Raw genomic sequence first — 57,671 nt, 5'->3', positions numbered from 1 at the left:
ACAGCAACCCGGTAAAAACATATATCGACACCTTCCCGGCAGGAACCCTCAGCGGCGCCCCGAAAGTACGTGCCATGCAGCTTATCACCGACCTCGAAAAACATAACCGCGGAGCCTATGGCGGCTGCATCGGATTTATCGGCCTGGACGGTGACCTGAACCAGGCTATCACTATCCGCACCTTCGTCAGCCGCGGCAACGTACTGTATTACCAGGCCGGTGCCGGTATCGTAGCGAAAAGCAACGACGAACGCGAACTACAGGAAGTAAACAACAAGCTGGGAGCCTTGAAAAAGGCAATCGACCTGGCAGAGAAGTTGAAGAATTAAAAATTGAAAATTATGAGCAAGATATTATTATTCGACAATTATGATTCCTTCACCTATAACTTATTACACATCCTGAAGGAACTGGGTGCAGAGGTGGAAGTTCACCGCAATGACAAAATATCTTTGGAAGAAGTAGACCGCTTCGATAAAATCCTTCTTTCGCCGGGTCCCGGCATTCCGGAAGAAGCGGGCATCCTGCTTCCTTTAATCCGCCAATATGCCCCGACAAAAAGTATTCTGGGAGTATGCCTCGGAGAACAAGCGATTGGAGAAACCTTCGGAGCAACCTTGATTAACCTGACGGACGTTCATCACGGCGTTTGTTCCGATATCCGGGTAACAGCTAAAGAACCGTTATTTGCCGGACTCGAAGCCGGATTCCGTGCCGGACGTTACCACTCCTGGGCAGTCTCCCGCGAAAACTTTCCCGATTGCCTGGAAATAACAGCCGAAGATATGGAAGAAAAACAAATCATGGCATTGCGTCACCGTACGTACGACGTGAGGGGTATCCAGTTCCATCCGGAATCGGTCCTGACCCCGAAAGGCAAGATTATTATTGAAAACTGGCTGAAAGGATAACGAGAACTAATAAACATAAGAAAGAAGAGTTATGAAAGATATATTATACAGATTATTCGAACACCAGTACCTCGGCCGGGATGAAGCCCGCCAGATACTTCAGAATATGGCTGCCGGCCAATACAATGACTCCCAGATAGCCTGCCTCATCACCGTCTATCTGATGCGTAACATTTCCGTAGAAGAGCTATCCGGTTTCCGCGAAGCCCTGCTCGAAATGCGCGTACCGGTCGACCTATCGGATTACAAGCCAATCGACATCGTCGGTACAGGGGGAGACGGCAAAAACACATTCAATATCAGTACCGCTTCCTGTTTTGTCGTTGCCGGAGCCGGTTACAATGTGGTGAAACATGGTAACTACGGCGCAACCTCCGTCAGCGGTGCCAGTAATGTGATGGAACAACATGGCGTCAAATTTACCAACGATATCGACAAACTACGCCAAAGCATGGACACCTGCCATATCGCATACCTGCATGCCCCTTTATTCAATCCGGCCCTAAAAGCGGTAGCCCCGGTACGTAAAAGCCTGGGAGTACGAAGTTTCTTCAATATGCTCGGTCCGCTGGTGAATCCCGTTATGCCGACTTACCAGTTATTGGGTGTATATAATTTACCTTTGCTGCGGTTATACAGTTACACATACCAGGAAAGCGGGACGCGTTTTGCCGTTGTCCACAGCCTGGACGGGTACGATGAAATATCGCTGACCTCCGATTTCAAGGTAGCAATGCCGGAGAAAGAGAAACTATATACCCCGGAAATGCTTGGTTTTGCCCGTTGCACAGAGGATGACCTCGACGGCGGCCAGACTGTCGAAGATGCCGCCCGCATCTTCAATAACGTAATGACCAATACGGCAACCCCGGCACAAAAGAACTGCGTAATTGCCAACTCTGCCTTTGCCATCCAGGTCATCTGCCCGGAAAAGAAGATAGAAACCTGTATCGCCGAAGCCCGCGAATCGCTGGAAAGCGGCAGTGCACTGGCTACGCTAAAGAAGTTTATTTCACTGAATAATTGATTTATGAAAGATATATTGCAAGACATTATAGCCAACAAACGCATCGAAGTAGACCGGCAGAAACAAGCCGTACAGCTCCGTACGCTACTGGCATTGGGTGGTGAACGGCTGGAACGTACCACCTATTCGATGCGTGCCTCGCTGGCTGCATCTTCTTCGGGTATCATCGCCGAGTTTAAACGCAAAAGTCCTTCGAAAGGCTGGTTGCATCCGGATGCCGCCATCCCGGACATCATCCCGGCCTATCAGCAAGCCGGAGCTTCCGCTTGCTCGGTCCTGACCGACCCGCAGTTTTTCGGTGGTTCGTTGGGTGACCTCTGCCAGGCACGCAAGCTGGCTGAGATTCCTCTGTTGCGGAAAGATTTTATCATCGACGAATACCAGGTGTACCAAGCCCGGGTCATGGGAGCCGACGCAATTCTGCTAATCGCCGCCTGCCTCACCCCCGACCAATGCCTGTCACTGGCAGAGTTGGCGCATACCCTCCAACTGGAAACATTGCTGGAAATCCACAGCGAATCGGAATTGGGGCATCTCAACCCGCATATCGACATGCTCGGTGTTAACAACCGCAACCTCGGGACATTCCATACCGATGTGGAAAATTCGTTCCGTCTGGCAGAAATCATGCAGGAAGTCAGCAAAGAAAAGGACCTCGCTCCCCTCCTGGTTTCGGAAAGCGGAATATCAGACACAGCCACAGTAAGCCGCCTTCGTGAGGCTGGCTTCCGCGGTTTCCTGATTGGTGAGACATTTATGAAAACAGAAGAACCGGGCGATACTTTGTCCGCTTTCATAGGAGGTTTGCCATGCTAATCAAGGTTTGCGGCATGCGGGAACCGGAAAATATCCGGCAGGTAGCAGAGACGGGAATCGACTGGATGGGATTCATCTTTTACACTCGCTCCGCTCGCTCAATTGACAATGGAAAATGGACAATTGAAAATGAAAGAAAGAGTTCCTCTCTTAATAATTCTCAATTCTCAATTCTCAATTTTCAATTGAAGAGGGTCGGCGTCTTCGTCAACGCCACGCCGGATGAAATGATGGAAACAGCCGCCCGTTACCAGCTCGATTACCTGCAATTACATGGAAACGAATCGCCGGACATCTGCTATACCCTCCATAAACGGGGATATGCAATCATCAAGGCATTCTCTATCGCCACCGAAGAAGATTTAAAACCGGTCGCCGATTACGAAGACCGTGCCGACTATTTTCTTTTCGACACCAAATGCAGCAGCTATGGCGGTTCAGGCAAACAGTTCGACTGGTCGGTACTCTCCGCCTACAAAGGGCAAACGCCTTTCCTGCTCAGCGGCGGTATCAACCCCGACAGCGTAGAAGCCCTCCGGAACTTCAGCCACCCGAAACTGGCCGGTATCGACCTCAATAGTGGTTTCGAAACCAGTCCGGGCATGAAAGACGTAGAGAAACTGAAAACATTTATTGACAAGATTAAAAATAAAAAGACTGACATATGAATCGTATTACAAACTTATTCGAAACAAAAAAGAACGGCATCCTATCCGTTTACTTTACAGCAGGTTATCCACAGCTAAATGATACGGTAACCGTTCTGAAAGAACTGGAAGCAAAAGGTATTCACATGGTCGAAGTAGGCATCCCTTTCTCCGACCCGATGGCAGACGGTCCCGTCATCCAGGAAGCCGCTACACAGGCATTGCGAAACGGCATGTCGCTCCACCTCCTGTTCGAACAGTTGAAAGACATACGGAAAGAGGTACAAATGCCTTTAGTTCTGATGGGCTACCTCAATCCGATTATGCAATTCGGCTTCGAAGACTTCTGTAAAAAATGTGTGGAAGTAGGTATCGATGGCATGATTATCCCCGACCTCCCTTTCGCCGACTACATGTCCGACTACAAAGAGATAGCCGACCGCTACGACCTGAAAATGATTATGCTTATCACCCCTGAAACCTCCGAAGACCGTATCCGCCTGATTGACGAACACACTTCCGGCTTCATCTATATGGTATCGAGTGCAGCAATAACAGGTGCACAGCAGAGTTTCGACGACCAGAAACAGGCCTATTTCCGCCGTATCAACGGAATGAACCTGCAAAATCCCCGCCTGGTAGGTTTCGGAATCTCCAATAAAGCCACCTTCGATGCCGCCTCCTCTAATTCCTCAGGCGCCATCATCGGCAGCAAATTTATCCAATTGCTGAAAAGCGAAACTACAATCCCCGGAGCTGTAGATGCATTACTGGAAGGTTTGAAAAAATAGGACGGCAACCTGCCTGAAATGGGTAGGCATCGAAACAACAACGGACAGGCATCGCTTTATCTATGGATGCCTGTCCGTTTTTAGATTAACAAAATATACTCGAAAAAACAGCAACTTACAACAATGTTATTCCCTACTATCTAGTACATTTGCCAAAAACAGGAACGTCTTTTGTGCGTTTTTGCCATTTTCAGGAACATAAAATTGATTTTATCATGGAATTATATCGTAGCATCATTGAAGATTTAAAAGATTGGAAAAGCAGACCGGATAGAAAGCCTCTAATTTTAAAGGGGGCCAGACAAACTGGAAAAACATGGATATCATGAAACTAATATCGATCCGATAATCTTTATACATCTGAAAAAAAAACAGTTACCAGTTTATAACCGACAACTGTTTCTCTTTTCAGCGGAAAGCGAGGGATTCGAACCCCCGGAACAGTTACCCGTTCACCGCATTTCGAGTGCGGCCCATTCGACCACTCTGGCAGCTTTCCTGGTCGTTGACGCGACAAATGTATAAAAAATTTGATACCGTTATCCTCCGAAGGTCCTTTTTTTCTGCACACAGCACTATAGTGCTAAAAAAAGGGAGTAACCTCTCGGCACTCCCAATCCTATCGTGTTAACGAATTGAACGTTATTATTTGAAATAACGGTTATATAATCCTTCGAAACCTTTACCATGGCGGGCTTCGTCTTTACACATTTCGTGTACTGTATCGTGGATAGCATCCAGATTCTGCTGTTTTGCCAATGTAGCGATACGTTTTTTATCTTCGCAGGCACCGGCTTCTGCTTCCATACGTTTTTTCAGGTTAGTCTTTGTATCCCAAACAACATCACCTAACAGCTCTGCAAACTTGGCAGCATGTTCAGCTTCTTCCCATGCATAACGTTTGAATGCTTCTGCTACTTCAGGATAACCTTCGCGGTCTGCCTGGCGACTCATTGCCAGATACATACCTACCTCAGTACATTCACCCATAAAGTGAGCGTTCAACCCCTCAAGAATAACAGGGTCAACACCTTTTGCAACACCTAATACGTGTTCGTCTACAAACTGCAGAGCGCCTGTTGTTTCTACCAGTTCTTTGAACTTGCTTTTCGGTTGTTTACATTGCGGACAGAATTCAGGAGCTTCGTCACCTTCATGAACATAACCACATACTGTGCAGATCCATTTCTTTTTCATCTTCGTAAAATTTTATTGGTTGTATAACTATTAGTATAATCTTTTGTTATTCGCTGTGACAAAATTAACCAAACAAATCTAAACAGCAAGAGATAAGCCAATAGAAATATTCTATCTGTTAATTGATAAAAACTATGGAACTTATTCAAAGCGGCAAATGTTAGATTATAAAACTTACATATAGTATGGATACATTAAAGATTACAAGCCTCTTAGGCGACAAAGCAGAATATTTACTGGGTCACACCTGTAAAACGATAGACAAATCACTGATTCACATACCATCTCCTTCAACAGTCGATGATATCTGGATCAATACGGACAGAAACATTCAGACATTAAATAATTTACAACGGATGTTGGGAAGCGGACGCCTGGCTAACACCGGTTATCTGTCTATCCTCCCGGTCGACCAGGACATAGAACATACGGCCGGAGCATCATTCGCCCCGAATCCCATTTATTTCGATCCGGAAAATATCGTGAAGCTGGCAATCGAAGGCGGTTGCAACGCTGTCGCTTCCACATTCGGAAACCTGGGAGCTGTGGCACGTAAATATGCACATAAAATACCGTTCCTCGTAAAACTCAATCACAATGAATTGCTTACTTATCCGAACAGCTACAATCAGGTGATGTTTGGCACAGTCAAGGAAGCCTGGAACATGGGGGCCGCAGCAGTCGGTGCCACCATCTATTTCGGTTCTGCGGAAAGCCGTGAGCAACTGGTCGAGATTGCGGATGCATTCGAGTATGCACACGAATTAGGTATGGCGACCGTCCTCTGGTGTTATCTGAGGAACAATGATTTCAAAAAAGATGGCGTAGATTATCATGCAGCAGCCGACCTGACCGGTCAGGCCAACCATCTGGGTGTAACAATCAAAGCAGATATCGTTAAACAAAAACTGCCGTCCAACAACGGTGGCTTCACAGCCATCAACTTCGGCAAAGTAGATAAAAAGATGTACACCGAACTGACGACCGAACATCCGATCGACCTTTGTCGTTACCAGGTAGCCAACGGTTATATGGGCCGTGTCGGCCTAATAAATTCCGGAGGAGAATCACACGGTGCCTCCGACCTGAAAGAAGCCGTCATCACTGCAGTCATCAACAAACGTGCCGGCGGCATGGGCCTGATTAGCGGACGTAAAGCATTCCAGCGTTCCATGAAAGATGGCGTCGAACTGCTTCACACCATCCAAGACGTTTACCTGGACCCGGAGATCACGATTGCATAAACATGTATGTATAATTACGTACAACCAATCGTTGCGTCACTGATTGCCGTACTTTGGGGGATGGATACTTTTGGTATAATGAAAGGGATTGCCGTAGCATTGGTATTTACCGGCGTTTATATCGTAACACAAAGTAAATCGAGGGCCCAGTTAGAGGCCCTCTGAAATACCTTTCCATAAATTATCGTCAGGGACAGGGGCTACAATCTTTATCAATTCTTTGGATACCGGATGGATAAACTCGGCACTCCGGGAATGGAGACTGATACCGCCATCTTTATTCGAACGCTCGGCACCATATTTCAAGTCTCCTTTAATCGGACACCCCATCTTTGCCAACTGGCAGCGTATCTGATGATGCCGACCGGTTTTCAGGTCTATTTCCAATAAGAAATAATTATCCGAATGCGCAACCACCTTATAATGAAGAATCGCTTTCTTTGAATCCGGACGTTCGGTATCGTAAGCGTAACTCTTGTTTTGTTTCTCATTACGGACCAGCCAGTTCACCAGTTCGCCTTCTTCAGCCGGCGGACAGTTCTTGACAATGGCCCAATAGGTTTTCTTCACCTCTCCTACCCGGAACATCTCGTTCAGGCGGGGCAAAGCTTTACTGGTCTTGGCAAACAGGACTACACCGCTCACCGGACGGTCCAGCCGGTGGGTAACACCGACATACACATTTCCCGGCTTGCAATACTTCTCTTTCAGCCACGCCTTGAGCATTTCCGAAAGAGGAGTATCACCGGTTTTATCTCCTTGTACAATCTCACGGCATGTTTTATTTACCGCGATGATATGATTGTCTTCGTAGATAACTTCCATATTACATATTCATACCGCCGTCTACCTGAATCACCTGTCCGGATACATAAGCAGACAAATCAGATGCCAGGAATGTAGCGACATTTGCCACATCTTCAGTAGTACCGCCGCGGCGCAAAGGAATCTTCTTGTTCCATTCTTCTCTTACTTCTTCCGGCAATTTCGCAGTCATATCGGTAATGATAAAACCAGGAGCGATTGCATTGGCACGGATACCGCGTGAACCCAGTTCCTGAGCCACCGATTTAGCCAAACCGATCATACCGGCTTTTGAAGCCGAATAGTTGCTCTGACCGGCATTCCCGTGAACACCTACGACAGAAGACATATTGATAATGTTACCTGCACGCTGTTTCATCATGACCGGAGTACAAGCATGGATGAAGTTGAAAGCCGATTTCAGGTTCACATTCAGGACAGCATCCCACTGGCCTTCGCTCATACGCATCATCAGGCCGTCTTTCGTGATACCGGCATTGTTAACCAGAATATCGATACGACCGAAGTCTTTTACGATTTCCGCCACTACATTATGAGTCTCTTCAAAGTTGGCTGCATTAGAAGCATACCCTTTTGCCTTAACACCTAAAGCTTCGATTTCTTTCTGTGTAGCTTCACCGTTCTCGTCGATAACCAGGTCTGTAAATGCGATATTTGCACCTTCAGCGGCAAACTTTAAAGCGATAGCCTTACCGATACCGCGTGCAGCACCGGTTACAATGGCAACTTTTCCTTCTAATAATTTCATAATATTTCTATTTACGTTTATATTAACACTGTATCAGACAAGCACCCGCCGAATATCCGCCGCCGAAGACGGTCAGACAAACCAGGTCGCCTTTCTTGAATGTATGGTCATTCTGCGCATACACCAAAGCCGAACTAACCGAACCGGTATTACCCAGTTCTTCGATATTATGCAGGAACTTTTCTTCCGGCAAATTCAGCTGCTTGGCAATATTCGACATGATACGCATATTCGCCTGGTGACCGATAAAATAAGTCAGGTCATCCAACGCAAATCCGTTCTTCTCCAACAGATAGACTGCATTTTTAGGCATGTAGGTACAAGCCTGGATAAACACGTCGCGGCCTTCCGGCATCTGGATACCACCGTCACGAGGACGCAACTGCACACCTTCAGGCCCTTTCCCCAGATGGCCCAACCCCTGTGTAAATACTTCAATGATATGCGGATCTTTCTCTGTCACACGTTCCTTTGAAATAAAGAACGCCGCAGCGGCATCTCCCCAGAGGTGACCAGCTTTCGGATCTGTTTCATTATAATAAGCGGAATTTTTATCTGCTGAAAGGATTAAAGCCTTTGTAGCCTTTCCCATGGCAAAATAACCTTCCACAACTTCCAGCGCATTTAAAAAAGAGGAACAGGCAGATGATAAATACAACGCTTTCGCATTTGTAATATTAAACTCACGCTGCGTATAATGGGCTGCGGTAGCAACTGTATCGTACGGAGAATAGGATGCTGAGATAATCAAATCAACTTCCGTAATGTCATACGGCAATTTTGGCAGTGCGTTACGTACGGCGTCCATTCCCATGGTACAAATTGTCTCTTCCGGTTTGGCTTTGGACCGGGTTTTAATACCCGTACGCTGTTCAATCCATTCACTTGTCAACCCGTTTAATTCCAAAAAATGTTGGTTGTGCACCCGCTCTTCAGGCACATAAAACCCTGTTGCATTAATAAACATCTCTGGTTTACTTTATCTTTATTCCGTTGAATATTAAATTCATTACATTATCTCTCCGCTTAATCCGCTGGCTGATATTATCTCCCATAATACCCCTTATATAAGGAACTTCCAATCCCTTTAAGGCATGATGTAGCACCACTGCTGTTATTTCTGTATCAGGCATTGCAAAGATTCCTTCCTTCACTCCGGCATCCAATATTCCCTTCAATAATTCTGTCTCACGTATGTCAAAGTTCTTACGAACCTTCTCCACGCGCCATATATCACGGAAAAAGTTAGCTTTCAGCGTACCATTACGAAATACGAGCGCTTTGATAGCATCCAATCTGGCATAGATGAATGTCATCAACTTCTCATCAGCTGGCAAATCCTTTCCGGCAACATCAAGCAGCATCTTGTATAACTGGTCCAGCTCCGATTCCACCACAGCCAGATAAATCTCATTTTTGCTCTTGAAATACGTATATAACGTACGTCTGCCTTTCCGGGAAGCCTGTGCAATATCGTTCATTGTCGTATTATCAACCCCCATGCGGGCAAACAATTGCCTGGCCACATCCACCAACATTTCGCGTGTTTTAGAAACTGTCATCGGCATTGTATTGCACATTTTGATTAAAACTGTGCGCAAAGTACCTAAAAAAGATTGGTTCTACCAAGTATATTAAAAAAAACTTGCAATAAATTTGTTTTATAAGAGAAAATCCCTACCTTTGCACTCGCAATCACGAAATGATTGCAAACTATATCGCGGAGTGGAGCAGTGGTAGCTCGTTGGGCTCATAACCCAAAGGTCGTAAGTTCGAGTCTTGCCTCCGCAACTATCTAAAGGCTTTCAGTATTCACTGGAGGCCTTTTTCTTTTTTATCTTTCCTAAGCTTTATTAGCCAAATTTAAGCCGTCAATTTCCGCCCCGGCATGTTTATTGTAATGTAGATGTATGGATATCAACCGACAAAAAGACTTAACAATATAATAATATGGCTTATATAGACTATTACAACATTCTAGGGGTGAACAAAGGCGCTTCACAGGACGACATCAAAAAAGCGTACAAGAAGCTGGCCCGTAAATATCATCCGGACCTGAATCCGAACGACCCGGATGCTCACCGGAAATTCCAGGAGATCAACGAAGCCAATGAAGTACTGAGCGACCCGGAAAAACGGAAGAAATACGACCAATACGGTGAAAACTGGAAACATGCCGACCAGTTCGAAGCTCAGCAGAACCAATACGGACAGTATCAGGGCGGCTTCGGTGGTTTTAGCGGCTTTGGAGGCAGCAACGGCGGGGGCGCCCAATGGAGTGCCTCAGACGACGGCAGCGGCTTCTCCGACTTCTTCGAATCCATGTTCGGAGGCGGCGGTCGTGGCAGAGGCAACCATGCTTTCCGCGGCCAGGACTATAATGCAGAACTGCATGTCTCTTTGGCAGATGCAGCCCAAACACACAAACAGGTTATTACCGTCAACGGTAAGAATCTGCGCATAACCGTACCAGCCGGTATCGCAGACGGACAGACCATCAAGCTGAAAGGCCAGGGCGGTCCGGGTGTAAACGGCGGACCTGCCGGCGATCTGTACATCACATTCAGCATAGCAGAAGACAGCCGTTTCAAACGGGTTGGCGACGATTTATATATAACCGCCCCGTTGAACCTCTACACTGCCATACTGGGTGGCGAACAAATCGTAGAAACAATGGACGGCAAGGTAAAACTGAAAGTGACTGCCGGAACGCAGAACAACAGCAAAGTCCGCCTGAAAGGCAAAGGTTTCCCTGTCTATAAAAAAGACGGGCAGTTCGGTGACCTGATCGTCACCTACTCCATCGAGATACCGACTAATCTGACGGATAAACAAAAAGAGTTGTTCCGCGAAATACAGAGTCTTAATCAATAAAACACGAGTACTATGCAAACAGATTTAATTATAGTCAACGAATATTGCCGGATATGTCATATAGAACCTTCTTTCATCTTCAGGCTGGAAGAAGGCGGACTCATTGAAATCCGTATCATCGAAGGCGAAAAGTATTTACAGGCGGAGCAATTACACGATATCGAAAGATATACACGTATGTATTACGACCTCTCAATCAATTTCGAAGGAATCGATGCCATCCACCATCTGCTGAATCGTGTCAAATCCATGCAACAGCAAATCGGACATCTGAAAAAGATGTTGCGGGTATATGAAGCAAAAGATTTTGAAGAAAATGAATTATAAAATCCGAATGACACATCTACCTTACATTCAACCTGGTAGATGTGTCATTTTGTTACTAAAAGAAGCCTTACTCCCCGGCTTTCAACAGAAAGACAAAAACTTTTTGTAAAATAATTTGGATTGTAAGAAATAATTCATACCTTTGCACTCGCAATCAGGAATGATAGCAACTATATCGCGGAGTGGAGCAGTGGTAGCTCGTTGGGCTCATAACCCAAAGGTCATAGGTTCGAGTCCTGTCTCCGCAACTAATAAAAAAGTGACGTACATTAGTGTGCATCACTTTTTTATTTATGCTTTCTACACAAAAAGAGAATATAATGATTATTTTCGTCTTTTTATTGCCGATAAATCGATCTTTGGTCTCGGTTTATATTTTTCCCGAAACTGTTCTATTGTATAAACATCTTTATCTACAAGAATTGATTCAAGTTGTATTTTAGATACACCGCTTTCTGTTATTTTTACTTGATGTGGAATATCCTGTCCATCTATGGTAATATCAAGTTCTGGTGTGTATAAAAAATCATTCTGAACATCCCACACTTCTTTATAATTTTGATTATCTCTCATTTCTTTCGCATTTGCATCTTTTATACTATGGGAATAAACTTGTTGTCCATTCATTTTTTGCGTAACTGTATACCGTAAAACAAAAGAGCCATATTTATTATCAGCATATTGAAACCATGTTGTATAAAAACCTTTTCCTAGTTGTGTTGAAAGAGAACGTCTAACATCAACACCATTATCTAGAATTGAATAAACATTATTAGAATCTTTTGTTGCATGATACAATTTACATCCACCAGGAATACTCATTTCTGAATTTAAATTACTCACTTCATTGCCATAGTCTATTTTTCTTTGCTTTATATTACTACCCTTTTTCTGAATAAATGTTATCAACTTTGCCTGAGTAACAGAATCTGATCTGTTATCCACAAAACTCACTCTTTCCACATTTCGAACAGGGAGAACCACATTAGAAAATACTCTCTTATATTGTTTTTCAGCATTCATAGAACAAACATTTTAAATATTATAATATTTTATTACAGAGTAGAAAAATACCCCAAAAAACAGAAAACAACAAATTTTATCCGCAGACAACCTAAATTGCACAGCTAACTACAAAATAAACGGCATGAACGTAAAAATGAACACAAAAAAAGCCAGCAAGGATTACCCTTACCGGCTTATATTTTATACAATTTGAATTATAAGAAATATTCTATTTCATTCCACAGAGAAACAATCTTCCTCTACCTGTTTGTTCTTCGCAAACATATCCTTCACAAACAAATATCCGATACCACCGAACAGAGCTAGAAAAACAAAGCCGATAAGTATCAGTGACTTTTTAGGTGAAGCAGGCTTTAATGGCACCGTTGCCGGGCTGATCACCGTATAGACCGGGGTTTGTTCCTGGACACGGAGTTTGTCCTGCTCCAGTTTCTGGGCCAACGTATTGTAAACATTGAAAGTCAGTGTCATTTCATTTTTCAGACGCTCTTGCTCGGTGCGGTAACTGGCAGAGATGATGTTCTTGTTCGCATCCTCAAAGGCGGCATACGCACGTTGGGCCTTGTAATAAGACTCACGAGCTTCTCCAAACACCTTTTCTGTAAACTCAAGATCCTGCTTGGCCTTCTGTGTACGGTAATTGGTGATGTATCCCTGAAGCTTTTCCACGACTATCTGAGTAAGGCTTGCAGAGATCAAAGGGTCCTGCATCTGGACAGAGACAGTTATTACCAATGTCTTTTTATCCACGGAGGCAGAGATGCGTTTCTGCAATCCTTGTATTACGCCATCCTGTTCTCTGGTTAACCGGAAAGATGTTAATTCTCCCTTACCAGCAAGTTCTTCTTCTGAGAATAATCCTCTCACCCAACCAAGTAATTTGAAAGGAGCCTTTATCACATAACTCCACCACGCACTTTTCTGATGATCATCCATATATTCGTACAATGTCGATGAATAATCACCCTTTTCATTCTCTACCTGCACAGGAAACAACTCCAGCAGAAACGGAATACTTTGTACCACATCCGGATAAAGATCCGGAGAGATAGCGTCCGAACCAGCCGAAGAACCCAGGTTTATCCCTGCCATAGCAGCCAGACCACCCAGGTTTCCCATCTTCTTGGACGGATCAGACGTTTCAGGTGCCAGCTTTACTGTCGTACTGTATTCTTTCGGTATGCTGAAAGCGACCACCAATCCTACAACTATCGCGACTCCACAGCATTTGAACAAGAACTTACGCTCCCCCCATAGCCGTTTAGCCAACTCTATTAAATCTATCTCCTGCTCGTTTGTATCCATATCAGGAGCGTTCATTTGAATCATATCCACCTTGTTAATTGTAAATTAAAGATTGAAAATTGATAATTATTTGAGGGTATTGATGATAGAGGTAACCATGGCTGCCATCGAAGTGGTTGAACTAGCTATGCTCAGAACTTCTGCCAGACTGGTCTTACGATCACGCTGTGTCTTGGTCGGAACGACAATTTCACATCCGGGTTCAACCTTCGGATAACGTTTGAAGAAGATAAAGCTTTTCTTTGTCGTTGCCACCTTTCCGTTCATATAGATTACGATCGGATATTTACGGGCAATATCATTATAGCCGCCAGCTTGCGACAGGCAATCTCCCACAGACATACCATTGGTATAAGTCACACTGTTCGGATAAGTTACGGCTCCATTTATCTTCACTGTGCTCTGGAATTGCGGAATATAAAGTTCATCCCCATCACGTAGCACCACATCATGTGCACTACCCGGATTCGCCAAGGCTTTTTCCAGGTCAATACCCACAGAATAGTCTTTGATGTTTTCCAAAGACAAGGCAACCGAATCACGGCTTTGCTTATTTGCACTCAGTTGCAACAGAGTTTCCAGGCGGCGCATCTCATCTTCTGTCAACTGGCGTTTCAAGCTTGCTCCTTTTACATAGGCATCGGGAGTTATTCCTCCGGCTTTGGCGATAATATCACTCAGACGGGAGTTCTTTTCGGCCAATACATAATCGCCGGAAAAGGTAATCTCACCATTTACCTTTACCACCTGTTGTTCCTGATAACCCGGTGAGAAACGCACATACACTTCATCAAACGGTTCCAGCGTAAAAACTGTATCACTTTTCTTTCCATCCGTAGAGATTAATCCTAAATTATCGTTCAATTCAAAATTGAATACTTCCGCCATACGGTTAGTATTTTCATACGTCTTTGTATCCTTAATACGACGGGCAACTTCCACATTCACCGTTGCAGCCGATTCCTTCAAACCGCCAGCCATCATAATAGCATCTTCCACTGTCAGGTTATTCCGGTAAGGAAGAACCGTATCAATGTAATTTACCGCCCCACTTACTTTAATCGTATAAGGTTCTCTCAAATCAAAGAAAGAAGGGATATAGAGTTGATCTTCCGGCTTTAGTTCCATATCGGGAGCAGTACCGTTCAGGATACCACGGATATCTACAGCTATGACAGTCGTTGTAAAGTCCGGATTCAAACGGGTGATCTGGGCACGACCGGCAAACTCATCTCCTTTCAAACCCGCTGCCTGATCAACCAGTTGACGGACCGTATGAACCGTACCATTCAACTCATATTCTCCCGGACGCCAGACTGCACCTGTCACTGTCAGACGGTTTTCATAGAAGGGGATCACTGAATCCACCAACAAGGAATCGCCGTCCATCATCGCAAAAGTCGGATATTTATCTTCCGTAACAGTAGCGATCTGGTAGCGGCTACCGGCTTTTCGCTTGACACGGACATCTTTCCTGTAAGCATCCCCGGTAAAACCTCCGGCCATATTCAATAACTGTGAAAGCGTTTCCCCCTTTTTCAATTCAAAAATACGATTACGTTTTACTTTTCCTTGTACTACAGCCAGCTGGTCATAAGGAGAAACGATCACCATATCATTCTCTTCCAGACGGATATTCGTATTGTATTTGCCGTTCAACAAATAATCGTACACATCCAGGCTGGCTACCTCCTTACTGTTCCGGTAAACTTTGATTCCACGAAGCGAACCGATCTCATTCACACCACCTGCTGCATACAACGCATTAAACAAAGTAGCAAACGAAGGAAGCGTATAGGTCCCCGGAGCAACGACCTCTCCTACTATATTCACCTTAATGCTACGTATCTGACTCAGGCTAACGGAAACAAACGTATTAGCCCCGTCCGTATCTCCCGATAAGGTAGACATGATCCGTCCCAATTCCTGTCGGATACGGTTCTCGGCAGCACCGATTGTCAATCCGCTGACAGAGACAGGTCCCAGGTTAGGGATCAGAATTGTTCCTTCGGGAGAAACCTTCAGTTTCAGATTCAGTTCTGAATCTCCCCAGACATTGATCAGTAATTCGTCTCCAGCTGATAAAACATATCCTTTGGGAGTCGGTACATTCAGATCCGGCTCAAAGGACAGGTTCTTGTTCGAGAATATTTCGCGACCGAACACGGTTCCGCTTAAATCTCCCGCCGGACGATTAGCTTCCCGCTGGGCATCCAAAGGAGGTATCACCTTTCCATCCGGAATGGCAACCGTACGATCTGTAACCACTGCATCCGATGCCGTACGCGTAGTCTGTTCCGCTCCGGACTGTCCCATCCGTTTATTTATCTCCTGGCGAATCTGGTCATCCGTCATACCCGCGGCTTTCGCCTTGTCAATCAAATCCTGCGGTACCTGTGCCGCTAGCGGAACCGCCAACCACAGTAATCCCCCCAATAATACATTTCTGATTACGATATTCATATTGTTATTTGTTTTTGTTGTTATTTCGATTTTAGAAATAATTGAACTATCTACGTGTCTTTAAACGAGGCTCGCCTCGTGCCGCAGGCTCTCTTTTGCCGTTGGTTTCAACCAACGGTTCTAAATACAGGAGGCAAAGCCTCTTCCTCTGTGGGATTTATCCCCTTTCATAATACCTGGAAAAGGGGTTGAAACCCACAGAGGAATTCGGTAAAACCGGAAAGATTATCTATCCGTCAGTTGAAACTGACGGCAAAAGAGAGCCTGCGGCATGGGGCAAAACCCCATTAAAAAGACACAAATAGCTCATATCTGATAATTTCTGAATCAAAACTTCCTGAACTCCAATCGGGCATAATCCGATTGCAGAACCAGATGCTTCGATGTTAATTCTTTGACGCCGAAGCGTTGCTCCGTTCCGTTCATGCCAAATGGCAATAAGTCTTCAACTTTACTGATTGGCATGACTACAAACAAGGAATCTCCGGTATATTCCATATTGCCCGTTTGATTACTGACATCAACCTTCATCAAATTAATCGTATGCAAAGCCACGCTGTAATAAGCACGTTCCGGAACCTCTTCCACGCCGGACGCATATTCTATCTTCATAATCTGCCAGCGACCATCCAAGTCGCCATTAATCGGCATTTTCCCACAAGCGCTAGCCATCAACAGTAGCAACGCACCCATTATATATCTTTTCATCGTATCCATCCTGTTTTTCTGATTGTTAACATGCCACCAACACTTTTACCCAACATCGCTCCCCGGTCTATTCCTAGTGAAGCGGTAAAATCCCAACCCTTCAATTGGTGGGGAGTATATTTCAATTCAGCTAAAGCATTTCCGTTCTTTTTGATCTCATAAAAAGGCAAACTATAAGTACCCCAATTACGTGTAACGGAAAAAAGGATACGATATTGCAAATCGGCACAAGGATTTCCCATGATCCCGAAATGATGTCCCTGTATACGCGAACTCTTAAAACTTATATCACCATCTGCATTATAGATAGGAGACATAACCAGCGGATTGCCGATTCCCATCCCCCAATGCTGCCAACCGGTATAAATACCATGATTATAATAATTATCCGCACCACTCACCTGTTCCGGTATTTCCGGAGTATGATCCCAATAAACAGGCCCCGTCTGGTCTTTTGTAGAAATATACTCATAAACAAAACCACTGATCACCGGATTCTTCGGAAAAGTAATTTCCATTCCAGCCAGACAGTCTTTCCAGCCATATTCTCCGAACATCTGCGAATGGTCTTCAAAATAATGTTCATAGTAAGGACGGATTGTCCAATCTTTCGGAGCATACCAGGTCAGTGAGAAATTCCAACTCCCTAAATGATTACCATAAATATTCGTTTGCTCTCCTGTTGGTGTACTACTATCTCCCCCGCTAGGAATAAACACTTTGAAAAAATCCTTTATCCCATTCGGCATATCGATCTTCCCTCCTCCTATAAACGCATTTCCCCCGAATTGAGCAGCCATCTCCAACCCTCCTTCAAAGATCAAAGGAAACTTCTCTTTGTTACCGATCTTCACATATAAATCTTTGGAATGATAAAGCACATGTTCCGTATGTTTACCGCCCGGAGCTACGAAATCTTTCTGCCAGCCGTCATCCGTAAACATACCATAGGCAATATGCCCTTTGAAAGCCAACCAACCTTTTGTTCCCGGAACGAGCGTATATTCGGGAATACCGATACGAACCTGCGGAATCGGACGCGCATTTCCCGAAAATGTCAGTCCACCGCTACTCAGTAACGGATTATTGAACTCGCTATACCGCTCCTTACTTCCGATGCTCAACCCCAGGCAACGATATTTCAAATCCGCATACAATTGTTGCACCACAAAAGTCGAAGTAAAATTATAAGCCACAGCCAGATCCGCCCCGAAAGCATACGAGAAAGGTTTATCCTTTTCCAACTCCCGGAAAACACCGGCACGCAGATACCCGTTATTCTTTTCAATAGACGAAAGCCCCTGCTTGTTTGCCGTCAGCCAGAAAGGGGTATGTTCGCCTCCGCTGAAGCTGACACCAGTCTCCGCCCGATAACTCAGCCCTTTCGTAAACTGAGCATAAGAGGTTAAAGGGAGCATACACATGCTTCCCAAAAGGATTAAGTTAGATACAATTTTCATTTATTTCAGATATAAAATGAGAAGCTAATCATCTCCTGCCCAATTCGCGGGAGACGCTGCTTAAATAATTTCGTTGATACTGTAAATCAGATAACAAAAGGACACGCGACTCTTCATCGGCAAAAGTCCGGGATAAACGGTGGAGATTTTGTCGGACACGGTCGACCAGGCGTACCTCCAGATAATTAAGAAAAAGATGGCGGACCAACTCACTTCGACGCACCCGGTCACTATGCGATGAATCGGTATGCAAAGCATACAGGTTATCCAGTTCTTTCGTTTCCGGTCGGTCCTTTTGCGGTTCCGCGTCGAGCGCGGGAACAAGGCTGTCAGCCGGTAACAAATCGTCAGAAGATAGTATTTTCCGGATATTATCCACATAAAGGGCCTCTTCCCCTTCTTCCGTCAGGCATAAAGTATCCGGCCAACGGTGGCAGGCAGCAACCAAGAGCGACTCCACTTTCCGTCTCGCCGGAGGGATCATCGCCTTTTCTACCCAATGGATAAAGGCTTCGCGCCCCAACGAACGGAACATCTCATCCGCATCCTTACCGCCTTCCGGTAATATATCCACCACCCGGAGACCGGCACTGCGCAGTTTGGGCATTACCCCCGTAACCGTTTCCCTTCCCACCTCGTCGGCATCCAGAAAAAGACAAACCGTAACAGCCTCTTTCCGGATCATAGCGATATGATGCTCCGACAAATTCGTGCCACAAAGTGCAACCGTATTGCTAAAACCAGCCGCATGCATCGCCAACGTATCTTTGTATCCTTCGGTTAAAAAAACGATTCCCGTCTCACAAACCTTCGACACAGCCCGGTGCCAGCCGTAAAGCAATTCATCTTTCTTATAAATCGCACTGGTCGAACTGTTTATGTATTTGGGGATTTTCTTAGCAGGCAAATTCCCCTGATAACGTGCTGCAAAAGCAACCAACTCTCCCACCGCATTACGGATCGGAAAAACAATCCGGCCACGGGTAAACTTCCAGGCTTCAGACACGATAGCCGGAGCAATCCCAACCTCAAAAGCAGCATAGGTCTCCCGCAATTCTTCCATCCCCGGATCATACGGCAGTAACGTCTGCCCGTAACGTTCATTCATTTCAACCGTCGGAGCAGGCACCTGTTCCCGTACCTGATGCGGGACTGCAAGGGAACTGTCCTTTTCAACCGGTTGCTTATCCGGCCTGTGTTTTTGCGATCCCGCATCAAGTGCGAGAACAGGCAAGTGGCAGATATCCGCACAAAGACGGACCGCCTCACCGAAGCCACATCCCTCCTTCTCCTGTACGAAGCGGAAGACATCTCCTCCGGCCCCGCAACTAAAACAGTGGTATACCCCTTTTGCCGGATCCACCCGAAGCGAAGGATGATGATCGTCATGGAAAGGGCACAAACCCAGATAAGCCGTCCCTTTCCTTTCGAGGGTCAAGTAATGGCCGACCACCTTTACCAGATCGACCCGTTCCTTGAATGATGTGATCTCCAACCTGTTCATCAGTCCTCAAAATGTAAATTACCACCCGGATTCACAAAAGACGTATAAGTATCATTCCTGTATACCTCGGCAATACCTGTCGATCCGTTACGATTTTTCAGGACATACAACTTGATCAGGCGGGAGGCATTCGACCCGCATTGGGCCGTATTCTTCCCGAAACGTTCCGGACAACCGATAATCACCACACAGTCCGCTACAAATTCAATGGCACCCGAATCACGCAAATCGCTCATTATCGGGACAAACCCATTCTCGGAACGCTTCAACACCTCACGATTCAACTGCGAAACCACCAGCATGGCACAATTAGCCTCTACGGCAATACGTTTCAATACCGTAATCGTATGACGGATCACAGACTCTTGTGTCTCACCCTTTTTCGTCAATGGAGCAAGTGTATGCAAGTAATCGATCACTACAACATCGCATTCACCTTTACGGCTCCGGAGCATAATCTCCGCCCGCAACGCATCCAGGCTCATAGAAGAAACATTCGTAAAATAATAAGGCGTTTTTTCCATACCGGCAGCATACCGTCTCATCCGATCGATATCCCCCTCACGAAGTCCTCCTATACGCAGGCGGGCAGCCTCCACACCGGCATAACCGGCAAAAAAACGGGCGGCAGTCTGTTCGCCCGTCATTTCAAAACTGAAATGAAGCACATGTTTACCCTGGCGAGCCATATTCATTGCCATAAACATCGCCAGCGCCGTCTTACCGTCACTCGGAAGACCGCCCAGCACCAGCACTTCCTTCCGGTAAAGTCCTCCCGTCAGTCCGTCCAACCCGTTGATTCCGGTCAGCATACGCACCGAATCATCCTTACGGCTCATCCGGTCGAGATGATCGTCTATAGACAACTTCATCACTTCACTAAGCGGCAGAAGCGAATCCGATTCTGAATTATCCATACGCAAGCGTAGCAAATCGCGCTCGCAGTCTTCTATCACTTTCAGGTAGTCCATACCGTATTGCAGGCATTCCGATGCTTTTTGTACAAACAGCTTATGCATACACCCCAGCAGATAATGATGAAGGATTTCGCGGGCATACTCTACAGCGTTATGTTCCAGGCGAACCGTCTCCATTCCATCCGACAAGTACGCCATGCCTCCCATCTTCACGTAACGCTCCGGGTCTTTCTTTTTCATTTCCTCTTCCACCAGGATCAGGTCAGGCCGTTTATTACGGTTAAACAGATCGGTAAACGCTTCGTAAATAAACCCATGATCCGGATCGGAAAACATCTCCGGACGCAACAACCCGACCACCTCAAGAATCGCCACCTGATCCAGAAACAGCGAACAGAGCAAAGCTCTTTCAATTACATTCTTTTCCATACTCATAGCAACTTTTTAACAGGTCGGTACGGGGTACGTTCCCATGACTTATCTTCAACTCGGCTTCCTCTCTTCGCAAAGCTATCGCATCCGGCTCAACCGTTTTTTTAGTCACTCTGGTTCTCTTACTCTCTTGCGGTATTTCCGCAGGGACATCCGAAGCCGTAAAAGAGTCATAACCACAAACACGGAAGCAGATACAGTTTGCTACCCGTTTCACTTCTATCAAAGATTCCTTTTCCAGCGAGTGGACATACCTTCTGACCGAACGGCTATCTACCATCATTAACCGGGCCAACTTTTCGTAAGAGATGATGCATTCTCCTCTATGGCAAACTTCTTGTTTTCCTTTGATCGACACATAGCCGTCGGCATAATTGCACAAACAAAATAACAACCAATGCACTATTCCGATCATACGTTCACTATTATCGGATGCAAACATCCGTTCTATTATTACACGAGGTACTTTCAAATAGGATTTTCCAAAATACATCAAGGCCTTAACATCCGTGTAAATATTCTCATTTTCAGCCATTTCCATAATGCCGTTTGTTTGTCACGCATAAAACACAGTAAATCAGCCCTATACACTACCTCCTGCCGGATGGTTGTCAAATCCCTACATTATATATAAGAATAAAAGAAAAGAGAGTCTTTCTTTTTATGCGTTTCGATTATTAAAATTGATTGGTTAAACAAAATACAATTGTATTCAGTTACAAAAACAATTGTATTTGCAAGTAAAGACAGTTGTTTTCAAAATCAAAAACAATTGTTTTTTTTACATATGCAAACATCATGGTTCGCCCAGAAAATCCACAATAATTGCGACCTGTAAAGGAGACAAGATACGAGTTCCTTTAATCCATCCTGAACGAATCAGACGATCGTACAATTCTTTGTTTATTATTACCCAACGTGTAAGTCTTCTCGAGGCTGAATGGGGTGTTAATCCTGGAGCATAAAGGATAGCCAATTCCTGCCATCCAAAAGTTTTTTGTTGAAATAGTTCTTCCATAATAAGATGATTTTAAGTTGTTTTATTACCCTATAAATATACACATAAATTCGGATATAACAACTATATAATCAAATAAATTCAACAAAAAATGCATCTAAATGCCCGTTCGGTCCCATTCGGATCATTCAGCCTATGTCCCCACCGTATCTTTGTAATGAATTCAAGGGAAAACACCGGTTAATCCCCTCCTGAATCCACCAATAATTTTCAATTTTCAATTATCAATTTTCAATTAAAAAGCTATGCCATTAAAGTATCGAATCGTCCTCAAAAAGGACATGAGCAAAGGGGCCGCCCAAGGCGCTCAATTGTATTACGGTCAGATCCGCTCGATGGAAAAGACCTCTTTCAAAAAACTGTGTAAACTGGTATCCGGTTACTGCACCGCCAAAGCCGGTGAAGTAGAGCTGGTTATCGACGGTCTGATTTATGTTCTCTGCATGCTGCTCGAGAGTGGTAATGTGATCCAGATGGGTGAATTCGGCAATTTCCGTATGGTAGCCGGCAGCAAAGGATCCAAAACCCTGAAAGATTTCGACCCTATGATGTTCAAGAAACCTCGCATCGTCTTCACTCCCGGTGCCATGTTACGCCAGCTGATCTCCGAAGCCAGTTACGACCGTCTCGACCCGTTCTCCGACCCGGAAGAAAAGAACGGAGAAGGTGGCAGCGACAGACCGGAAATCGAGTGAAATAATTTGCCAATGTGCTAATAAGGCAATATGCCAATTGATAATAACAGTTGGTATTTCCATTGGCACATTGGCATATCGGCAAATGAAATAATTATTCTTTATCATGTCAAAAAAGGATTTTATCACCAAGTATCTTCCCCTGGCCCAAAAGGCCGGGGAAGCTTTCCGGATCAATCCGGTTGTTATCCTGGCACAAGCGGCTATCGAAACCGGTTGGGCACAAAGTGATCTTTGCCTGCTGCATCATAACTTTTTCGGTATCACCGCTTACGGGAAAAAGAACGTCTGGTGGACCGGGACCTCCGTGCAACTAAGCACCAATTCCCTCTCCTTCCGCACCTATCCCGACCCGTTACACTCTTTCATGGACTATGCCCGCCTGATCCGCCACGCCTACACCGATGCGGCCGACGTCAGCTACCAACCAGCTGCCTTTGCCCTCAAAATCGGTTACAGCAAATACATCAGCGAAGTAAACGGCGACAACCGCGAAGCCTACCGGCGAATGCTGGTCTCAATCAGTCGGACAATCGAAAAAGCGATAGCGAATTAGGTTCATATCTTATCAAATTTGAACTATCCGATTATTGACCGGTTGTACCTGGCTCCCCTCTCAAGAGGGGAATTGGTTACTCCCGTCACTATAAACAGATAACTCAATTTTTTCTATAATTTAACTATCAAAACAATGAAGTACCTTGAAACGATCCTCGCCTTCCTCACCCAGCTTGCCCGGATCATCTTTCCCCGCAAGCAAAAACCGGCAGCCGGTGACTGCCCCTGTCCTGATCCTATGCCTGCTCCTCCTGAGCCTTCTCTCCCTTCTGATGCGGGAGACGGAAGTGACCCTGACTTGTATTGGAGCGATACTCTCGCTCTCACCCAGGGAGACTGGGGAGACAAACACCATGTAGAACCCATAGAGATTGCCGGCTACAGTCTGATGGCTTTCGGAGTGATCGGGAGTCTTTATAAATTATTGATCGGATGAGCAAAAAAGTCTGTTATTTTCACAAAAGGGTGGAAATAGCAGACTTTCTGTTTATACAAAAATATGGATAGCTTATTTTGCTAAACTCTTTATCTCATCCACCACCCTGCAAATATCATCATCCGTCAGTGTCGGACCAGAAGGTAGACAAAGCCCTTTATCAAACAATCTCTCCGATGTCCCGTCCCCATAAAAAGGTGATTGTTTAAACACCGGTTGCAGATGCATGGGTTTCCACAAAGGGCGTGTTTCTATATTTTCATCTGCCAGATGTAACCGGACATCTTCACGGCTAAAGCCTGCCTTTTCCGAATCTACTAAAATACAGGTCAGCCAGAAGTTCGAATTGAAATCCTCCGATGGATTTTGCTGAACCGTAATACACGGAACATCTTTCAATAAATCCGTATACAACTGATGTATTGCCCTACGCCGTGCTATATGTTCATCCAGTACAAACATCTGTCCTCTACCGATCCCGGCACAAATATTACTCATACGATAGTTATATCCGATACATTCATGCTGGTAATGTGGAGCATTCTCTCTGGCCTGGGTAGCATAAAACATCGTTCGTTTGGCTTGTTCTTCCGTTGAACAAACTAAAGCGCCACCGCCGGAAGTCGTAATCATTTTATTCCCATTGAACGATAATGCAGCAAATTCTCCGAAAGTACCACATTTCCGTCCTTTATATTCAGAACCCAAAGCTTCAGCAGCATCTTCCAAAACGGGTATTCCATACTGAGAAGCAATAGTCATAATTTCATCCATTTTTGCAGGCATGCCGTATAGATGAACCGGGATAATTGCTTTCGGAAGTTTTCCTGTTTTACGCAAACGGTCTTTGATCGCTTCTTCCAAAAATAATGGACTCATATTCCAGGTATCCTGTTCGCTATCTACATAGACCGGAGTAGCTGACTGATATGCTATCGGATTGGCTGAAGCGGCAAAAGTAAAAGACTGGCAGATGACTTCGTCACCTGCTTGCACACCTAGTTCGATAAGGCCCAGGTGAAGGGCGGCTGTACCGGCAGACAATGCGACCACGTGTCGATCATCTTTAAGATAGTCCGCTAACTCTTTTTCAAATGCATTTACGTTGGGGCCTAAAGGGACAACCCAGTTGGTGTTAAATGCATCCTGTATATATTCTAACTCTTTTCCTCCCATATGAGCTAATGAGAGCCAAATTTTAGATTTCATATCATCACAACAATTAAACTTTTTTCGATCGAACAAGATCATTCTCATATAACATCTATGACTCTCTAGGAATAGCTATCACCCTTTCTTTATAACGATAAAAAACAGTCATATCATCTTCTAAATTTTTATCTACAATCATACCTGCTTGAATCACATTCCTATTTCCTATTGATATTTCAGGTTGTGTAGTTGCTCTTATCCCAAAAAAATTATCATCTCCAACATGATTATATCCACACAATAAAGATGTTGCAAAAAAATTATAATTCCCAACAATACTATCATGGCTTATAATAGACTGAGATGTCAGTAAATTAAAATCACCTAATTTTACATTTGGTCCTATTATAGTAAAAGGATCTAGTATATTTCCTTCACCAATAATAGCTGTATTAGCAACTATTGCTGTAGGATGTATTAATGTTATAAACTTTCCTCCTCTATCTTTAATTTCATCAACAATTATTCTTTTAACTTTATAGTTTCCTAATGCCAATACAAAATAATCATCCTTTTCTATTTTATAATCGGAAAATTCACCTAAATAAGGAGCCTTATATTTATATTCTTTCCAATGTATCAATCCAACCCCATCAGATGCGACATAACCTTTTATCCTAACCCCTGCATTTATTCCCCAATCGCTATCTTCTAATTGAGATGTGATCTCTGCCGCAACTGCACCTGTTCCAAATATTACTATATCCTTCATATTCATAAAGCTTTATTCAAATCATAACCATCCAAATCAAAATCTTCACCATGACCAGGAAATACATGATATTTTTTTCCTTGTAGCTTTTTTATTTTTTCAATGGTCATAGATAGCTTTTCTTTAGAACCACAAAATAATTTCGTAACTGTTCTAAGATCTTTCAAAAGTGTATCCCCTGTAAACAAACAATTTCCTATTTTAATACAAATCCCCCCATTCGTATGTCCCTCAGCAACAAAAAATATTATATTTCGACCATTCCAATTCCAACCATCTTTCAGATTATCTATATATATATCTGCTGCTGGAACTTTAAATGCTTTTTGATTAAAAAATAAAGAATGATTTCTTTTGGCATCCTGTATGGCCTCAGAACAAGCAACAGAACAAACTATTTGCGAATGATACTTCTTAATTAGAAAATTACACCCCCAAATATGATCAAAATGTTCATGAGTCAACAAAATATATCTTGGAAAAAGATTTAATTCTGTGAGAAAATGTTCAAGTTCATCAGGATACTCACTTCCCGGATCTATAAGCAAGCAATCATTATTTATTGCTAGGTCATAAAGAACAAAACAATTTGAAGTAACTGGCTTATTAACTATTCGAATAATTTCTAATGCCATATCAACCTGTAATATTGATTGTTCGCCCACCATCCACTGTAAATTGCTACCCTGTCACCCATCTTGCCCTATCTGATAATAGAAAATGCACTGCTTCATAAATATCCCCTACTTCTCCTAACCCCAATGGGTAAGCAGTAGCCATCCGATTAATCAATTCTTGATCCTGATACATATGCTCTGTCATTGCTGTACGAACCCCTCCAGGTAAAACTGAATTAACTCGAACCCGAGGAGCCAATTCCACAGCAAGTGAACGCATTAATGCATCAACAGCACCTTTCGAAGCACCATAAACAGAAAATGCCTTAGCTCCAAAATTACTAATGTTACTAGAAATCAAAACAACACTATTTAGAGCTGTATCATTAATTTTCCGATTTATCAAAGCCTTCACTAACAAAGCTGCAGCAGTCACATTAATACTGAATGTTTCTTGAAAAAGTGTAGCCGTAACCATTTTTAATGGATAAATCTTCATAAAGCCCGCACAATGCACAAAATACTTTACTCGTATTTGATGTTCTGCCATAAATGCAACAAAAGAGTTTTCCAAATCATCAACCTTTGACAGGTCATATTGCCAAATCAATTGTTCTGTTGGGTTTATACATAATTGACGAGTTTCTTCTAGACGTCTAGAATCACGACCGTTTAATATAACACAATAATTAGTTGAAAATCGAATAGCCATCTCCCTCCCCATCCCGGAAGAAGCACCTGTAATCAAAATACACGTCTTTTTTTCCATACTTTTTATTGAGCCGTAAAACCTCCATCCACATGCATAACCGAACCGGTAACCCATTTAGCCATATCAGAAAACAAATAAGCCACAGCATTAGCTATATCATCCGCCTCTCCCAATCCAAGAGGATGTAAACGATTTAATGTATCAAGATAATTTTGATCAAAGGAATTTATGTTCGCATCCATCATTGGAGTACGAATAAAACCAGGAGCAATACAATTAAATCTGATATTCTTAGAAGCAAACTCCATAGCTAAAGCCTTTGTTATTCCAATAATAGCTGATTTACTCATTGCATAACCAACATTAGCAGCCGAACCAACCACTCCATAAACAGAGGATATCAAAACCACAGATCCGTTTTTCCCTGCATATATTCTCCGGTTTGTAAAAAGTTTTGCTAATTCTATTGCCGCATAAGCATTTAACTTATAAACTTCTGTACAGACTTTTTCACTTACACCTTTCAAAGGAGTAATATATGGACGACCTGCAATATGTGCAAATCCATTCAATGTGCCAAAATCCATAACTGCCTCACAAATATTTTGTCTCATCAACTCCGTATCAGTCAAATCTATTGACAACAGAAATGTTCGGTTATTACATAACTGCTGTGTCACTTGTAAACCATCGAGATTAATATCTACAAGTAATAATTCTGCCCCAAGACGAGATAGAAGGATACAGGTTGCCTTTCCTATACCAGAGGCAGCACCTGTAATTAAATAACGCCGTCCTGTCAAATCTAACGGATTAGACACCATCATTTCAATAATGTTAAAAGTCCTCCAACTGTTTCTGCTCTATTCACATCCTTGGCCAAAAGTGTCTTTCCGTAATTTTCTGAAGCCCAGGCTATAATAGAAAGAACAGTTAAAGAATCCCAACATTCAAAATCAGCCAAAACTTCATCCTCTACTATTTCGTCTACTTCTAGCAACTCTGCTAATTCTTCTTTCATTTTTTCCATATACATTTTTCTTTTAAAAATAAATAATATCATTAAAACTCAGATTTCCTATATCCAGAAGCAATGCTCCCCATGTCAATCCTACACCAAACCCTGCAAGACAAAAAGTATACCGTTCTTCTTTCAAACGAGTTCCAAGATTAAAACTAATGTTAGTCGGGATAGTTGCTCCACTAGAATTTCCAAAATTTTCTACTATATTAGAAGGCATTTTTTCATGTGGAACACCTAATTTATCCGCCAATTTATGCAACATAAAACGGTTGGGCTGGTGAAACATATACCAATCAACATTTTCTTTTGAATATCCTGCATCTAGTAATAAACCCTCAATCATAAATGGCACTTCACGTTGAACAAAATTAAACACTTCATCACCTTTCATTACCAAATTTTCAAGTGAACGAAAATTACCTGAAGCATCTTCAACCATCCTTCCTGTCTCTTCCGTAACAGGTAAACGAAAACCTCCTGCAGGAATCATTAAGGCATCAGAACGAGAGCCATCCATTTTCAGAAAGCCATGAATAGTAGAGGATAAATCACTTTTCTCAACAATAGTTATAGTTGCCGCATCGCCTGTCAAAGGATTACTATTACGATCTCTTTTTGATACTTTACGACTTAAAACATCCGCATTTAATAGTACTACTTTATTGATACTTTCCTGTTCCAAAAGCATAAAAGCTTCTATCAAACCAATGATAAACCCACAGCAACCTTGATTTATATCCATACAAAAAACATTCGTACCTAAACCTAGTTTTCCTTGTATTACATTGCTTGTCGCCGGCATAAAATGATCTGGCGACTGAGTGACCAACAACAAGGCATCAATATCATCTTTACAAAGCATCGCATTATCAAAAAGGTATTTTAAACCATGTACACACAAATCTGATACACATACCCCATCCTCCACTATTCGATGCTTATTATACCCCATAGCCATTTTCAATTTCATTGATTTAGCTATGGAAAAATTGTAGTTTTCCATCTCCTCCTCAAATAAAACTTCTTTTGATGGCAACACGGTTAAAATTCCCGTAATTTTTTTATTATAAAATTTCAGCCTCATACTTTTACTCCATTTTTCCTTAATAATGTCTCTATTCTTTCTACTGAAGAAAAATTCTCTGGTAGAACATCTATTCCATCTATAGATATATTAAATTCACTATCCAAAGTTGTTACAAGATTTATCACATCAAAAGAATCTAACATTCCTTCTTCAATAAAATTCAAAGGTTCATTAAAATCAAACTCCGGGCGAAGTTCAGATAATATTTTTACGATTTTCTCTTTCATAATTATTTTTTTTTAAATGTATAATCTTTTAAACCATCAGGAACTGCGCCTAATAATTCATGAATTTTTTTCACATTTGTATTTATACTATTTACCCAAAAATAGGCATAAGAAATATTTTTAGAATGCATGATACAATATATATCAAATAGTAATTTCAAACCATTTTCACTTTTATCATACCAAGCTCTAAGATAACATTTACGCCCTTCTAAATTATATACAAAAGCCCCACAAATATCACCATCTAAATAATTTACAATTACATATCCTCTATCTATCAAATCTGCTAATTCTTCTCTAGTAGGTAAATAATCCGTATATAAAGAAAAGTGAGAATGAAACAAAGAATATATTACATCTAAATGATTTGGTTTTGCATAATTTATTTCTTGGATATTTTTTCGAACTTTTACTTTTTTATAATAATACCGTTCATACATTGATATATTCTCATATCCAGCCTGTTCCAACAAATCACACCATATTGAAATGTCATCTTTCGTTGGTATATTAAATATATTAACATCTGGTATTTTTTTAGAATATCAACAACATCATTTTGTGATATTGACATTATATATATTCTATAAAATCCTTTTTCTTTTTTTCTCAAAACCAAAGAACAATCAGTCTCTATATAATCATCTCCTTCATCCAATTGTTGACCATAATAATTCGAATAATGAGGTTTTAAAGAAAGAGCTCTAATAATTGAAGAACGGACTGATTCTTTTTCGTATTGTTTAATATTTAACTTTTTAGATTGTTCCATTATCAACATGAATATTTTGTCCCGTTATACTAGATGCTTTTTCCGATAACAAAAAAACAACAGTTTCTGCAACAGAATGAATAGAAGTCGCCTGTTTCATAGATGTACGTTTATATATCCTATTTTTTTGTTCTTTTGTTAAACTTGAACTCATTTCTGTTTCCATAAATCCGGGCACTACAACATTAGAGCGAATTCCCAATTCTCCCCATTCACGAGCCGTATCTTTAGAAAAAGCTTCTAATGCTCCTTTGCTGGAAGCATACATTGCTAACCCTTTGTATCCCGTATGTACACTGATAGAAGAAATATGAATAATACTACCTTTCCTATGGTGTAATAACATATTCCGAATTACATATTTTGTTATCATCATTGGTGCAAAAACATTCACAGCATACATAGCTGTCAACTTTTCCAAGTTAAGATTTGTAATGATATCATCGTAGGCCATAGCTGCATTATTCACAACCCCATCTAAAACGATCTGATTAGTTATAAACTCCTTAAAAAGTTGTTGATAAATTCCTGTAGTATCAGATAAATCAAGACTTTTAAATAGCAATTTGTCTTTATATTGCACCGCTAAAACTTTTAAATCATCTGTATAACTGCGAGCTATTCCATAAACAGTATGTCCTTGTTCCAATAAAACACGACATATTTCTAACCCGACTCCACGGGAACAACCTGTAACTAATATATTCATCTTTTAATTTTACCTGTACGTGTTAATAAAAACTGTTCTACAAACTTTATCCGACGAGGTATTTTAAAATCCTGTAATTTATCTTGAAGATATCGGCGAACCTGAAGTTCTGTTAAAATTACGCCAGGTAACACCTTTAACTCCGCACACAATATATGTCCTAATACAGAATTTGGCTTTCCATAAACAACAGCCTGCTGCATACCTTCCATCTGAAGTAAAACATCTTCCACTTCTGCCGGATTGATTTTATAACCTCCAATATTGATCAATTCATTCTTACGACTTTTAAATCTAAATATTCCTTTTTTTTCATCCATCCATTCTATCAAATCTCCGGTTCGATAATAATCCCCATAATATTGAATACTTTCTGACTTTCCTAATAATGATTTATGTATCAATAACTCTTCATTTTCCACTCTAAATTTATCAGATAAACTTTCCGGAATTTGAAAATATTCACCTTTAGAAGCAAGCAAAGATCCTGCTTCTGTAGATGCATAGACATTATTTATTTTTGCATAAGGAAACAATCGCTTAATAAAACCATATAATTTCTGATCGGATTTCTCTCCGCCTAAAGTAACCCGTTGTACATTTTCAAAAACCTTCTCTATAGGTAATAATAAACGATAGAAAGTTGGAGTTGCAGAAAGATGTGTAATTCCTTCCGACTTTAACAAATCATTTATTTCCAAACGGCTACAATTAAACAAGTTCACTAACGTATTCAAATTTTCAAAAGCCTGAAAAAACACTTGTAATCCCGCCATATGAGTTGGATTATAAGCAAATCCCCACACTTGCCCTTGATAAAACTCACCTATTCTCACAGAACGAGTCAAGGTTTGAATGGTATGACGTACCTGTTTAGGTTGCCCCGTTGTTCCTGATGTGAAAATTATTATTTCAGAAAACGATGTTTTAACAGCTGCAACTAAATCTATTAATGTCGCAAATTGCTTTTTTACAATGAACTTCTCCTTATTAACTTCCTCCACTTTCAATTCTGCTAATTCCAATGGATTCAAATCTGCATCCAATAAAACCAAAGGAGAATTAGAAACAAGCCCTAATAATAAATTTGTAAAAAATTCATACAGATCAATTGTTTGACAATAAGGTTTATAAAATGAAGAATTATTTATATAATAAAGTAATTCTTCATACAAATAGATCTTATCAAAATCCTTTAAAAAAACTGACATCTATCCTAATTTTGAGTAAATTTCTCCAACAGTATTCACCAAGCCATCTTCAAAAACATCTACTCCAAATTCATCTTCTATCCTCACAGTCAATTCAGCCAAATCTAATGAATCAAACCCCAAAGTATCTCTCAATTTATCGTTAGGAGACAAACTACTTACTTTTGTTTTTGAACGATTTTCTAAAACTATATTTACAATTTCTAAAATGCGCTGTTCCATATATTCATTATTTATTAACTTGTTCATTATAATATAAACGATCTATTTTACCATTAGTATTACGCTTCAATTCATCTAAGCAATAGTAAACTGTAGGTATCATATATTTCGGTAATTCTTTGCCAATAGCCAGTCGGAATTCTGCAACCGTTAATTTCTTTTCTGTTTCATAAAACAGCGTAATCTCTTTTCGTGCAAAACTATAAACGATACATCCGTTTTTTACCAACTTCAATTTATTGATAATCACATGCTCGATTTCTCCCAACTCAATACGGTATCCCAAATGTTTTACCAGCGAATCTTTTCTTCCTTTGAACACGATCTCACTAAGTTCATTGATAAATACGATATCACCGGTACGATAAATAATCTCCGGATAAGCTTTATTCAAAGGATTCTGAACAAAAGCAGCAGTCGTCTTTTCCGGATTATTATAATACCCCATGGCCAGCGAAGTACCCCTGACACACAATTCGCCCTCCTGATGTTTTTCCGACACCAGTTGATTATTTTCGTCCAAAATCAAAATATCCGTATTACGACAAGGAAATCCGATCGGAATAGGTTCTTCATCCTTTAACTCACGTTCCACTTTAAAATAGGTACAATCCAGCGTGATTTCGATAGGTCCGTATAAATTGGCGAACAGGACATGAGGCAATTTACGATGCCAGTAGTTGAATTGCTTCGTCGGAAATACCTCTCCGGCAAACCAGCATAATTTCAAATCAGGCAACTGTATCTGACTCAATAAATCCATATTAGCGATATTGACCATAATGGTCGGTACCCAGAATATAAAAGAAACTTTCTTCTCTTCCAAAAGTTTCAGAATAGTTACCGGAAAAGCCGAAAGATTATCCGGGATCAATACCATTGTATTTCCCCGGGACATCAGAAGACATAATTCGTAACTATAAATATCAAAAACCAAAGGCGACAAAGAGCCGACGACCTCATGATCCGTAAAACCGAATTCTTCCTGTGCCCATTCTATAAAGTCGAAGAAACTACGGTGATTCAATACGACTCCCTTGGGCGTCCCTGTCGAACCGGAAGTATTGATAATACAAAGCGGATCGGTATCAATCAAAGTCTCTAAACGTTGCAACAAGATTTTATCATCACATTTTATATCATCCCATATCACCGAATCCAGATTAATCACGTCAATACCAGCCGGAATCACATCCTTTATATTTTTCTCAAACTGGTTATTTGTAATAATCGTTGCAGGTTGTATAAGCTCCAGTATATTTTTTATTCTTTCTGCCGGAGTCTTTACATCCAGATTCATATAAAAATTACCACTGTAAATAATCGCCATATCTGCATAGACACTCTCGATACTCTTATTCAGATAAACAGCTACTGGCTTTTTTATTATTCCCTTATCCCGAACTATTTTCCAGGCTAAAGCTTTACTATAATTTTCAAGACCAGCAAAAGTTACATGGCGCTCCTTATCCCATACGGCAACTTTATCAGCATATTTTTTTACCGTACTTTCAAAATACTCAATAAGGTTAATCTTCATCATATCTCAAACTTAATTATGTCCGTTAAACGGAACTGTGGTTGCCATACCTTCCTTAGCGACACCGTCACGCTTTATCACTTTCCAAACTGTCAGAAAAGCAATCTTCAGATCCAATCGGAACGAAAGATGGTTGACATACCAAAGATCCAATTCAAATTTTTTACACCAACTTATGTCATTCCGTCCGTTCACCTGTGCCCAACCTGTAATTCCGGGCCGGACATCATGCCGGTGAGCCTGTTCCGGTGAATACAACGGCAAATACTGCGGTAAAAGGGGACGCGGACCGATCAATGCCATATCTCCTTTCAACACATTTATTAACTGAGGTAATTCATCCAAAGAGGTCGAACGGATAAACTTCCCGACCCGGGTCAGGCGAATTTCATCCGGCAATAACTCTCCGTTTTTATCCCGTTCGTCGGTCATCGTTTTAAACTTGATCACTTTAAATATCTTTCCGTTTTTCCCGGGACGTGCCTGAAAGAAAAAAACACCCGCCCCCTTATTGGCATACATTAATACCCCCGCCGCAATCAGCAATACAGGTGATAAAACCAGAATTCCCGACAAAGACATCAAAAAATCCAGACAACGCTTTAATCCGTTCCTATACATCATTCGTATCTGTTAACATATTGTCTTGCATTTTCAGGCGTAAAATCCAAAGCGGCTTTCCGGGCATTCCGTTTATAACGTTCCAATTTTTCTGCATCATTTTTCATCCCGAGCACAAAATCAGCAATCCGGTCCACCTCATCCGGCGCGAAGATTTCTCCTGCCTGATATTTCCCGACAATTCCGCCAAGCTCCGAATCTCGTCCGGCAATACACAGCAATGCGCAACCGACAGCCAACATAGCATAGGTCTTGCTGGGAACACTCAAAGCTGAAGCCGACAAATCCAAGGTAATGATACCGACATCTGCAGCTCCGAGTGAATAGGGTATGCGTTCTACAGGCTGCCAGGGAAGTAACCGGCAATTGTTCAATCCTTTTTCTTCTACCATCTGCCCGATTTTCTTTTTCTTACCTCCTTCTCCGATAATGACAAAACAAATATCCTGTTCATATCTCAGACGTTCTGCAACCTCTACAATAGTCTCCACGCTATGGGTATTCCCCAAATTGCCGGAATAGAGAACGATAAACTTATCAGACAAATAGTATTCTTTCAGAAAAGGATTGTCTGCCTTACTACAGGGCTTCAAAAAAGAAACATCGGCCCAGTTCGGAATAATTTTTATTTTTCCCTTTTCTGTATATTGAGTCAGACATTCTGCCATCCCTTCTCCGATCGTATATATATTGCGGGCTTTTCTATAAAGTTTTCTATTTTGCTTTTTCCACCAGCGTACAATAAAACTGTCTGCACGGCATACTCCGGTACTCACCAATACATCGGGATAAGTATCGTAAATCAGGAAAGAATAAGGATTCCGGCAAAATAAAGGCAATAAAGTCACCATAGGCGGATTGGAAACTATAAATAAGTCAGCTTTCCGGTATTTCAATACAATTTTGAACCAAATTTGTAACCACCCCCACAACCAGGTAAAAATTCGCCTGAACGTAGTATTTTTTTCATAAGAGATAATCTTATCGACTTTCACCTTTTCCAACAAGCCAGCCTGATACTTTTCTCCCCCCTTTGTCCCGGTTATCAAAACCAGATGTTCATATTCCGTTCCGAAAGCATTGACAATATCAACCATTAATGTCCCGCTTGACTGATTAATAAATACAATACGTTCCGAATGGAATGTTTTCAATTGTTCTTCCACGATTAAACCAAATGAATTTCAGAAGACTGTTATAAAATACAATTTCTAAACCGCCAAATCCGACTTCTCTTTCAGAAGCCTGCGATACATCAAAGAGACGGCAACGATATAAGATAAAAAGAAATATCTGTCGGAAAACGGATTTTCTATAAAACATATAATAAGGAAAAAAAACTGTCCGTAAAACGAATACACGATATCTTTAGGAACCCGAACGTATTGCTTGATTATGGAGACCGTTTTTGTCAGATTATACAGAAAAAAAGAGAGCAGCATACAAGTTCCGATTATCCCGGACTCACATAAAAACTGAAGGTAGGTATTATGCACATCCTGCCCTTTCGTTTCAAAAAAGAACTTAAATCCCTGCCCCAAAAGCGGACGTTCACTAAAAAAATGATAAGCATGGACAATCAATGACAATCTCGAAGACGACAATTCGTTAACTGACTCATAGTCTGTCAGACTAACGGCAGAAACATCAAACCTGTCCAATATCGGAAAATTCAAGCCCAATATTCCCAGGCCTTTGATAAAAATAAAAATACTTAACAAAACGACACTCCCTATCATCAAAAACTTAAAAAAAGAATATTTTTTGACAATTACCCAACAAGCAAAAATACCTGCAAATGAAAATACCAAGGCTCCTCTTCTACTTGTTGTAAACAAGATTAATAAAATTACTAAACTTAAAAATACAAACCGTAAATTTAGTCGGCATCGGTATTTTATAAACAATATCCCTAATAGCTGCACCAGATAAAAAGCCAAAGGAAATGTCTGAGAATTGATTCCTGTATTTCTTCCGTCCGCATGAAACTCCCGCATAGCAACCAACACATTTTCAGGTAAAACATACTGGAATATAGCCATTAAAGATGAAAAAGACAGTAAATACCACAAACCGAAAAAGAGCTGGATACATCCGAAAACAATAATCCATCTCTCTATAACCTCATACTCTACTTTCTGCATCAAGGCCATCCCAATCAAAAAGGTAGTCAATGTCCCTAACAGAAATGACGGACTTTTATAAGGTGCCAAAAAGAAATGAGCAATTAAAAACAATATAATATAGCCACAATAACGAAAAGGGAAAAAATGCCAGGTACAACGACATGTTGTTTTATACCCATTAAATAAAAACAAACAGGTAACCGAAAGGAGCAAATAAGTGCCTATACTCCCCAGTATACCAACGAAAAAAACATAAAATACCAACAGAAATAAAAGAATCCTGTCAACAGTAGTCGTATAGGGAAAAGAAAACATATCAGGATCTTCCTTTTATTAAACTCTTTCTATCGATAAATTGGGTCCGACGGGAACGATCAAAAAATAATTTCAAGGGAAAAATCCCCAAGACGATCAGGTCTATCCAAAAGTAAGACATATAGTACCCGAATGACAACAAACGGACTCGTCTGCAAAACGATCGCCATTCCCAATTATGTATACACAACAAATAAGGAATCAGATTTGTCCTGTACTTATTTTTATGAATATCCCGTAAAAAACAATTAATATTCCGGAATACAGTCAAACGATCCCTGGCGATTGCCTCCGAATATCTATGGCTGACAGAACTAATGTGACACGTTATGCAATAGATCTTCGCCTCATCCACCACTACCTGCCCGGCATAATATCCGCATTTCACACTAAACATCGCGTCATTATTGGCTAAGGTCTCATCGAATTTCAAACGGTTTCTTTCCACAAACTCCCTTCTTACCATTTTACTGACCGGACCGAAATTTTTATAACGAAGTTGATCGAAATCCCTGTTCACTACGGCATTCTTAATCATCTGGTCAATCTCTTTTCCCCTGAAACCAGGCTCCAAAGTATCGGAATAAACACTATTTACTGAAAAATAGATGACATCTGCTTCCGAATCTATGTACCGATCAACAGTTTCCAGAAAGCAAGAATTATAAAAATCGTCCGCATCTGCAAAAAACAACCACTTCCCTGATGCCTTTTGTAAACCTTTATTACGCGCAGCTCCGGCACCTTTACCCTCCTTTGAAAAAACAACCTGAACATTCTCAATACCGCTCCCCGGGAAATGCTCAAAATCGACTTTCTCCGGATCACTGTTATCATCAATAACAATAACCTGAATATCTTCCCTATAAGGAATAGAAGCCAAACAACGACGCAACAATTCCGGCGTATTTTTATGGGGAATTATAAACGAATAATTTATTCCCATTATGATATGTTTTTGCCAGGTAATACAAGCTGTGCTCCCAATTCCTTTAAATATTCTTCTGAATAATATGTATAAAAACCAGCGGCAGGAGTGAAAGTCATTTCGCCAAAAACCGGTTCACCGTTTATTTCATACCAATCTATCCGAACATGTACGAAATCTTTTGCAAGTATTTCGCTATATTCAAGCATTTTATCAAATGAGGCAGGTCGAGAATATGTCTTACTAGTTCTGTAATTAGAAGTTATTTTATCCGGTTGTAAATTCCAGTTCAGATCATAAATAGACAATTTTACACTTCCTTTCATTCTATCCGAACAAAGCAACACAGAATATACCTTACCGTTGTAACAATTGAATTTATAATCGACAAGAGAATTTTCACCTTTTAAATCAGAATTCAGGTATTTTTCAATCAGAATCTGTGGTTTAATTTTCAAATAATGAGGCTCTGCACTTATTAACCCAAACGGATATTTTAGCCATTCATTTAATTCTTTTCTTAAACACGGAATATTCAGCTCTCTCTTGTTTTGAACTAGTTTCACATATTTCCCACCTCCACCATTTGTCAATTTTATAACAAAAGATTCCGGCAATGTTTCAAAATTTATATCTTCACTTTTTTCATATACACCGTAAATTGTATTCAATGTATGCCCCAATCCATTATCCTCTACATACTTACGCACCTGATACTTATCTGTCAGTTCCGACCATTTGTCCGTATTCGTGTAAAATTTCAACCAGTTTATTTTTTCATTTATATCAGAAGGATTTTCAAAATTAATCCTATGACCGCAATGTTTCTTAAATAAGATCACAGCTAACTTCTTGGGATCTTTCTTCCCGACCCTTGCATAATATCCATCCCTAAACTTTCTATACAAAGGTAAAAACGGACTGATCATTTTTCTGCCCAAACTATTCTCTTTCATTTTTTATAAAACCATATAAATTAATATACTTTTAACTCTAAAATATCTACAACAGTTTCGCTTTCAATCTGTGCATAAATGATACGGTCATCTCTTTCTCCGCACGGGTCAATCCGCAACAGTAGATCGACAAAATAAAAAACAGACCGACGATAAAAGTCACCAAAAAGAAATGATCCGGAATGAGCAGCGAACAAATATAAGTCATAGCTAAAAGCACGGCAACCGGTATCAATTCATAAACAAATACATTATTGACAAAACTGCTAACAGACAATCCGCTTTCCATTTTAAGCAATAAAATCCTGGAAAGCGAACATACTATTTCAAAAAATACATAACACACCATAACCGAAACGGCAGACATTTCCATTTTTAAACAGAGGTAAGCAAAGGGTAAAGTCAAAATTTTTATGGTACTTGTAACAATCGAATATATTTTTATTTTTCCTATTGCTTTGTTTGCCACACCCAACCCCATCGTAAATTGATCCATCCAGGCTCCAAACAAGCTATACCGGCAAAAGGAAACGGCATAATCAGGTATTTCTCCCAGCCATACCTGTAGAATCCGGTCCATATAGAAAAGACTGGGAATCGTTATCCAGGCAAACAACAAAAAAGAAAACTTACTTGCCATTTCAGATAATTGAAACATTTTATTTCGGTCTTTAGCCCCTTCCGCCTTAACGATTTGCGGTTGCATGGCATTTATCAAAGAAGTCGATAAAAAAGAAATTTGGCCTATCACCTGTTGAGCAATCCCATATGAAGCATTTAAGGCTGTTCCGAAAAAACGATTCAATAATACAGCAATCCCTTGTGTGCGACCGACGATACAACCGATACTATAAACCGTCCACCCCGTAAATACAAACAGTTCTTTAAACAAATAAGCTTTAAATTTAAAAACAGAAGCCCGCTTACACTCGGTATATTTTTTTTTACAATAAATGTAATAGCAAACAAAATCAAATAAAGGAACCAAAGCCATCAAACAAGCGTAGTAAACAAGTTTATCAAAACCGACATAGGCAAGTGATATTGAGATAAATAATTTCAAAATAACATCTATCATCTGTATAATGGAAGTGTATACGATATTTTCATGCGCAATCAAAACAGCAAAATAAGAAGTGCTTTGCATCGTAAAAAAGAGCATAAACAACATACTGTTATACACCCAATAAGCAGCCTCCACCCGACTTTTATCGATATTCAGAAATTCCGTCAATACAAATTTCTGACATAGAAACAAGAGCAAAACCAAACCTAAGCTTGTTAATAATGTAATCACCAAACTGTTACTCAGAATGTCACATTGCTTATTCAAATCATTTTTCCCTTGATAAAAAGATAAAAAACGCTGAATAGTCGATGCTAAAGAATCTTTTATAAAAGACAACAGAGCAATAACTCCCGCAATAAGACTGTATAAGCCGAAATCATCAACTCCCAGTTCTGCCAATATCAAACGGGAAGTATAAAACAATATACCTGCAGATAATATGCTTCTGACATATTGTACGCCTGTATTTACAAAAACTCTTGTTGAAGCTCTCTCTATCCTCACCTTCCTATTCTAAAAAATATTTGCTTCCTACCATTGTAAATGTGACTATTCACTTTAAAACAAATACTATTCGATTAAATTTTGAATATTAAAAATACTATTCCAACGAATACCTCCATTTACCTTATAATCTTCCGTCTACAAGTGCCTTTTCAAGCACACCTTTTACATCATAAATTACACCATTATTCTTCAAAAATTTCTGAATTGGTAATTCTTTAAACTCATCATGAGCGACAGACAAGATAACAGCATCAAATGAATTTTGTAAATTTTCTAATCCAGAAGAAAGAATTCTGATATTATATTCGCGTTCTACTTTTTCTTGATCTGCCCACGAATCATAAACGGTAATATTGGAAGAATATTCGTGCAATGTGGTATAAATATCTACAACTTTAGTGTTACGAATATCTGGACAATTCTCTTTAAATGTAATTCCCAAAATTAAAATATTGGCATCTTTTACCAAAATTCCTTTCTTGTTCATCAATTTGATCACCTGATTGGCGATATAATTACCCATACCGTCATTTAAACGCCGGGCAGCCAACATAATCCGAGGTAACACGCCATATACCTGAGCTTTCTGTATTAAATAATAGGGATCAACACTAATACAATGCCCTCCAACTAATCCTGGTTTTAGCTTTATAAAATTCCATTTAGAAGCCGCCGCATCAATCACCTCATTAGTATCAATTCCCATGGCATTAAATATTTTAGCCAATTCATTCATAAAAGCAATATTAACATCACGCTGGGCATTTTCAATAATTTTAGAAGCTTCAGCCACCCGTATAGAAGAAGCTTTATGGGTACCATTTATTAAAACTGAATTATATATTTGATCGACAATTTCAGCTATTTCGGGTGTAGAACCTGATGTTACTTTTTTTATTTTTTCAACAGTATGTTCTTTATCACCTGGATTTATACGTTCAGGAGAATAACCAGCAAAAAAATCAACATTATACTTCAATCCTGATACCCTTTCTACAATTGGCAAACATTCTTCTTCTGTAACACCTGGATAAACTGTCGATTCATAAATGACAATATCACCGGAAGATATCACTTTTCCTACAGTTTCACTTGCATTAATTAAAGGAGTTAACAATGGCCTATTGTCATTATCGACAGGCGTTGGAACAGCAATAATATAAATGTTACAATCACATATATCCTCCAACGCTGAAGAACAAACAAAACCATTACTTAAAGCACTCTGCAATAATTCGTCAGAAATCTCCAAAGTTAAATCATGACCAGACATTATAGAGTTCACACGCTCGTCATTTAAATCAAAACCAACAGTTGGATACTTTGTTGAAAAAAGACGAGCTAATGGAAGACCTACATAACCTAAGCCAATCACTGCAATTTTTATTGCATTATAATTACACTTTACATTTTTTTCTAAATTCATATCAATAATTTTAATCAAAAACCATGTCCATAAAATAGATGTGTTTCTGATGTGTGAATAAATATCTTATTAAATAATTATTCACACATCAAATATTCCAAATTCCGAATTATTACTTTTAAACTCTCTTACTACATGTTTCATTTCTTTTACCATATCAACAATTTCTACATTCAATGATAGTATTGATAGCTTTACTACATGCTGAAAAATGTTTTGATAAGCATACTCTCTAACTGTTGCAACACGAATTTTTTTATGAGGGGTTTCTTTGGTGTTCTCATGATTACTTAATAGTTCCTCATACAATTTTTCTCCTGGCCGTAAACCTGTATATTTAATTTCAATATCTTTTCCTACCTTCATGCCTGAAAGTTCTATCATACGACGAGCTAATTCTACAATCTTTACAGGTTCTCCCATATCGAACACAAAGATCTCACCACCATTTCCCATAGTACCTGCCTCCAAAACTAATCGACAGGCCTCAGGAATAGTCATAAAATAACGAATTATATCTGGGTGAGTAACAGTAACTGGTCCACCATTACTAATCTGTTCACGAAAACGAGGGATAACAGAGCCATTACTTCCTAAAACATTTCCAAAACGAGTTGTTATAAATTTTGTTGAACCAAGTACTTCGCCTGTCATAATTGCCTGATTTAAACTTTGTACATAAATTTCAGCCAGTCGTTTACTACATCCCATTATATTAGTTGGATTTACTGCCTTATCTGTACTGATCATAACAAACTTCTCTACATTATATTTCACCGCTGTATCTGCAACCAACCGCGTCCCGTAAACATTAACTCGTACAGCCTCGCAAGGATTCTCTTCCATCAACGGAACATGCTTATAAGCAGCTGCATGAAACACAATATGCGGATGCCATTTTCGAAAAACATAATCCAACCGGTCTCCATTTCGAACATCTCCTATCACAGGTACAAAATTCAAGTTAGGAAATTTATCTTCCAACTCTAAACGCAAATTATGCATTGGCGTTTCAGCCGAATCAAAACAAATCAACTTACAAATAGGGAAATGCGCTAACTGGCGACAAATCTCACTGCCAATACTTCCAGCAGCACCTGTTACCAATATCACTTTATTTTCAAGTAAGCAAGCGATCTCCTGCATGTTGATCTGGATTTCTTCACGTCCTAACAAGTCTTCAATCTTTATATCACGGATAGATCGTTTTATCGCACCGTTATGGACCTCTTCCATCTCAGGAACGACCAAAGTATGCAAAGAAATCTGTTCACAAAAGCGGATCAACCGATCTTTTTCTTGTTGTATAGTTTTGAGATTTGGGAAAAGTATACCGTCTAAAGAATTTCTGTTTACTAGTCGCAAAAGATCTTCGCGGGAAGCTATCTGATAAACAGGTAATTCAGCAATACGAAAATTCCTTTTCTCTTTATTAAATGTGAGAAAGCCGGTAATACTGTAATCTTGCATAAAGATATGCCTTGTGGCAGTTGAAGCAATCATAACACTCTCATCACCGGTTCCATAAACCAATACTTGTTTCCGCTTTTTTCCAAGCTGCAACAAAACCATATTATATATGTTCACAATAAAAATACGGAATGTTACCAGCATTAGCATTGTTAAAACACAATCGATAAATAATCCTACCAAATAGACTTTCGGAGTAAACGAGGCTTTCAGAACCAGGAGTAATATACATAAAACCACCGATTTCAATATAGCCACTCCCCAAATTCTCCATAAACCACGTAAAGTAGAATGACGGATCACACCGTGATAGACCTTAAAAGTAAAGAAAGCAATCAAACTTCCTACCAAAGAGGCAAAGCCTCCTTTTAAAATATCTTCCTGAGTATAGGAAACCCCAAGAAAGGACAATAGCCCTAATACACCTATTAATGAAACACTTAAAGATATGATCAGGTCAAAGCTGAAAATGATCCATCCATTGATATATCTCATTTTGGTGAAACGAGAAAAAAGGCGCTGCAAGCCCACGTAATGATTATTCATTTCCATTGGAAGAGTATAAATAAAATTAGTTTTGGAATTTTCTGAAAGACATAGGTATAGCTAATAACAGCTTTCGATCAGCCATTACCAGAACCTGCGGATTAACAAGATCAGAGAACAAGGAATAGATCACCAGAAAGGTGATTATCAAAAGATAGGACATTAATACTAGTTTATTTTTTACACAAAAAAGTTCGTCAGTCACATAGCTGCAACGACGATCATGATTAAAAAATGATCCTTTTTAATCGCCGCAAAAGTATGTATTAATTTTCGAACAAACAAAATACAAAAAAATCATTACCCCTTGCCTAACAAGGTATAATGAAAAACCTAACACTTAAAATTAACACAAAAAAACTACTTTGTAAAGGAGATAAAGAGAATCATTATTAGCAACTTTTTCCAATATTCACACAAAAATTCCAGAACCCGCATATATCATAGTGTACAGACTTACAGAGACATACGGTATATAAATCAAATATTAAATCAGCCCCAATAAAAAACATGCCATGTCATAAAACAATTCATTTAACCATTCAAGAAGGCAGACCTGATTAGCCAAAACAAATTATTCTCTACTCATTACTTATTTAACATTTTTTACCAATCGGCTGTTATCTTGTGATTTACAGAAAAACACATTTCGGAGAAGAACTGAAAATTATGGCATCAATCACTTAGCTATTTCTTTTTTACGCATTCCAAAGTACTGATAGTCAAGATTAAAATAAGGTAAACAGCTTCTAAATCGTGAACGATTCAAGGAGTCTTTTGTTTATTTAGCGAGCTAAACAAAGAACACATACCTCCGCTGAGGTGCAAGAGTAATTACCACCAGCAATAATCCGGTATGTTTTTATGCAAATACATTTTTCGACGGTTACAGTATGTGACTGACGAACATTGTCGTATAACTTAACTTAAAAGAACGCATGATATACCTCTTGATTTTAATAGCCTTTGTAATATCTATTGTCTTTTCGATGCTGATTATTCCACGTATTCTTATCGTGGCTTTGACGAAAAGGTTATTCGATATTCCGGATGAAAGAAAAATACATACAGGAGCTGTCCCTCGGCTGGGAGGAATCTCTTTCGCTCCTATTATTCTGTTTACGCTGGCTTTTATCTCAGCCATCTCTTACCTGGGATACCTGCAAGGTCTGCCGATCCCTCCTAATATCATTTCACATGTCACACCTGATTTTTACCTGCTCACATGCGGGTTGATCCTGCTGTATCTGGCTGGCATTAAAGATGATCTGATCGGATTACATTATTCCACCAAATTTATCATACAGATACTGGCGGCTTCGCTATTGCCTCTATCCGGACTATGGCTCAATAACCTGTACGGATTATTCGGTATGCATGAACTGCTGGCATGGCTGGGTATGCCGCTGACTATCTTCGTCATTGTTTTTATTTGCAATGCGATCAACCTGATCGACGGAATCGACGGGTTGGCTTCCGGTTTAAGCGGTGTCTCCCTGATGGTATTAGGGGTATTGTTCCTGCATAACCAGATGTGGACATATGCCACGCTGGCTTTCTCGACATTGGGAGTGTTGATCCCTTTCTTTTATTATAATGTATTCGGCCAAGTCGAACATGGAAGAAAGATATTTATGGGCGATACCGGCAGCCTGACTTTAGGGTATATCCTGGCTTTCCTCTGCATTCGTTATGCTGTGTATAACCCGGAGGTGACACCCTACTCCACCAGTGCGATCCTGGTTGCTTTCTCTACCCTGATCGTACCGATGTTCGATGTGATACGGGTGATGTTGATACGGTTCAGAAGCAATAAGGGGTTGTTCTCGCCGGATAAAAATCATATTCATCACAAATTTCTGAAAATGGGATGCAAACCGCATGGAGCTTTATTATATATACTTGGTATCTCTATATTTTTCAGCGGCTTAAATATCATACTCGCCCCTTTTGCCAATATAAATATTTTATTCTTAGCGGATATTATCCTATGGACAACTCTTAATCTCTGTCTGGACAAACTTAAATGCATATAGAATTTATTTAACGAAAAGAAATTACTTAAAAGGTTTAATTGAATTATGAAAGCATGTTTTATGGGACTTGGCTACATTGGCCTCCCCACAGCAATTATAGCTGCCGAACACGGCATAGAAGTTATTGGTGTAGACATTAACCCGCAGGTTGTCGATATGACCAATCAAGGTTTAATCCATATCGTGGAACCCGGTTTACAGGAATTATGCCGAAAAGTAGTAACGTCCGGCCATCTGAAGGCTTCGGTAAAGCCGGAAACCAGTGATATATACCTGGTCGTTGTCCCTACCCCGTTCAAAGGAAATCACGAACCGGATATTTCTTATGTGGAAACTTCAACCCGTTCGGTTATCCCCTTGCTGAAGGAAAATGATCTGTTCATCATCGAGTCTACTTCGCCGGTAGGGACAACGGACAAGATGACTGATTTAATTTTCTCCCTCCGTCCGGAGCTGAAAGAGAAAATCTACATTGCTTATTGTCCGGAACGTGTATTACCGGGAAATGTCATTTATGAACTGGTCTATAACGATCGTGTCATCGGCGGGATCAACCCTGAGTCGACAGAGAAAGCGATCGGGTTTTACAGCCGGTTCGTCAAAGGAACCCTGCACAAGACAAATGCTAAAACGGCGGAGATGTGCAAACTGACCGAGAACTCCTCCCGTGACGTACAGATCGCTTTCGCCAACGAACTGTCGCTCATTTGCGACAAGGCCGGCATCAATGTTTGGGAACTGATTGAACTGGCCAACAAGCACCCGAGGGTTCATATCCTGCAACCGGGTTCCGGCGTAGGAGGCCATTGTATTGCCGTCGATCCTTATTTCATTACGGCTGAGTTTCCCTATGAATCGCAATTGATAGCGAAAGCCCGTGAGATCAATAACTACAAGGCTTTCTGGTGTGCCGAAAAAGTAGAGAATGCCATGCTTAAGTTCGAACTGGAACATAACCGGAAGCCAGTCGTTGCCATGATGGGACTGGCTTTCAAACCCGATATCGACGATCTGCGGGAATCGCCAGCCAAGTATATCACGACAAAAGTCATGCAAAGCCGTAACAATGCAGATATTCTCGTGGTGGAACCGAATGTTCGTGAGCACAAAATATTCAAACTCACCAACTACAAGGAGGCATACGAAAAAGCCGACATAATCGTTTTCCTGGTAGCTCATAAGGAGTTCAAGGAGTTACCCAGGAAAGAGAATAAAGTGATATTGGATTTTTGCGGGATATACAAAAAATGATGGTTAAATCAAGAACACAAAGGAGCATACAAAACGTTCGGATAGCATTGATTTATTACTTTATCAATCTAATAATCAGCTTTATATCCCGTAAGATCTTCATTGAATATCTGGGAACAGAAATTTTAGGGCTGAACACGACTGTCGTCAATCTCCTTCAATTCTTAAATCTTGCGGAACTTGGTATCGGGGCAGCAATATCCTATACACTCTATCAACCACTAGCTGATAATAATAGAGACAAGATCTGTGAGATAGTTTCAGTACAAGGATACATGTACCGCAAAATTGCAGGATTTGTAATTTGGGGTTCATTTATCCTTATGTGTTTCTTTCCGTTCATTTTTGCCAAAACTCAGCTACCTTTATGGTATGCTTACGGCACATTTTTCGTATTATTAACCAGTTCACTGGCCAGTTACTATTTTAACTATCGTCAGATAGTATTGACTGCCGATCAGAAAGACTACAAAATTACGATCCATGTAAAAAGTATTACCATCATCAAATCCGTTCTACAAATCCTGGCAATAGTTTATTTGTCTGACGGATATGTATGGTGGTTACTTTTGGAATTCATAGCAGTAATTTTTACAACAATCTCCGTAAATCTTCTGCTAAGACGGGAATACCCCTGGTTATCTGCCCGGGTAAAAACAGGTAAAGAGTTAAAAGGAAAATATTCAGAAATCATAAAAAAGACAAAACAACTCTTTTTCCATAAAGTGGGAGGATATGTACTTACCCAAACAAGTCCTTTGGTCATATATGCTTACACTTCCTTGACACTGGTAGCCGTTTATGGGAACTATATGTTGATCATCATGGGGATTATGGCATTACTTGCCGCCATATTCAACAGCATAGGAGCCGGAGTAGGGAACCTGGTCGCATCAAGTGATAAAGATCATATTCTGAATGTATTCGAAGAATTATTCTGTTCTCGTTTTTTATTTGTCGGAACAGCCTGTTACTGTGTTTATCGATTGGCACCCGCTTTTATTACTTTATGGGTCGGGCCGGAATATCAACTTGATAATTTATCGCTGATACTAATGGTTGCAATCATGTATATAAACCTGATCCGTACAGTTGTCGATTCATTTATCAATGCTTATGGCCTATTCCAAGATATCTGGGCACCAATTGCTGAAGCGATATTAAATATAGGACTATCCGTTCTGTTTGGATATTGGTGGGGAATACCAGGTATACTTTGCGGTGTCTTGATCAGTTTACTTCTGATCGTTTTTACCTGGAAACCTATATTCCTGTTCCGAAAGGGATTCAAGACTTCCATTAGCAATTATATTTACTTATATATCAAATCAATTATATCGTTACTATTTACAACTGTTATAGTACTCTATATTTCCAACTATATCGACCTTAACCCCGCTTCTTCTTATATTAACTTTATATTGTATGCATCATTGACCGGAAGCTTGTATCTCATTCTTTTACTGATACCGCTATATCTTTTTAATAAAGGAACCAGAGATTTTGTAAAAAGAATCACACACATAAAACTGTATCCCTTCGATCGATTTTAACCATGTACCTATATCTGATTTTCATACTATTGCTCGCCGGTAGTTTTCTCGAAATCTTCGACAGCAAAAGACAAGGGACCGCTCAAATTATTTATTATCTTACACTCTCTATCCTATTCCTGTTATCTTTTCTCAGATGGGAAAGAGGCACCGATTGGAGCGGATATTATGACTATTTCAGTAATATATATGACCTTGATTTTTCCAACAATTTCGAAAACGGATTCATATTTCTGAATTATTGTATCCATTACCTGTTCAACAGCTACACTGTTCTATTATTTATTTTAGCTGCTATACAATATTTTTTTATATCGAAAGCTATCCGGTATTTATCCATATATCCCGTATTAAGTCTGCTTTGCTATTTTTCTGTCACAAAAGGAGGGATATTCTTTGTACGACAATATATAGCCCTGGCAATTCTGATGTATTCCATCAGGTATGTAATAGAAAAAAAAATATATATGTTCCTTTTTGCTGTTATTATAACTTGCATGATCCATCGTACAGCGTTACTATTTCTACCGGTGTATTTCATCTTCGATAAAGACATTAAAATAAAATATTATATAATTATATTGCTGGTACTAATACCGATAGCTTTTTATATATCAACAGTTTTTGATTCTATCAGCACAGGTTTGGTCAACTCGATCATTGAAAATAAGATCAATAACTATATTGATAAAAGCGCTTCCGGAGAAACTTATGGAGTAGAATTATCCAAATCAACTATACTAATCAGGGGAGTAATAAAACGGGGATTTATCATTTTGCTATATTTTCTGTTTATGAGAGAAGAACTATCAAATAACAATATCACACGGGGACTATTCAATATATATATTTTCGGAACCTGCTTATACATATTACTTACTCCCCTATCAGAACAACTAAGCCGGGTTTGTCTGTATTTTGATATATTCGATATTTTCCTGTTCCCACTATTACTGGAGAAGCAAGAAAGATGGAATAAATTATTATTCTTCAGCCTGATAATAACCTTTTCATTCATCAGATTACATAGTTCTATCGAACTTCGAAAAGAATTATTTATTCCTTATAAGTCTATATTCAATAAAGAACAAATCGTAGAAATCGGTTAAAATAACATCTAATGAAAGTATTATATATTTCAAGAGTCAATCCTTTTATCAATGGAGGAGGTCCTTTCGCTTCAAGAGCCTACATTGATGCCTTTATGGAACTATCGGAACATTTCACATTAATGATCGCCGATAACTGTATCGTACCTGATAATTATAAACAATCGACCGATATTGTATATGTCCCCAAACGTCCTTTCAAGGAAAAGTTATTGTTCCCATTTACTGGCAGGCTACATCGTTTTATTCCTTTTATCTATGATTATTGGCAAAACATTAATGAAGGTAGGTTCGATACAGTTGTCTTAAATGGAGGTGTACTGGCAGGAGACATGGTAGATTTTTTCAAAAGTAAAAAGTTAAAAGTGATAACTATTCACCATAATATAGAACGCCGGTACCACAAAGATAACAAGACTATTGAATCTTTTGGCGGATTGTATGCCGGCTATATAAACAAAAATGAAAAAAAGGCTTTATTAAACAGCGATTTGAACCTATCTATCAGTAATGATGACATTCAGGAGTTCAAAGATATATATGATTTGCCTGAAAATATCCGGGTGAAATACCTCGGATGCTTCGAGAATAAAGAAAGAAGGACAGAAAAGATCCTTTTGCAACCGGACAATTGCACATTAGCCATAACCGGGAGTCTGCACGACTATCAGACAGAAGATGGTATAACCCACTTTCTGAAAGAACTTTATACACCGATTATCAGCAAATATCCGGATATCAATATTATAATAGCCGGCAGAAACCCCGGAAAAAAACTAATAGAAAAATGTAAACGCTCTAATATAGAACTGATAGCTAATCCGGAAAATATGGATGCAGTTATAAAAAAATCATCTGTCTATATAGCTCCGGCACGGTTGGGTAGCGGACTTAAACTACGCGTCATGGATGGATTAAGAAACGGCAAAGCCATACTGACTCATCCTACTTCTGCAAGAGGCTATGATCTTTTTCATAACAAGGACTATTTTAAACAATATCATTCCGTAGAAGACTTTATGGAAAAATTGGATTATTTATTAAACAATCAGTTTAATCCTCTCTGTATCAAAACAGACTATGAGAAATATTTTTCATTCCTAAGTGGATTGGAAAGGCTTAAAGTAATATTAAATGAAGAATTGAATAATGAAAGTACTATATATAAATCCTAATATAAATCATCACAAATTACCATTTTATGATGCATTGAGAAATATCTATGGTCAGGATAATGTTATTTATGCGACTCCTTTGATTCATGAAGAAAATCGAATAAAAATGGGATTTGACAGTTACCAGCAAGAAAATTGGCTTTATCACATACAGCCTTCTAATTTTACTGAATTTTCAAACCTTTTTTACGAAGCGGATATAGTCCTATGCAGTATAAGAGATTATTATCGGTTAATGGAGAAACGTTTACAAAGCGGTAAACTGACATTCTATTTTTCAGAACGATGGTTTAAGGAAGGGATTGGGAAATTTCGTTTACTACATCCTAAAATTCTCAATCTTGTATACCAATTTAGAAAATTATCTACTTATCCGAATTTCTTCTATTTAGCACAAGGAGAGTATGCCGCATATGATTTTAATTATCTGGGTATTTGTAAGAATCGCATTTTCAGCTTCGGATATTTTACATCTATCAATCAAACAGTTAGAGGTAACCATTTGCTTCCAAAAGAGAAAATTAACCTATTATGGTGCGGAAGGATGCTAAAATTGAAAAGGGTCGATTTATTAATCAAGGCATTCTGTGATCTGCAAGAGAAAAATAACAACATTCATTTAACCCTCGTTGGCAATGGTCCTGCTTCTAACTATTTAATAAAATATTTACATAAACATGCCCTCCCTTCAAATTATACGCTATATGATTTCCTTCCGGTTGCCGAAGTTCGACATTTGATGCAGCAGGCTGATATATATGTACTACCGAGTAACGGACATGAAGGATGGGGGGCCGTCATCAATGAAGCAATGGCAGAGTCATGTGCAATAGTAGGAAGCAACAAAATTGGTGCCGTCAAAAGCATGTTGTCTCATGGCATAAATGCGATGATTTTTCCGTCAGGGAATCTACAGGCACTAAAAGAATGTATATCATCCCTAACAGAGGATCCTATACTATTGGCTAAGTTAAAAAAAGAGTCCAACGCATTAGTTAACAATCTTTGGTCTGCTTCTACCGCTGCTTTCAGATTCTCTATGGTCGTTGATGCTATATTGAATAAGGAGGATTATAATATATATCAGGAAGGTGTAATGAAATTATTAAAGTATGATAGTAATAAGATTATATAGGATCGGAAATTTACTGCATAGAAAATCATGGTTCAGATTAGCTAAGCTGGTGTCTTACCTAAATCGGTTTTTGTTTGCTGTATGGCTACCTTCTTCCGCAAAGATTGGCCGCAATTTTAAGCTTGGATATGGCGGGCTAGGCGTTGTCATTCATAAAGATGCTATAATCGGAGATAATGTTTTAATTGCCCAGAATGTAACAATAGGGAGAAATTTTGGTGATAAAAAAGTACCCGTCATAGGTAATGATGTTTATATAGGTACAGGTTCCGTTATTTTTGGAGAGATAACTATTGGAAATAATGTCATTATTGGTTCCAATACATTAGTCAATAAAAGCATACCTGATAATACGACAGTTGTAGGTAACCCGATGAAGATTATTCAAAGTAACCGTATCAAAAAATATTATGAATTAGACACCAAAACAGATCCATGTAAAAAACAGTTTTGAAGAATCATTAAATGAGACATCTTATATTATACTATAATACAATACGTTTTCTAAAGTTTAAACAACTATTCTTTCAGCTTTGGTACAGAGGTAAACGATTGGTATGGAAAACATTCCGATTTCGATATTCTTTTGATCATACTAAAGAAGGATTTCCTCTACATATTATAGATTTCATACATAAATATATCAGTGCAGAAGGGATAAATTCTTTTCACTTTTTAAACAAAACCTCTGAATTTACAATTTGGGATGACGAACGACATGGAAAATTATGGTCATACAATTTGAATTATATGGATTTTCTTCTTCAAGACAATTTATCTTTACAGAAGAAATTTTATTGGATCAATAAATTTATAATTGATTTAAAATCTAACAAGAATGGATTAGAACCGTATCCTATAGCCCTGCGTGGTGTAAACTGGATAAAGTTTTTTTCCAAATACTCTCTATTAATTCCTCCCGAAAACACAAAAAATTGGAATACATCATTATATAACCAATATAGAATTTTATCTGATAACCTTGAATATCACTTATTAGGCAACCATTTATTAGAAGATGCATTTTCTTTGTTGTGGGCCGCACTTTATTTTAAAGACAACTTTTTTTATGAACAGGCCACACAATTATTATATAGTGAATTGGAAGAACAAATACTTCCTGATGGTGCACATTATGAACTAACTCCGATGTACCATGAAATATTACTGGACCGTTTACTTGATTGCATCAATGCCGCTAAATATAATATGCGGTTCGATCAACAGAAATACATTGTAAAATATATGGAATCAAAAGCTATAAAAATGCTCGGATGGCTAGAAGCTATCATCTATACCGATGGTTCCATACCTTTATTCAATGACAGCACTTATGGTGTAGCTCCAATAGCCAGGGATTTGTTTCTGTATGCTAAACGACTGGGATTAACTTGGTCAAAAGAATATTTGAAGGAATCCGGTTATCGAAAATTTGAATCTTCCGGATTTGAAATGGTACTGGATGTCGGTAATATCGGTCCGGACTACATTCCAGGACATGCTCATGCCGACACTTTCAACTATGAATTACGGATCGATGGGAAACCTTTCATCATCGACTCTGGTATCTCGACCTACGAGAAAAATGTACGGCGGCAATATGAACGTGAGACACAGGCACATAATACGGTTCGGGTTGCAGGTCAAAGCTCCAGTAATGTCTGGGGAGGTTTCCGGGTTGCCCAACGGGCTAAAATCACTTACCTGAAAGAAGAGCGTAACAGTATCACTGCCCGCCATAACGGATTCAGACAACTGGGTGTCGAACACCAACGGCAATTTAATATGAAAAACCGGAAAATTACGATTGAAGACCAGCTTATACCCGCCAAAGGAGCAAAAGGGATCAACTATATACATCTACATCCCGATGTCACGATTCTATCGGTCAATACGGATTCAGTAAAGACAGACCGTGGAACCATATCCTTTTCCGGGGCAGACAAAGTATGGATTGAATCCTGCGAGATCGCTTTCGAGTATAATAAACTGATTCCGACAAAAAAATATGCCTGGCTTTTACCAACCAAATGCAATATACAATCAGGCATAACATCCAATAAACATTTATCATTAATGAAAATCTTATTTTTAACTGATAATTTTCCGCCGGAAGTGAATGCGCCGGCTACCCGGACTTACGAACATTGTAAAGAATGGGTAAAACAAGGGGAAGAAGTCACGGTCATCACCTGTACTCCTAATTTTCCTCAGGGGAAAGTATATACAGGATACCGTAACCGCCTCTATCAAAAAGAAATAATGGATGGTATCCGTGTAATACGGATATGGAGTTACATCACGGCAAACGAAGGTTTTCTGAAACGGACACTCGACTATATCAGTTTCTCCGTTACTTCTTTCTTTGCCGGGTTATTTCAACAGGCTGATATAATCATTGCCACCTCTCCCCAATTTTTCACAGCCTTGTCGGGACGTACCCTTTCTTTCTGGAAAAGAAAACCCTGGATCATGGAAGTCCGCGATCTATGGCCCGAATCCATCAAAACAGTCGGTGCCATGAAAGAAAATCCTATAATCCGCTTTCTGGAATGGGAGGAAAAAAGATGTTACCGCTCTGCCCAAAAAATCGTCGTTGTAACGGACTCATTCAAAAAGAGGTTAAGCGAAAAAGGAATACATCTCCAAAAGATAGAAGTTATAAAAAACGGGGTAAACAGGGAATTGTTCACTCCCATGTCTAAAGATCAAGTATTACTTGAACAGCTGAATTTAAAAGATAAAAAAATCATCGGTTATATCGGTACTCACGGAATGGCTCACAAACTGGATTTTATCCTTGAATGTGCGGCTGGGATGGAGGGGAAAAACAACTATCATTTCCTGTTCTTGGGAACCGGAGCCGAGAAGAATAAACTGCTGAAACTAAAGGATGACTTAGGAATCAAAAATGTTACGATGCTCGATCCGGTATCCAAGCAGGATGTAAAAAGATACATTTCCATCCTTGATGTTGCATTGATCAATTTGCGTAAATCAAATTTATTCACGACAGTCATTCCTTCAAAAATCTTTGAAAATGCAGGCATGGAAATACCTATCCTGATGGGAGTGGACGGAGAGGCACGTCAGATAGTCGAGTCGTACAAAGCCGGATTATGCTTCGAACCCGAATCAAAAGAAGACTTCGAGCGTCAACTCGACAGACTCCTCTCCGATCCTATCCTATATAAACAATGTAAAGCCGGATGCAGAAAACTTGCACACGATTTTGACAGAAAAGTACTCGCCGGACAAATGCTGAATATAATAAAAGAAACAAAATGAAAAAGATTATGCTAGTCTTCGGCACACGTCCCGAAGCAATAAAAATGGCTCCGTTAATCAAAGAATTTCAGAAACATCCTCATCTGTTCCAAACAGTCGTTTGTGTTACCGGACAACACCGGGAGATGTTGGACCAGGTCCTTCGCATCTTTGACATACATCCTGATTATGACTTGAATATTATGAAGCAGGGACAGGACCTGTATGACGTTACAGCCCGCGTACTTACCGGAATGAGAGATGTGCTGAAAGAATTCCGTCCCGATCTGGTGCTGGTACACGGCGACACAACCACGTCGACAGCGGCAGCATTGGCTGCCTTTTACCAGCAGATACCGGTCGGACATATAGAAGCCGGATTACGGACACACAATATATACAGTCCCTGGCCGGAAGAAATGAACCGGCAACTGACGGGTAGAATAGCATCTTATCACTTCGCTCCGACAGCCTTAAGCAAAAAAAATCTATTGGAGGAAGGAATAGATGAGAAGCTGATTACAGTAACAGGCAACACTGTCATAGATGCCTTGTATCACGTAGTCTCAGAAATAAAAAACAAGGATGAACTGAAGCAACTACTTGCCAGTGAACTGGAAAAGTCCGGTTATAAAACCTCCCGCCTGTCAGAACAAAGTAACCGGAAATTGGTTTTAATCACAGGTCATCGCCGGGAAAACTTCGGTAACGGTTTTATTTCTATGTGTAAAGCGCTCAAAACATTAGCAATCAAATACCCGGAGATAGACTTTGTCTATCCGATGCACCTTAATCCGAACGTCAGGAAACCGATAAAGAGTGTGTTTGGAGATATCCGTCTGCCAAATCTATTCTTCATCGAACCATTGGAATATCTGCCATTCGTCTACCTGATGGAACAGTCTGCTATTGTATTGACGGATAGCGGCGGTATTCAGGAAGAAGCACCCGGACTGGGAAAACCGGTCCTGGTAATGCGCGATACCACTGAACGTCCGGAAGCGTTAGACGCCGGAACTGTAAAACTGGTAGGAACAGATTTTATCAGGATACTCGATGAAACATCCCGGTTAATTGAGGATAAAAAATATTACGACCAAATGAGTAAAGCCGTGAATCCTTATGGAGACGGTTTGGCTTGCCAACGAATTGTTACTAAAATAAAAGAGATTTTATGAAGACTTTAAACAAATGCATCCTTTGTTTCTTTTGCTCATTGTACTCTATCCTGGCAATAGCCCAGGTTCCGCAGGAGTTACTTGATAAGGCCAAGGCTGCCGGCATGACAGAAGAACAGATACAGCAGGAAATTACCAAACGTTTAAACAGCAGCGGGACGAAACAATCAGTAATCCCGGCCAGCGAACAACCGGTAACCGACCGGATCATGATAACAAATGAGATCCCTCCAATCGACATACAACGGAAAGATAACACCTCTGAAGACAGTCTAAAAAACCAGGTCTTCGGTCGTGAGATATTTTCCAATAAAAACCTGTCTTTCGAACCGAATATGAATATGCCGACTCCCAGAAATTATCCATTGTCAGCCGGTGATGAAGTACTTATTGATGTATGGGGAGATTCGGAGTTAAACCTGAAGCTGACTTTATCACCCGAAGGAACGATCATCATTCCCAATGTAGGACCAGTCGCTTTAAGCGGGCTGACAATCGAAGAAGCAGAAAACCGGATCAAGCAGGAGTTGGGAAAAATCATGTGGAACCTGGTAGACGGAAAAGAGCCGAATACATTTGTTTCGGTCGGACTAGGGAAAATCCGGAGTATTAAAGTAAATATTGTTGGAGAAGCGGTTGCACCGGGTACCTACACCTTATCTTCGCTTGCCTCCTTGTTCAATGCTTTATACGCAGCAGGTGGGGTGAACGACATCGGTTCCCTCCGTAATATCCGGGTATATCGTAATAATAAGGAAATAGCCAATCTGGATGTATACGATTATCTGCTTAACGGAAAATATGATACCAATATCCGGTTGGAAGACAATGATATGATTATTATCGAACCCTACGAGCAACTGGTTAACACACACGGGAAAATAAAACGTAACCGTACATTCGAACTCCGTAAAGGAGAGACATTGGAAGACCTGCTGAAAATGGCAGGGGGATTCACCGGAGACGCTTTTACAGAAGACGTGACAATCAAACGGAAATCTGGTTCCCGTTATCAGATTGCTACCG

General features: G+C 40.2%; 58 protein-coding genes, 3 tRNA genes and 2 pseudogenes (2 of these 63 cut by a window edge). 26 read left to right on the top strand and 37 right to left on the bottom strand.

Features of this window, described 5'->3' with window-relative positions; genetic code table 11:
- The 6 genes in view from K6V26_RS04350 to trpA are tightly spaced (at most 31 nt apart) and all read left to right on the top strand, a layout consistent with a single transcriptional unit that may run on beyond the window.
- A protein-coding gene (locus K6V26_RS04350) for an anthranilate synthase component I family protein (protein WP_224264676.1) crosses the window boundary here: on the top strand, nucleotides 1–329 show its final stretch. It extends 1,078 nt beyond the left edge of the window; the window shows 329 of its 1,407 coding nt (coding positions 1,079–1,407); its start codon lies off the left edge, out of view; its stop codon occupies nucleotides 327–329.
- A 12-nt stretch (nucleotides 330–341) separates the two neighbouring features.
- The gene (locus K6V26_RS04345) at nucleotides 342–911 is read left to right on the top strand and encodes an anthranilate synthase component II (protein ID WP_224264675.1); all 570 of its coding nucleotides are present in this window, start codon (nucleotides 342–344) and stop codon (nucleotides 909–911) included.
- 31 nt (nucleotides 912–942) lie between these two features.
- A complete protein-coding gene (gene trpD / locus K6V26_RS04340; protein WP_048315596.1) occupies nucleotides 943–1,938 on the top strand; it encodes an anthranilate phosphoribosyltransferase in 996 nt (331 codons plus the stop codon).
- A 3-nt stretch (nucleotides 1,939–1,941) separates the two neighbouring features.
- Nucleotides 1,942–2,754: an indole-3-glycerol phosphate synthase TrpC gene (gene trpC, locus K6V26_RS04335; RefSeq protein ID WP_007652531.1), complete on the top strand. Its 813-nt coding sequence runs from the start codon at nucleotides 1,942–1,944 to the stop codon at nucleotides 2,752–2,754.
- Nucleotides 2,748–3,422 (top strand): phosphoribosylanthranilate isomerase, encoded by a 675-nt coding sequence (locus K6V26_RS04330; RefSeq protein WP_048315595.1) that lies wholly within the window; start codon nucleotides 2,748–2,750, stop codon nucleotides 3,420–3,422. The genes trpC and K6V26_RS04330 overlap by 7 nt, the downstream gene beginning before the upstream one ends.
- Complete coding sequence (trpA, locus tag K6V26_RS04325; RefSeq protein ID WP_046146627.1) at nucleotides 3,419–4,192, top strand: tryptophan synthase subunit alpha; 774 nt, start codon at nucleotides 3,419–3,421, stop codon at nucleotides 4,190–4,192. The genes K6V26_RS04330 and trpA overlap by 4 nt, the downstream gene beginning before the upstream one ends.
- Before the next feature lie 412 nt (nucleotides 4,193–4,604).
- Here trpA and K6V26_RS04315 read toward each other — a convergent pair.
- Nucleotides 4,605–4,691 (bottom strand) — tRNA-Ser (locus K6V26_RS04315).
- A gap of 146 nt (nucleotides 4,692–4,837) precedes the next feature.
- A complete protein-coding gene (locus K6V26_RS04310) occupies nucleotides 4,838–5,389 on the bottom strand; it encodes an NADH peroxidase (protein ID WP_007652517.1) in 552 nt (183 codons plus the stop codon).
- A 185-nt stretch (nucleotides 5,390–5,574) separates the two neighbouring features.
- Here K6V26_RS04310 and K6V26_RS04305 point away from each other — a divergent pair, with 185 nt between their 5' ends.
- Nucleotides 5,575–6,633 (top strand): class I fructose-bisphosphate aldolase, encoded by a 1,059-nt coding sequence (locus K6V26_RS04305; RefSeq protein WP_010800045.1) that lies wholly within the window; start codon nucleotides 5,575–5,577, stop codon nucleotides 6,631–6,633.
- A 6-nt stretch (nucleotides 6,634–6,639) separates the two neighbouring features.
- Nucleotides 6,640–6,798 (top strand): annotated as a pseudogene (locus K6V26_RS04300) (DMT family transporter); the annotation flags it as partial.
- Here the strand turns inward: K6V26_RS04300 and K6V26_RS04295 are convergent.
- The 4 genes from K6V26_RS04295 to K6V26_RS04280 are packed head-to-tail and all read right to left on the bottom strand — an operon-like array spanning nucleotide 6,784 to nucleotide 9,774.
- Nucleotides 6,784–7,458 carry an RluA family pseudouridine synthase gene (locus tag K6V26_RS04295; RefSeq protein ID WP_128133673.1) on the bottom strand — a complete coding sequence of 225 codons (675 nt, stop codon included), beginning with the start codon at nucleotides 7,456–7,458 and terminating at the stop codon, nucleotides 6,784–6,786. The pseudogene K6V26_RS04300 and the gene K6V26_RS04295 overlap by 15 nt on opposite strands.
- Nucleotide 7,459: 1 nt before the next feature.
- On the bottom strand, nucleotides 7,460–8,206 hold the full coding sequence (gene fabG, locus K6V26_RS04290; protein WP_007652512.1) for a 3-oxoacyl-[acyl-carrier-protein] reductase: 747 nt from the start codon (nucleotides 8,204–8,206) through the stop codon (nucleotides 7,460–7,462).
- A gap of 22 nt (nucleotides 8,207–8,228) precedes the next feature.
- Nucleotides 8,229–9,173, bottom strand: coding sequence for a 3-oxoacyl-ACP synthase III family protein (locus K6V26_RS04285; RefSeq protein ID WP_007652511.1), 945 nt, complete (start codon nucleotides 9,171–9,173; stop codon nucleotides 8,229–8,231).
- Between the two features lie 7 nt (nucleotides 9,174–9,180).
- Complete coding sequence (locus tag K6V26_RS04280; protein WP_007652508.1) at nucleotides 9,181–9,774, bottom strand: TetR/AcrR family transcriptional regulator; 594 nt, start codon at nucleotides 9,772–9,774, stop codon at nucleotides 9,181–9,183.
- Nucleotides 9,775–9,925: 151 nt separating this feature from the next.
- Here K6V26_RS04280 and K6V26_RS04275 point away from each other — a divergent pair.
- The 4 genes from K6V26_RS04275 (at nucleotide 9,926) to K6V26_RS04260 (ending at nucleotide 11,655) form a co-directional block, all read left to right on the top strand.
- Nucleotides 9,926–9,997: transfer RNA gene (locus K6V26_RS04275), tRNA-Met, on the top strand.
- 159 nt (nucleotides 9,998–10,156) lie between these two features.
- Nucleotides 10,157–11,080, top strand: coding sequence for a DnaJ C-terminal domain-containing protein (locus tag K6V26_RS04270; protein WP_224264673.1), 924 nt, complete (start codon nucleotides 10,157–10,159; stop codon nucleotides 11,078–11,080).
- Between the two features lie 12 nt (nucleotides 11,081–11,092).
- Complete coding sequence (locus tag K6V26_RS04265) at nucleotides 11,093–11,407, top strand: chaperone modulator CbpM (RefSeq protein WP_122328629.1); 315 nt, start codon at nucleotides 11,093–11,095, stop codon at nucleotides 11,405–11,407.
- Between the two features lie 176 nt (nucleotides 11,408–11,583).
- Nucleotides 11,584–11,655 (top strand) — tRNA-Met (locus K6V26_RS04260).
- Between the two features lie 76 nt (nucleotides 11,656–11,731).
- Here the strand turns inward: K6V26_RS04260 and K6V26_RS04255 are convergent.
- The 9 genes from K6V26_RS04255 to K6V26_RS04215 all read right to left on the bottom strand — a co-directional run bounded on the left by K6V26_RS04255 (nucleotide 11,732) and on the right by K6V26_RS04215 (nucleotide 22,240).
- A complete protein-coding gene (locus tag K6V26_RS04255) occupies nucleotides 11,732–12,430 on the bottom strand; it encodes a hypothetical protein (protein ID WP_046146623.1) in 699 nt (232 codons plus the stop codon).
- Between the two features lie 216 nt (nucleotides 12,431–12,646).
- Nucleotides 12,647–13,762: a GNVR domain-containing protein gene (locus K6V26_RS04250; RefSeq protein ID WP_224264672.1), complete on the bottom strand. Its 1,116-nt coding sequence runs from the start codon at nucleotides 13,760–13,762 to the stop codon at nucleotides 12,647–12,649.
- Between the two features lie 42 nt (nucleotides 13,763–13,804).
- A complete protein-coding gene (locus K6V26_RS04245; protein WP_224264671.1) occupies nucleotides 13,805–16,201 on the bottom strand; it encodes an SLBB domain-containing protein in 2,397 nt (798 codons plus the stop codon).
- Between the two features lie 327 nt (nucleotides 16,202–16,528).
- Nucleotides 16,529–16,918, bottom strand: a complete 390-nt coding sequence (locus K6V26_RS04240) for a lipocalin-like domain-containing protein (RefSeq protein ID WP_317197526.1) — start codon at nucleotides 16,916–16,918, stop codon at nucleotides 16,529–16,531.
- Nucleotides 16,906–18,369, bottom strand: a complete 1,464-nt coding sequence (locus K6V26_RS04235) for a capsule assembly Wzi family protein (RefSeq protein ID WP_224264669.1) — start codon at nucleotides 18,367–18,369, stop codon at nucleotides 16,906–16,908. The genes K6V26_RS04240 and K6V26_RS04235 overlap by 13 nt, the downstream gene beginning before the upstream one ends.
- Nucleotides 18,370–18,397: 28 nt before the next feature.
- Entirely contained in the window at nucleotides 18,398–19,873 is a 1,476-nt protein-coding gene (locus K6V26_RS04230; protein ID WP_224264668.1) for a CHC2 zinc finger domain-containing protein, read from the bottom strand.
- Nucleotides 19,873–21,219, bottom strand: coding sequence for a replicative DNA helicase (locus tag K6V26_RS04225; protein ID WP_154278081.1), 1,347 nt, complete (start codon nucleotides 21,217–21,219; stop codon nucleotides 19,873–19,875). The genes K6V26_RS04230 and K6V26_RS04225 overlap by 1 nt, the downstream gene beginning before the upstream one ends.
- On the bottom strand, nucleotides 21,200–21,763 hold the full coding sequence (locus tag K6V26_RS04220) for a hypothetical protein (protein WP_044215160.1): 564 nt from the start codon (nucleotides 21,761–21,763) through the stop codon (nucleotides 21,200–21,202). Before K6V26_RS04220 ends, K6V26_RS04225 begins: the two co-directional genes overlap by 20 nt.
- Nucleotides 21,764–22,018: 255 nt before the next feature.
- Nucleotides 22,019–22,240 carry a DUF4248 domain-containing protein gene (locus K6V26_RS04215; protein WP_007657246.1) on the bottom strand — a complete coding sequence of 74 codons (222 nt, stop codon included), beginning with the start codon at nucleotides 22,238–22,240 and terminating at the stop codon, nucleotides 22,019–22,021.
- Nucleotides 22,241–22,485: 245 nt separating this feature from the next.
- Here K6V26_RS04215 and K6V26_RS04210 point away from each other — a divergent pair, with 245 nt between their 5' ends.
- From K6V26_RS04210 to K6V26_RS04200, 3 genes are all read left to right on the top strand, one after another.
- Nucleotides 22,486–22,935, top strand: coding sequence for an HU family DNA-binding protein (locus K6V26_RS04210; protein ID WP_007657245.1), 450 nt, complete (start codon nucleotides 22,486–22,488; stop codon nucleotides 22,933–22,935).
- A gap of 106 nt (nucleotides 22,936–23,041) precedes the next feature.
- Complete coding sequence (locus tag K6V26_RS04205) at nucleotides 23,042–23,491, top strand: glucosaminidase domain-containing protein (protein WP_224264667.1); 450 nt, start codon at nucleotides 23,042–23,044, stop codon at nucleotides 23,489–23,491.
- A gap of 135 nt (nucleotides 23,492–23,626) precedes the next feature.
- Nucleotides 23,627–23,929, top strand: coding sequence for a hypothetical protein (locus tag K6V26_RS04200; RefSeq protein ID WP_224264666.1), 303 nt, complete (start codon nucleotides 23,627–23,629; stop codon nucleotides 23,927–23,929).
- A 72-nt stretch (nucleotides 23,930–24,001) separates the two neighbouring features.
- On the opposite strand, the gene K6V26_RS04195 is transcribed toward K6V26_RS04200, so the two are convergent.
- The 22 genes from K6V26_RS04195 to K6V26_RS04090 form a co-directional block, all read right to left on the bottom strand.
- Nucleotides 24,002–25,138, bottom strand: a complete 1,137-nt coding sequence (locus K6V26_RS04195) for a DegT/DnrJ/EryC1/StrS family aminotransferase (RefSeq protein ID WP_224264665.1) — start codon at nucleotides 25,136–25,138, stop codon at nucleotides 24,002–24,004.
- Nucleotides 25,139–25,193: 55 nt separating this feature from the next.
- Nucleotides 25,194–25,853 (bottom strand): LbetaH domain-containing protein, encoded by a 660-nt coding sequence (locus K6V26_RS04190; protein WP_224264664.1) that lies wholly within the window; start codon nucleotides 25,851–25,853, stop codon nucleotides 25,194–25,196.
- Nucleotides 25,854–25,855: 2 nt separating this feature from the next.
- Nucleotides 25,856–26,488, bottom strand: coding sequence for an MBL fold metallo-hydrolase (locus K6V26_RS04185; protein WP_195438233.1), 633 nt, complete (start codon nucleotides 26,486–26,488; stop codon nucleotides 25,856–25,858).
- A gap of 46 nt (nucleotides 26,489–26,534) precedes the next feature.
- Nucleotides 26,535–27,239, bottom strand: a complete 705-nt coding sequence (locus K6V26_RS04180; protein ID WP_224264663.1) for an SDR family NAD(P)-dependent oxidoreductase — start codon at nucleotides 27,237–27,239, stop codon at nucleotides 26,535–26,537.
- Nucleotides 27,240–27,244: 5 nt separating this feature from the next.
- Nucleotides 27,245–28,009, bottom strand: coding sequence for an SDR family NAD(P)-dependent oxidoreductase (locus K6V26_RS04175; protein ID WP_224264662.1), 765 nt, complete (start codon nucleotides 28,007–28,009; stop codon nucleotides 27,245–27,247).
- Entirely contained in the window at nucleotides 28,006–28,212 is a 207-nt protein-coding gene (locus K6V26_RS04170; RefSeq protein WP_195438231.1) for a phosphopantetheine-binding protein, read from the bottom strand. Before K6V26_RS04170 ends, K6V26_RS04175 begins: the two co-directional genes overlap by 4 nt.
- Nucleotides 28,213–28,225: 13 nt before the next feature.
- On the bottom strand, nucleotides 28,226–29,290 hold the full coding sequence (locus K6V26_RS04165) for a 3-oxoacyl-ACP synthase III family protein (RefSeq protein WP_195438230.1): 1,065 nt from the start codon (nucleotides 29,288–29,290) through the stop codon (nucleotides 28,226–28,228).
- Entirely contained in the window at nucleotides 29,287–29,520 is a 234-nt protein-coding gene (locus K6V26_RS04160) for an acyl carrier protein (RefSeq protein WP_195438229.1), read from the bottom strand. Before K6V26_RS04160 ends, K6V26_RS04165 begins: the two co-directional genes overlap by 4 nt.
- Before the next feature lie 2 nt (nucleotides 29,521–29,522).
- A complete protein-coding gene (locus K6V26_RS04155; protein ID WP_224264661.1) occupies nucleotides 29,523–29,963 on the bottom strand; it encodes a hypothetical protein in 441 nt (146 codons plus the stop codon).
- A complete protein-coding gene (locus K6V26_RS04150; RefSeq protein WP_224264660.1) occupies nucleotides 29,933–30,295 on the bottom strand; it encodes a hypothetical protein in 363 nt (120 codons plus the stop codon). The genes K6V26_RS04155 and K6V26_RS04150 overlap by 31 nt, the downstream gene beginning before the upstream one ends.
- Complete coding sequence (locus K6V26_RS04145) at nucleotides 30,282–31,004, bottom strand: SDR family NAD(P)-dependent oxidoreductase (RefSeq protein ID WP_195438227.1); 723 nt, start codon at nucleotides 31,002–31,004, stop codon at nucleotides 30,282–30,284. The genes K6V26_RS04150 and K6V26_RS04145 overlap by 14 nt, the downstream gene beginning before the upstream one ends.
- On the bottom strand, nucleotides 31,001–32,215 hold the full coding sequence (locus tag K6V26_RS04140) for an ANL family adenylate-forming protein (protein WP_224264659.1): 1,215 nt from the start codon (nucleotides 32,213–32,215) through the stop codon (nucleotides 31,001–31,003). The genes K6V26_RS04145 and K6V26_RS04140 overlap by 4 nt, the downstream gene beginning before the upstream one ends.
- Nucleotides 32,216–32,437 (bottom strand): acyl carrier protein, encoded by a 222-nt coding sequence (locus tag K6V26_RS04135; RefSeq protein ID WP_195438225.1) that lies wholly within the window; start codon nucleotides 32,435–32,437, stop codon nucleotides 32,216–32,218.
- 7 nt (nucleotides 32,438–32,444) lie between these two features.
- Nucleotides 32,445–33,980 (bottom strand): AMP-binding protein, encoded by a 1,536-nt coding sequence (locus K6V26_RS04130; protein ID WP_224264658.1) that lies wholly within the window; start codon nucleotides 33,978–33,980, stop codon nucleotides 32,445–32,447.
- Nucleotides 33,981–33,989: 9 nt separating this feature from the next.
- Nucleotides 33,990–34,598 (bottom strand): sugar transferase, encoded by a 609-nt coding sequence (locus K6V26_RS04125; protein ID WP_224265806.1) that lies wholly within the window; start codon nucleotides 34,596–34,598, stop codon nucleotides 33,990–33,992.
- Nucleotides 34,598–35,764: a glycosyltransferase family 4 protein gene (locus tag K6V26_RS04120; protein WP_224264657.1), complete on the bottom strand. Its 1,167-nt coding sequence runs from the start codon at nucleotides 35,762–35,764 to the stop codon at nucleotides 34,598–34,600. The genes K6V26_RS04125 and K6V26_RS04120 overlap by 1 nt, the downstream gene beginning before the upstream one ends.
- Nucleotides 35,765–35,809: 45 nt before the next feature.
- Nucleotides 35,810–36,742 carry an O-antigen ligase family protein gene (locus K6V26_RS04115; RefSeq protein ID WP_224264656.1) on the bottom strand — a complete coding sequence of 311 codons (933 nt, stop codon included), beginning with the start codon at nucleotides 36,740–36,742 and terminating at the stop codon, nucleotides 35,810–35,812.
- Between the two features lie 298 nt (nucleotides 36,743–37,040).
- Entirely contained in the window at nucleotides 37,041–37,985 is a 945-nt protein-coding gene (locus K6V26_RS04110; RefSeq protein WP_224264655.1) for a glycosyltransferase family 2 protein, read from the bottom strand.
- Nucleotides 37,985–38,923, bottom strand: coding sequence for an ATP-grasp fold amidoligase family protein (locus tag K6V26_RS04105; RefSeq protein ID WP_224264654.1), 939 nt, complete (start codon nucleotides 38,921–38,923; stop codon nucleotides 37,985–37,987). The genes K6V26_RS04110 and K6V26_RS04105 overlap by 1 nt, the downstream gene beginning before the upstream one ends.
- Before the next feature lie 46 nt (nucleotides 38,924–38,969).
- Entirely contained in the window at nucleotides 38,970–39,815 is an 846-nt protein-coding gene (locus K6V26_RS04100) for a lipopolysaccharide biosynthesis protein (protein WP_224264653.1), read from the bottom strand.
- 805 nt (nucleotides 39,816–40,620) lie between these two features.
- The gene (locus tag K6V26_RS04095; protein WP_195438220.1) at nucleotides 40,621–41,925 is read right to left on the bottom strand and encodes a nucleotide sugar dehydrogenase; all 1,305 of its coding nucleotides are present in this window, start codon (nucleotides 41,923–41,925) and stop codon (nucleotides 40,621–40,623) included.
- Between the two features lie 81 nt (nucleotides 41,926–42,006).
- Entirely contained in the window at nucleotides 42,007–43,941 is a 1,935-nt protein-coding gene (locus K6V26_RS04090) for a polysaccharide biosynthesis protein (protein WP_394373144.1), read from the bottom strand.
- A gap of 938 nt (nucleotides 43,942–44,879) precedes the next feature.
- Here K6V26_RS04090 and K6V26_RS04085 point away from each other — a divergent pair.
- The 11 genes and pseudogenes from K6V26_RS04085 to K6V26_RS04040 all read left to right on the top strand — a co-directional run.
- Complete coding sequence (locus K6V26_RS04085) at nucleotides 44,880–45,977, top strand: MraY family glycosyltransferase (protein ID WP_224264651.1); 1,098 nt, start codon at nucleotides 44,880–44,882, stop codon at nucleotides 45,975–45,977.
- A gap of 45 nt (nucleotides 45,978–46,022) precedes the next feature.
- Nucleotides 46,023–47,228: a UDP-N-acetyl-D-mannosamine dehydrogenase gene (wecC, locus tag K6V26_RS04080; protein WP_224264650.1), complete on the top strand. Its 1,206-nt coding sequence runs from the start codon at nucleotides 46,023–46,025 to the stop codon at nucleotides 47,226–47,228.
- On the top strand, nucleotides 47,228–48,781 hold the full coding sequence (locus K6V26_RS04075; protein WP_394373143.1) for a lipopolysaccharide biosynthesis protein: 1,554 nt from the start codon (nucleotides 47,228–47,230) through the stop codon (nucleotides 48,779–48,781). Before wecC ends, K6V26_RS04075 begins: the two co-directional genes overlap by 1 nt.
- Nucleotides 48,782–48,783: 2 nt before the next feature.
- Complete coding sequence (locus K6V26_RS04070) at nucleotides 48,784–49,890, top strand: EpsG family protein (RefSeq protein WP_224264648.1); 1,107 nt, start codon at nucleotides 48,784–48,786, stop codon at nucleotides 49,888–49,890.
- A gap of 11 nt (nucleotides 49,891–49,901) precedes the next feature.
- Nucleotides 49,902–51,065: a glycosyltransferase gene (locus K6V26_RS04065; protein WP_224264647.1), complete on the top strand. Its 1,164-nt coding sequence runs from the start codon at nucleotides 49,902–49,904 to the stop codon at nucleotides 51,063–51,065.
- Nucleotides 51,040–52,200, top strand: coding sequence for a glycosyltransferase family 4 protein (locus K6V26_RS04060; RefSeq protein ID WP_224264646.1), 1,161 nt, complete (start codon nucleotides 51,040–51,042; stop codon nucleotides 52,198–52,200). Before K6V26_RS04065 ends, K6V26_RS04060 begins: the two co-directional genes overlap by 26 nt.
- The gene (locus tag K6V26_RS04055; RefSeq protein WP_224264645.1) at nucleotides 52,178–52,654 is read left to right on the top strand and encodes a serine O-acetyltransferase; all 477 of its coding nucleotides are present in this window, start codon (nucleotides 52,178–52,180) and stop codon (nucleotides 52,652–52,654) included. Before K6V26_RS04060 ends, K6V26_RS04055 begins: the two co-directional genes overlap by 23 nt.
- Nucleotides 52,655–52,665: 11 nt before the next feature.
- Nucleotides 52,666–54,263, top strand: a pseudogene (locus K6V26_RS28690) (heparinase II/III domain-containing protein).
- Nucleotides 54,264–54,276: 13 nt separating this feature from the next.
- The gene (locus tag K6V26_RS28685) at nucleotides 54,277–55,488 is read left to right on the top strand and encodes a glycosyltransferase family 4 protein (RefSeq protein ID WP_394373131.1); all 1,212 of its coding nucleotides are present in this window, start codon (nucleotides 54,277–54,279) and stop codon (nucleotides 55,486–55,488) included.
- The gene (gene wecB / locus K6V26_RS04045) at nucleotides 55,485–56,645 is read left to right on the top strand and encodes a non-hydrolyzing UDP-N-acetylglucosamine 2-epimerase (protein ID WP_224264643.1); all 1,161 of its coding nucleotides are present in this window, start codon (nucleotides 55,485–55,487) and stop codon (nucleotides 56,643–56,645) included. Before K6V26_RS28685 ends, wecB begins: the two co-directional genes overlap by 4 nt.
- Nucleotides 56,642–57,671: the beginning of an SLBB domain-containing protein gene (locus tag K6V26_RS04040; RefSeq protein ID WP_129697024.1), read on the top strand. 1,361 nt of this gene lie beyond the right edge of the window; only the first 1,030 of its 2,391 coding nucleotides appear in the window; it begins with the start codon at nucleotides 56,642–56,644; the stop codon falls past the right edge of the window. Before wecB ends, K6V26_RS04040 begins: the two co-directional genes overlap by 4 nt.

The organism is Parabacteroides goldsteinii (genome assembly GCF_020091425.1).
Lineage (GTDB): Bacteria > Bacteroidota > Bacteroidia > Bacteroidales > Tannerellaceae > Parabacteroides > Parabacteroides goldsteinii.
Note: the sequence above shows the minus strand (reverse complement) of the source record. Positions and strands in the feature narration are given on the sequence as shown.

What these genes read in the sequence shown, in the direction of transcription:
- K6V26_RS04175 (WP_224264662.1), bottom strand. Translation starts at nt 28,009, where the DNA reads ATGATGGTGTCTAATCCGTTAGATTTGACAGGACGGCGTTATTTAATT.
- K6V26_RS04310 (WP_007652517.1), bottom strand. Translation starts at nt 5,389, where the DNA reads ATGAAAAAGAAATGGATCTGCACAGTATGTGGTTATGTTCATGAAGGT.
- K6V26_RS04130 (WP_224264658.1), bottom strand. Translation starts at nt 33,980, where the DNA reads ATGATGAAGATTAACCTTATTGAGTATTTTGAAAGTACGGTAAAAAAA.
- K6V26_RS04135 (WP_195438225.1), bottom strand. Translation starts at nt 32,437, where the DNA reads ATGGAACAGCGCATTTTAGAAATTGTAAATATAGTTTTAGAAAATCGT.
- K6V26_RS04125 (WP_224265806.1), bottom strand. Translation starts at nt 34,598, where the DNA reads ATGTATAGGAACGGATTAAAGCGTTGTCTGGATTTTTTGATGTCTTTG.
- K6V26_RS04165 (WP_195438230.1), bottom strand. Translation starts at nt 29,290, where the DNA reads ATGAGGCTGAAATTTTATAATAAAAAAATTACGGGAATTTTAACCGTG.
- K6V26_RS04250 (WP_224264672.1), bottom strand. Translation starts at nt 13,762, where the DNA reads ATGATTCAAATGAACGCTCCTGATATGGATACAAACGAGCAGGAGATA.
- K6V26_RS04220 (WP_044215160.1), bottom strand. Translation starts at nt 21,763, where the DNA reads ATGGAAATGGCTGAAAATGAGAATATTTACACGGATGTTAAGGCCTTG.
- K6V26_RS04245 (WP_224264671.1), bottom strand. Translation starts at nt 16,201, where the DNA reads ATGAATATCGTAATCAGAAATGTATTATTGGGGGGATTACTGTGGTTG.
- wecC (WP_224264650.1), top strand. Translation starts at nt 46,023, where the DNA reads ATGAAAGCATGTTTTATGGGACTTGGCTACATTGGCCTCCCCACAGCA.
- K6V26_RS04140 (WP_224264659.1), bottom strand. Translation starts at nt 32,215, where the DNA reads ATGTCAGTTTTTTTAAAGGATTTTGATAAGATCTATTTGTATGAAGAA.
- K6V26_RS04205 (WP_224264667.1), top strand. Translation starts at nt 23,042, where the DNA reads ATGTCAAAAAAGGATTTTATCACCAAGTATCTTCCCCTGGCCCAAAAG.
- K6V26_RS04170 (WP_195438231.1), bottom strand. Translation starts at nt 28,212, where the DNA reads ATGGAAAAAATGAAAGAAGAATTAGCAGAGTTGCTAGAAGTAGACGAA.
- K6V26_RS04230 (WP_224264668.1), bottom strand. Translation starts at nt 19,873, where the DNA reads ATGAACAGGTTGGAGATCACATCATTCAAGGAACGGGTCGATCTGGTA.
- K6V26_RS04255 (WP_046146623.1), bottom strand. Translation starts at nt 12,430, where the DNA reads ATGAATGCTGAAAAACAATATAAGAGAGTATTTTCTAATGTGGTTCTC.
- K6V26_RS04145 (WP_195438227.1), bottom strand. Translation starts at nt 31,004, where the DNA reads ATGAATATATTAGTTACAGGTTGTTCCCGTGGAGTCGGGTTAGAAATA.
- K6V26_RS04150 (WP_224264660.1), bottom strand. Translation starts at nt 30,295, where the DNA reads ATGGAACAATCTAAAAAGTTAAATATTAAACAATACGAAAAAGAATCA.
- trpA (WP_046146627.1), top strand. Translation starts at nt 3,419, where the DNA reads ATGAATCGTATTACAAACTTATTCGAAACAAAAAAGAACGGCATCCTA.
- K6V26_RS04160 (WP_195438229.1), bottom strand. Translation starts at nt 29,520, where the DNA reads ATGAAAGAGAAAATCGTAAAAATATTATCTGAACTTCGCCCGGAGTTT.
- K6V26_RS04285 (WP_007652511.1), bottom strand. Translation starts at nt 9,173, where the DNA reads ATGTTTATTAATGCAACAGGGTTTTATGTGCCTGAAGAGCGGGTGCAC.
- K6V26_RS04090 (WP_394373144.1), bottom strand. Translation starts at nt 43,941, where the DNA reads ATGAATAATCATTACGTGGGCTTGCAGCGCCTTTTTTCTCGTTTCACC.
- K6V26_RS04235 (WP_224264669.1), bottom strand. Translation starts at nt 18,369, where the DNA reads ATGAAAATTGTATCTAACTTAATCCTTTTGGGAAGCATGTGTATGCTC.
- trpD (WP_048315596.1), top strand. Translation starts at nt 943, where the DNA reads ATGAAAGATATATTATACAGATTATTCGAACACCAGTACCTCGGCCGG.
- K6V26_RS04280 (WP_007652508.1), bottom strand. Translation starts at nt 9,774, where the DNA reads ATGCCGATGACAGTTTCTAAAACACGCGAAATGTTGGTGGATGTGGCC.
- K6V26_RS04110 (WP_224264655.1), bottom strand. Translation starts at nt 37,985, where the DNA reads ATGGGAATAAATTATTCGTTTATAATTCCCCATAAAAATACGCCGGAA.
- K6V26_RS04180 (WP_224264663.1), bottom strand. Translation starts at nt 27,239, where the DNA reads ATGGAAAAAAAGACGTGTATTTTGATTACAGGTGCTTCTTCCGGGATG.
- K6V26_RS04115 (WP_224264656.1), bottom strand. Translation starts at nt 36,742, where the DNA reads ATGCAGAAAGTAGAGTATGAGGTTATAGAGAGATGGATTATTGTTTTC.
- K6V26_RS04095 (WP_195438220.1), bottom strand. Translation starts at nt 41,925, where the DNA reads ATGAATTTAGAAAAAAATGTAAAGTGTAATTATAATGCAATAAAAATT.
- K6V26_RS04200 (WP_224264666.1), top strand. Translation starts at nt 23,627, where the DNA reads ATGAAGTACCTTGAAACGATCCTCGCCTTCCTCACCCAGCTTGCCCGG.
- K6V26_RS04215 (WP_007657246.1), bottom strand. Translation starts at nt 22,240, where the DNA reads ATGGAAGAACTATTTCAACAAAAAACTTTTGGATGGCAGGAATTGGCT.
- K6V26_RS04305 (WP_010800045.1), top strand. Translation starts at nt 5,575, where the DNA reads ATGGATACATTAAAGATTACAAGCCTCTTAGGCGACAAAGCAGAATAT.
- K6V26_RS04265 (WP_122328629.1), top strand. Translation starts at nt 11,093, where the DNA reads ATGCAAACAGATTTAATTATAGTCAACGAATATTGCCGGATATGTCAT.
- K6V26_RS04060 (WP_224264646.1), top strand. Translation starts at nt 51,040, where the DNA reads ATGAAAGTACTATATATAAATCCTAATATAAATCATCACAAATTACCA.
- K6V26_RS04210 (WP_007657245.1), top strand. Translation starts at nt 22,486, where the DNA reads ATGCCATTAAAGTATCGAATCGTCCTCAAAAAGGACATGAGCAAAGGG.
- K6V26_RS28685 (WP_394373131.1), top strand. Translation starts at nt 54,277, where the DNA reads ATGAAAATCTTATTTTTAACTGATAATTTTCCGCCGGAAGTGAATGCG.
- K6V26_RS04270 (WP_224264673.1), top strand. Translation starts at nt 10,157, where the DNA reads ATGGCTTATATAGACTATTACAACATTCTAGGGGTGAACAAAGGCGCT.
- K6V26_RS04185 (WP_195438233.1), bottom strand. Translation starts at nt 26,488, where the DNA reads ATGGCATTAGAAATTATTCGAATAGTTAATAAGCCAGTTACTTCAAAT.
- K6V26_RS04075 (WP_394373143.1), top strand. Translation starts at nt 47,228, where the DNA reads ATGGTTAAATCAAGAACACAAAGGAGCATACAAAACGTTCGGATAGCA.
- K6V26_RS04085 (WP_224264651.1), top strand. Translation starts at nt 44,880, where the DNA reads ATGATATACCTCTTGATTTTAATAGCCTTTGTAATATCTATTGTCTTT.
- K6V26_RS04225 (WP_154278081.1), bottom strand. Translation starts at nt 21,219, where the DNA reads ATGGAAAAGAATGTAATTGAAAGAGCTTTGCTCTGTTCGCTGTTTCTG.
- fabG (WP_007652512.1), bottom strand. Translation starts at nt 8,206, where the DNA reads ATGAAATTATTAGAAGGAAAAGTTGCCATTGTAACCGGTGCTGCACGC.
- K6V26_RS04195 (WP_224264665.1), bottom strand. Translation starts at nt 25,138, where the DNA reads ATGAAATCTAAAATTTGGCTCTCATTAGCTCATATGGGAGGAAAAGAG.
- K6V26_RS04065 (WP_224264647.1), top strand. Translation starts at nt 49,902, where the DNA reads ATGAAAGTATTATATATTTCAAGAGTCAATCCTTTTATCAATGGAGGA.
- K6V26_RS04055 (WP_224264645.1), top strand. Translation starts at nt 52,178, where the DNA reads ATGATAGTAATAAGATTATATAGGATCGGAAATTTACTGCATAGAAAA.
- K6V26_RS04105 (WP_224264654.1), bottom strand. Translation starts at nt 38,923, where the DNA reads ATGAAAGAGAATAGTTTGGGCAGAAAAATGATCAGTCCGTTTTTACCT.
- K6V26_RS04345 (WP_224264675.1), top strand. Translation starts at nt 342, where the DNA reads ATGAGCAAGATATTATTATTCGACAATTATGATTCCTTCACCTATAAC.
- K6V26_RS04190 (WP_224264664.1), bottom strand. Translation starts at nt 25,853, where the DNA reads ATGAAGGATATAGTAATATTTGGAACAGGTGCAGTTGCGGCAGAGATC.
- K6V26_RS04295 (WP_128133673.1), bottom strand. Translation starts at nt 7,458, where the DNA reads ATGGAAGTTATCTACGAAGACAATCATATCATCGCGGTAAATAAAACA.
- K6V26_RS04240 (WP_317197526.1), bottom strand. Translation starts at nt 16,918, where the DNA reads ATGGATACGATGAAAAGATATATAATGGGTGCGTTGCTACTGTTGATG.
- K6V26_RS04070 (WP_224264648.1), top strand. Translation starts at nt 48,784, where the DNA reads ATGTACCTATATCTGATTTTCATACTATTGCTCGCCGGTAGTTTTCTC.
- K6V26_RS04330 (WP_048315595.1), top strand. Translation starts at nt 2,748, where the DNA reads ATGCTAATCAAGGTTTGCGGCATGCGGGAACCGGAAAATATCCGGCAG.
- K6V26_RS04155 (WP_224264661.1), bottom strand. Translation starts at nt 29,963, where the DNA reads ATGTATGAACGGTATTATTATAAAAAAGTAAAAGTTCGAAAAAATATC.
- wecB (WP_224264643.1), top strand. Translation starts at nt 55,485, where the DNA reads ATGAAAAAGATTATGCTAGTCTTCGGCACACGTCCCGAAGCAATAAAA.
- trpC (WP_007652531.1), top strand. Translation starts at nt 1,942, where the DNA reads ATGAAAGATATATTGCAAGACATTATAGCCAACAAACGCATCGAAGTA.